Annotated in this window: 49 protein-coding genes and 1 tRNA gene (1 of these 50 cut by a window edge); 38 read left to right on the top strand and 12 right to left on the bottom strand. The window is 66.2% G+C overall.

Annotated features, from left to right (window positions below):
- From GGQ74_RS16150 to GGQ74_RS00450, 9 genes are all read left to right on the top strand, one after another.
- Positions 1-264, top strand: a 264-nt coding sequence (locus tag GGQ74_RS16150; RefSeq protein ID WP_209280040.1) for a hypothetical protein, incomplete at its 5' end; no start/stop codon positions are given.
- Positions 265-282: 18 nt separating this feature from the next.
- Positions 283-358: transfer RNA gene (locus GGQ74_RS00485), tRNA-Thr, on the top strand.
- Between the two features lie 1,147 nt (positions 359-1,505).
- Positions 1,506-3,143, top strand: coding sequence for a phage/plasmid primase, P4 family (locus GGQ74_RS00480; RefSeq protein WP_167939594.1), 1,638 nt, complete (start codon positions 1,506-1,508; stop codon positions 3,141-3,143).
- Positions 3,144-3,491: 348 nt separating this feature from the next.
- Positions 3,492-4,883 (top strand): CHC2 zinc finger domain-containing protein, encoded by a 1,392-nt coding sequence (locus GGQ74_RS00475; protein ID WP_167939593.1) that lies wholly within the window; start codon positions 3,492-3,494, stop codon positions 4,881-4,883.
- Entirely contained in the window at positions 4,880-5,569 is a 690-nt protein-coding gene (locus tag GGQ74_RS00470; RefSeq protein WP_167939592.1) for a hypothetical protein, read from the top strand. The genes GGQ74_RS00475 and GGQ74_RS00470 overlap by 4 nt, the downstream gene beginning before the upstream one ends.
- The gene (locus GGQ74_RS00465; protein ID WP_167939591.1) at positions 5,562-7,538 is read left to right on the top strand and encodes a terminase gpA endonuclease subunit; all 1,977 of its coding nucleotides are present in this window, start codon (positions 5,562-5,564) and stop codon (positions 7,536-7,538) included. Before GGQ74_RS00470 ends, GGQ74_RS00465 begins: the two co-directional genes overlap by 8 nt.
- On the top strand, positions 7,528-7,761 hold the full coding sequence (locus GGQ74_RS00460; protein ID WP_167939590.1) for a hypothetical protein: 234 nt from the start codon (positions 7,528-7,530) through the stop codon (positions 7,759-7,761). Before GGQ74_RS00465 ends, GGQ74_RS00460 begins: the two co-directional genes overlap by 11 nt.
- Positions 7,762-7,969: 208 nt before the next feature.
- Complete coding sequence (locus GGQ74_RS00455; RefSeq protein WP_167939589.1) at positions 7,970-8,887, top strand: Abi family protein; 918 nt, start codon at positions 7,970-7,972, stop codon at positions 8,885-8,887.
- Between the two features lie 80 nt (positions 8,888-8,967).
- Positions 8,968-9,621: a hypothetical protein gene (locus GGQ74_RS00450; protein WP_167939588.1), complete on the top strand. Its 654-nt coding sequence runs from the start codon at positions 8,968-8,970 to the stop codon at positions 9,619-9,621.
- A gap of 69 nt (positions 9,622-9,690) precedes the next feature.
- On the opposite strand, the gene GGQ74_RS00445 is transcribed toward GGQ74_RS00450, so the two are convergent.
- The gene (locus tag GGQ74_RS00445) at positions 9,691-10,947 is read right to left on the bottom strand and encodes a hypothetical protein (protein WP_167939587.1); all 1,257 of its coding nucleotides are present in this window, start codon (positions 10,945-10,947) and stop codon (positions 9,691-9,693) included.
- A gap of 190 nt (positions 10,948-11,137) precedes the next feature.
- On the opposite strand from GGQ74_RS00445, the gene GGQ74_RS00440 reads away from it, so the two are divergent.
- From GGQ74_RS00440 to GGQ74_RS00375, 14 genes are all read left to right on the top strand, one after another.
- Positions 11,138-11,329, top strand: a complete 192-nt coding sequence (locus GGQ74_RS00440) for a hypothetical protein (protein WP_167939586.1) — start codon at positions 11,138-11,140, stop codon at positions 11,327-11,329.
- A complete protein-coding gene (locus GGQ74_RS00435) occupies positions 11,326-12,816 on the top strand; it encodes a phage portal protein (RefSeq protein WP_167939585.1) in 1,491 nt (496 codons plus the stop codon). Before GGQ74_RS00440 ends, GGQ74_RS00435 begins: the two co-directional genes overlap by 4 nt.
- Entirely contained in the window at positions 12,800-14,155 is a 1,356-nt protein-coding gene (gene sppA / locus GGQ74_RS00430; protein WP_167939584.1) for a signal peptide peptidase SppA, read from the top strand. The genes GGQ74_RS00435 and sppA overlap by 17 nt, the downstream gene beginning before the upstream one ends.
- A 12-nt stretch (positions 14,156-14,167) precedes the next feature.
- Positions 14,168-14,563 (top strand): DUF2190 family protein, encoded by a 396-nt coding sequence (locus GGQ74_RS00425; protein WP_167939583.1) that lies wholly within the window; start codon positions 14,168-14,170, stop codon positions 14,561-14,563.
- Between the two features lie 27 nt (positions 14,564-14,590).
- Positions 14,591-15,559 carry a hypothetical protein gene (locus tag GGQ74_RS00420; protein WP_167939582.1) on the top strand — a complete coding sequence of 323 codons (969 nt, stop codon included), beginning with the start codon at positions 14,591-14,593 and terminating at the stop codon, positions 15,557-15,559.
- 123 nt (positions 15,560-15,682) lie between these two features.
- Entirely contained in the window at positions 15,683-15,913 is a 231-nt protein-coding gene (locus tag GGQ74_RS00415) for a hypothetical protein (RefSeq protein ID WP_167939581.1), read from the top strand.
- A 1-nt stretch (position 15,914) separates the two neighbouring features.
- Positions 15,915-16,298, top strand: coding sequence for a D-Ala-D-Ala carboxypeptidase family metallohydrolase (locus GGQ74_RS00410; protein WP_167939580.1), 384 nt, complete (start codon positions 15,915-15,917; stop codon positions 16,296-16,298).
- Positions 16,295-16,876 carry a 3TM-type holin gene (locus GGQ74_RS00405; RefSeq protein WP_167939579.1) on the top strand — a complete coding sequence of 194 codons (582 nt, stop codon included), beginning with the start codon at positions 16,295-16,297 and terminating at the stop codon, positions 16,874-16,876. The genes GGQ74_RS00410 and GGQ74_RS00405 overlap by 4 nt, the downstream gene beginning before the upstream one ends.
- Positions 16,873-17,187, top strand: a complete 315-nt coding sequence (locus GGQ74_RS00400) for a head-tail joining protein (protein WP_167939578.1) — start codon at positions 16,873-16,875, stop codon at positions 17,185-17,187. The genes GGQ74_RS00405 and GGQ74_RS00400 overlap by 4 nt, the downstream gene beginning before the upstream one ends.
- Complete coding sequence (locus tag GGQ74_RS00395) at positions 17,184-17,756, top strand: phage tail protein (protein ID WP_167939577.1); 573 nt, start codon at positions 17,184-17,186, stop codon at positions 17,754-17,756. Before GGQ74_RS00400 ends, GGQ74_RS00395 begins: the two co-directional genes overlap by 4 nt.
- Positions 17,753-18,214 carry a hypothetical protein gene (locus GGQ74_RS00390; protein ID WP_167939576.1) on the top strand — a complete coding sequence of 154 codons (462 nt, stop codon included), beginning with the start codon at positions 17,753-17,755 and terminating at the stop codon, positions 18,212-18,214. Before GGQ74_RS00395 ends, GGQ74_RS00390 begins: the two co-directional genes overlap by 4 nt.
- 14 nt (positions 18,215-18,228) lie before the next feature.
- Entirely contained in the window at positions 18,229-19,389 is a 1,161-nt protein-coding gene (locus GGQ74_RS00385; RefSeq protein WP_167939575.1) for a phage tail tube protein, read from the top strand.
- 9 nt (positions 19,390-19,398) lie between these two features.
- Positions 19,399-19,893, top strand: coding sequence for a hypothetical protein (locus GGQ74_RS00380; protein ID WP_167939574.1), 495 nt, complete (start codon positions 19,399-19,401; stop codon positions 19,891-19,893).
- Positions 19,824-20,123: a hypothetical protein gene (locus tag GGQ74_RS00375; protein WP_167939573.1), complete on the top strand. Its 300-nt coding sequence runs from the start codon at positions 19,824-19,826 to the stop codon at positions 20,121-20,123. Before GGQ74_RS00380 ends, GGQ74_RS00375 begins: the two co-directional genes overlap by 70 nt.
- A gap of 1 nt (position 20,124) precedes the next feature.
- On the opposite strand, the gene GGQ74_RS00370 is transcribed toward GGQ74_RS00375, so the two are convergent.
- Positions 20,125-20,571: a hypothetical protein gene (locus GGQ74_RS00370; RefSeq protein ID WP_167939572.1), complete on the bottom strand. Its 447-nt coding sequence runs from the start codon at positions 20,569-20,571 to the stop codon at positions 20,125-20,127.
- 63 nt (positions 20,572-20,634) lie between these two features.
- On the opposite strand from GGQ74_RS00370, the gene GGQ74_RS00365 reads away from it, so the two are divergent.
- The 10 genes from GGQ74_RS00365 to GGQ74_RS00320 all read left to right on the top strand — a co-directional run bounded on the left by GGQ74_RS00365 (position 20,635) and on the right by GGQ74_RS00320 (position 31,512).
- Entirely contained in the window at positions 20,635-22,941 is a 2,307-nt protein-coding gene (locus GGQ74_RS00365) for a phage tail tape measure C-terminal domain-containing protein (RefSeq protein ID WP_167939571.1), read from the top strand.
- Positions 22,941-23,879, top strand: coding sequence for a hypothetical protein (locus tag GGQ74_RS00360; RefSeq protein ID WP_167939570.1), 939 nt, complete (start codon positions 22,941-22,943; stop codon positions 23,877-23,879). Before GGQ74_RS00365 ends, GGQ74_RS00360 begins: the two co-directional genes overlap by 1 nt.
- A gap of 5 nt (positions 23,880-23,884) precedes the next feature.
- Positions 23,885-24,934 (top strand): hypothetical protein, encoded by a 1,050-nt coding sequence (locus GGQ74_RS00355; protein ID WP_167939569.1) that lies wholly within the window; start codon positions 23,885-23,887, stop codon positions 24,932-24,934.
- 3 nt (positions 24,935-24,937) lie between these two features.
- Entirely contained in the window at positions 24,938-26,611 is a 1,674-nt protein-coding gene (locus tag GGQ74_RS00350) for a hypothetical protein (RefSeq protein WP_167939568.1), read from the top strand.
- Entirely contained in the window at positions 26,608-27,354 is a 747-nt protein-coding gene (locus GGQ74_RS00345) for a phage BR0599 family protein (protein WP_167939567.1), read from the top strand. Before GGQ74_RS00350 ends, GGQ74_RS00345 begins: the two co-directional genes overlap by 4 nt.
- A gap of 9 nt (positions 27,355-27,363) precedes the next feature.
- Complete coding sequence (locus GGQ74_RS00340; RefSeq protein ID WP_167939566.1) at positions 27,364-27,597, top strand: hypothetical protein; 234 nt, start codon at positions 27,364-27,366, stop codon at positions 27,595-27,597.
- Positions 27,594-27,887 (top strand): hypothetical protein, encoded by a 294-nt coding sequence (locus GGQ74_RS00335; RefSeq protein WP_167939499.1) that lies wholly within the window; start codon positions 27,594-27,596, stop codon positions 27,885-27,887. Before GGQ74_RS00340 ends, GGQ74_RS00335 begins: the two co-directional genes overlap by 4 nt.
- Positions 27,888-30,665: a phage tail protein gene (locus tag GGQ74_RS00330; protein ID WP_167939565.1), complete on the top strand. Its 2,778-nt coding sequence runs from the start codon at positions 27,888-27,890 to the stop codon at positions 30,663-30,665.
- Positions 30,666-30,773: 108 nt separating this feature from the next.
- Positions 30,774-30,947 carry an antitoxin VbhA family protein gene (locus tag GGQ74_RS00325; RefSeq protein ID WP_167939564.1) on the top strand — a complete coding sequence of 58 codons (174 nt, stop codon included), beginning with the start codon at positions 30,774-30,776 and terminating at the stop codon, positions 30,945-30,947.
- Positions 30,925-31,512 (top strand): Fic/DOC family protein, encoded by a 588-nt coding sequence (locus GGQ74_RS00320; RefSeq protein WP_167939563.1) that lies wholly within the window; start codon positions 30,925-30,927, stop codon positions 31,510-31,512. The genes GGQ74_RS00325 and GGQ74_RS00320 overlap by 23 nt, the downstream gene beginning before the upstream one ends.
- Before the next feature lie 114 nt (positions 31,513-31,626).
- On the opposite strand, the gene GGQ74_RS00315 is transcribed toward GGQ74_RS00320, so the two are convergent.
- The 4 genes from GGQ74_RS00315 to GGQ74_RS00300 form a co-directional block, all read right to left on the bottom strand.
- Positions 31,627-32,223, bottom strand: a complete 597-nt coding sequence (locus GGQ74_RS00315; protein ID WP_167939562.1) for a hypothetical protein — start codon at positions 32,221-32,223, stop codon at positions 31,627-31,629.
- Positions 32,224-32,268: 45 nt separating this feature from the next.
- Positions 32,269-35,514 carry a tetratricopeptide repeat protein gene (locus GGQ74_RS00310; protein WP_167939561.1) on the bottom strand — a complete coding sequence of 1,082 codons (3,246 nt, stop codon included), beginning with the start codon at positions 35,512-35,514 and terminating at the stop codon, positions 32,269-32,271.
- A 227-nt stretch (positions 35,515-35,741) separates the two neighbouring features.
- Positions 35,742-37,967: a TPR end-of-group domain-containing protein gene (locus tag GGQ74_RS00305; RefSeq protein WP_167939560.1), complete on the bottom strand. Its 2,226-nt coding sequence runs from the start codon at positions 37,965-37,967 to the stop codon at positions 35,742-35,744.
- Between the two features lie 188 nt (positions 37,968-38,155).
- Positions 38,156-38,596 (bottom strand): XRE family transcriptional regulator, encoded by a 441-nt coding sequence (locus tag GGQ74_RS00300; protein ID WP_167939559.1) that lies wholly within the window; start codon positions 38,594-38,596, stop codon positions 38,156-38,158.
- Between the two features lie 153 nt (positions 38,597-38,749).
- On the opposite strand from GGQ74_RS00300, the gene GGQ74_RS00295 reads away from it, so the two are divergent.
- The 4 genes from GGQ74_RS00295 to GGQ74_RS00280 all read left to right on the top strand — a co-directional run bounded on the left by GGQ74_RS00295 (position 38,750) and on the right by GGQ74_RS00280 (position 40,659).
- A complete protein-coding gene (locus tag GGQ74_RS00295; RefSeq protein WP_167939558.1) occupies positions 38,750-39,061 on the top strand; it encodes a helix-turn-helix domain-containing protein in 312 nt (103 codons plus the stop codon).
- A 212-nt stretch (positions 39,062-39,273) separates the two neighbouring features.
- The gene (locus tag GGQ74_RS00290) at positions 39,274-39,546 is read left to right on the top strand and encodes a hypothetical protein (protein WP_167939557.1); all 273 of its coding nucleotides are present in this window, start codon (positions 39,274-39,276) and stop codon (positions 39,544-39,546) included.
- A gap of 48 nt (positions 39,547-39,594) precedes the next feature.
- Positions 39,595-39,972 (top strand): hypothetical protein, encoded by a 378-nt coding sequence (locus GGQ74_RS00285; protein WP_167939556.1) that lies wholly within the window; start codon positions 39,595-39,597, stop codon positions 39,970-39,972.
- A 219-nt stretch (positions 39,973-40,191) separates the two neighbouring features.
- Positions 40,192-40,659, top strand: coding sequence for a hypothetical protein (locus GGQ74_RS00280; protein WP_167939555.1), 468 nt, complete (start codon positions 40,192-40,194; stop codon positions 40,657-40,659).
- Here the strand turns inward: GGQ74_RS00280 and GGQ74_RS00275 are convergent.
- Positions 40,643-41,929, bottom strand: a complete 1,287-nt coding sequence (locus GGQ74_RS00275) for a tyrosine-type recombinase/integrase (RefSeq protein ID WP_167939554.1) — start codon at positions 41,927-41,929, stop codon at positions 40,643-40,645. The genes GGQ74_RS00280 and GGQ74_RS00275 overlap by 17 nt on opposite strands.
- 579 nt (positions 41,930-42,508) lie before the next feature.
- Positions 42,509-43,003: a double zinc ribbon domain-containing protein gene (locus GGQ74_RS00270; RefSeq protein WP_167939553.1), complete on the bottom strand. Its 495-nt coding sequence runs from the start codon at positions 43,001-43,003 to the stop codon at positions 42,509-42,511.
- Positions 43,004-43,749: 746 nt separating this feature from the next.
- Here GGQ74_RS00270 and GGQ74_RS16550 point away from each other — a divergent pair.
- Entirely contained in the window at positions 43,750-43,851 is a 102-nt protein-coding gene (locus GGQ74_RS16550) for a Fic family protein (protein ID WP_167939552.1), read from the top strand.
- 144 nt (positions 43,852-43,995) lie between these two features.
- Here the strand turns inward: GGQ74_RS16550 and GGQ74_RS00260 are convergent, their stop codons facing one another.
- From GGQ74_RS00260 to GGQ74_RS00245, 4 genes are all read right to left on the bottom strand, one after another.
- Positions 43,996-44,322 (bottom strand): hypothetical protein, encoded by a 327-nt coding sequence (locus tag GGQ74_RS00260; RefSeq protein WP_167939551.1) that lies wholly within the window; start codon positions 44,320-44,322, stop codon positions 43,996-43,998.
- Positions 44,323-45,049: 727 nt separating this feature from the next.
- Positions 45,050-46,528, bottom strand: coding sequence for a sodium/pantothenate symporter (gene panF / locus GGQ74_RS00255; protein WP_167939550.1), 1,479 nt, complete (start codon positions 46,526-46,528; stop codon positions 45,050-45,052).
- On the bottom strand, positions 46,525-46,842 hold the full coding sequence (locus GGQ74_RS00250) for a YhdT family protein (protein WP_167939549.1): 318 nt from the start codon (positions 46,840-46,842) through the stop codon (positions 46,525-46,527). The genes panF and GGQ74_RS00250 overlap by 4 nt, the downstream gene beginning before the upstream one ends.
- 298 nt (positions 46,843-47,140) lie before the next feature.
- On the bottom strand, positions 47,141-47,253 hold the end of the coding sequence (locus tag GGQ74_RS00245) for a 4Fe-4S dicluster domain-containing protein (protein ID WP_167939548.1). It continues 172 nt past the right edge of the window; the window shows 113 of its 285 coding nt (coding positions 173-285); its start codon lies off the right edge, out of view — the gene reads right to left on this strand; its stop codon occupies positions 47,141-47,143.

Here is a 47,253-nt window from a genome sequence, read left to right as displayed (position 1 = left end):
ACCCGCAAGCCGCAAGCCGCAAGCCGCAAGCCGCAAGCCGCAAGCCGCAAGCCGCAAGCCGCAAGCCGCAAGCCGCAAGCCGCAAGCCGCAAGCCGCAAGCCGCAAGAATCCCCAAATCCCCCGCCACGCAAGCATTTCCTCAACATTTCCGGAAATTTGCAACCACACTCACCGCTTCCTCTTCCTTCCTCCCCCAAAATGCGCTACCTTTACTCCTGTCTTTGCGCATTTTTCCTCTTGACCGCCGGGATGACTTGTTTTAAGTCCTCATCTCGCGCTTAGCCAGCGTAGCTCAGTTGGTAGAGCAGCTGATTCGTAATCAGCAGGTCCGGAGTTCAAATCTCCGCGCTGGCTCCAGAGAATACAAGGGTTTACGGTCCAAAAGATCGTAAACCCTTTTCCTTTTCCTGCGTTTGTCCCACGGATAAGCGAATCTGTCCCACACCTGTCCCACGCTTTCAGGCTTACTCAACCTGGCCTGCATTCGATCATGACGCGGCCGCCCCGGCCGCGACCTTCAAGGGCACGCGTCCGCCTTTTTCTCCCCCCTCGCCCCTTATTGTAAAAACGATCCAACGCTCTAACCCCCGGACAACCGGTTATGGGTCCTCCCTAGGCTGTCCCCAGATACGGGCGCAACTGAGCGCGGGATTTTTGCGTTTGGGGGCGTGGGGTTTTTCTGAAAATCTGAAAATCGTGTTGCCACATGGCGCATGCGTGCCGAGCGTTACACCATCTCGACTGTCGGTGCTACGTGCCCATGAAGCCGGTGCGGATCGCGCGTGGCCCGTGGTGCGTGGAATTTGTCACGGCGGCGGTGGCTGGGGCGTGGTGCGTGGAATTTGTCGCGGCGGCGGTGACTGGGGCGTCGTGCGTGTGGGGTGCCTCGGCGGCGGTGGCCGGGGAGGGCCGTGTTGGAGGCGCTTCGGGTGCGGTGGGCTGGGCGAGCCGTGTGGGGTTTGTCGCGGCTGCTGTGGCTGGGGGGGGCCGTGTTGGAGGGGCTTCGGGTGTGGTGGGCTGGGCGAGCCGTGTGGGGTTTGTCGCGGCTGCTGGGGCTGGGGCGTGGTGCGTGTGGGGTGTCGCGGCGGCGGTGGCCGGGGAGGGCCGTGTTGGAGGGGCTTTGGAGGTGCGGTGGGTTGCTTTTCTCACCTGATTGGAGCCTGGCATGACTGATGATCTGCATGCCGACGGGACATTGCCCGTGATGGATGGGGACGCGCAGCCTATGCGCGAAGGGGATGGGTCGCGGGGGCGGACCGACCCACGCGGCGGGGGTGCGGCTTGTGTTGGGGCGCAAGGGGGCGTGGTGACTGACGCGAGACGTGCCGCACCACGCGAAGGTAGTGCAACGGGTGCCGCGCCCGACACCGTGGCCGATGCCGCGTCGCCTAGCGGGGGTGCGGCTTGCGTTGGGGCGCGCGAAGGGGGGGCAGCGTATGCCGCCGTCGATGCCGCGTCGCGTGGGGATGATGGGACGGGGATTCGGGCTGAGGTGGAGGCGGCTGTGGCGGCAGAGGCGGCGCAGCGCGAGGCCGAGGCTGCGGACAAGGCCGCACGGCGGCGGACGCGCGACGGGCCGCCCGTCATCACCCCGCGCGAGATCAACGAGGCCATGCGCCTGAACCAGCTGGGCGACGCCAAGCTCTTCATCCGACTGTTCGAGGGGCGCTACTGCTTCGACAACAAGGAGGAGCGCTGGTACCGCTACAACGGCACCCGCTGGCTGCCGGACACGGGGCGGCACCACTATTTTGCCGTGTGCGAGGAGCTGGCCCCGCTGTATGAGGACCGCGCGCGGGCCCTTGGCGCGGCGCTGTCGCGCTACGAAGCGGAGCACGGCGTGTGCATCGCCGCCATGCAGCGCAAGGACATCCAGATGCTGGGGCTTGGGCGCGTGGCCGCGCTGGCCGCCCGGCGCGACGCACTGAACAAGCGCGCCGCCGCCCTGCGCGACGTGGCGCGGGTGAAGAAGGTGCTGACGCTGGTGGGCGCGGGAGCCAACTCCCTCGGACTGGAGGGCGACGAGTGGAACCGCCACCCCGCCATGCTGGTATGCGCCAACACCATGGTGGACCTGGAGACGGGGCGCTCCCGCCAGCCCTCGCCGTGGGACTACATCAACATGTCCACCCCCGTGGAATGGCGGGGGCTCAACGCCGAATGCCCCGCATGGGACCACTTCCTCGATCAGGTTTTCGAGGGCAACGCGGAGCTCATCGACTACGTGCAGCGTCTGGCCGGCTACTGGCTGACGGGCTACACGAACATCCAGGAGTTCTGGTGCCTGTGGGGACCGCGCGGCCGCAACGGCAAGGGCGTGTTCTTCCGCGCCCTGCGGTCCATCATGGGCGACTACTACACAACGGTGCCCGTGGAGCTGCTGCTGGATCAGGGCAAGGCGGGCAACTCCAGCGGTCCGCGTCAGGACCTGGTGAACCTGCGTTTCAGGCGGCTGGGCGTGGCCTCGGAATCCAAGAAGACGGCCAAGTTCTCCGACGCGGCCATCAAGATGCTCACCGGCGGCGACCCCATCCCCTGCCGGGGGGTGTACTCGTCGGAGCAGATCGAATTCATCCCCGAGTGCAAGCTGCTGTTCGCCACCAACCGCATTCCCACCGTGGACGGCGGCGATCAGGCCTTCAAGCAGCGCCTGCGCGTGATCCCCTTCTACTGCCAGTTCCTGCCCGGCATCACCGACCCCGAAAAGAAAATCTTCCCCATGGACCGCATGCTGGAGGAGACGCTCAATACGCCAGCGGAGTTGTCCGGAAGGCTCGCGTGGGCCGTACGCGGGGCCATGCGGCTTTTAGGCGACGGCATGCGCCTGCCGCCACCCGCCATCGTGGTGCAGGAGACCGACGAATACATGGACGCGCAGGACCTCGTGGGCGAGTTCCTTCGCGAGTGCGTCGAGATCACCGACGGGGAGGGAGGGCGCAAGACCATGGTCTCGCACATGTACGCCTCGTTCCGCCACTGGTGCCAGCAGGAGAAGAGCATGGCCGAGAAGTTCGTGCCCTCGCACGTGGTGTTCGGGCAGGACCTCAAGGGCAGGCCCGAGCTGCGGCGCGTGTCGCCCATCAACAAGGTGTTCTACGCCGCCGTGGTGAAGCCGGAGCATGAGCCTCCGGCCGAGGGCTAGGAACCTCGAAGGCGCGAAGGGAGGTCGAAGCAGATGACGAAGACACCGAAAACCAGACGGGGCAAGCCTTTCCTCTCTTTCCTTATTCTCTTCTTCGACCCTTAGTTATTTATAAGGAAAAAGAAAAAGAGAAGAAAAAATAAGAGAAAGAGAAAAGGCATAGAGAAAGAGAGTGTCACCCAAAAAACGCCGAAGGCACGAAGCCATGATGAAAACACACGAATACCGGGCATTTTCGCTCCGCTCGATGGTCGAAGCACCTTCGAAGCCCACCACGAAGGTCGAAGGCCCCGCTCCGCGCTTCGACATCTGGCGCGGCCATGCGTGCGTCCGGGGGGAGAGGTAGCCATGGGTGCGGCAATGGACTGGCTGGGACCGGAGGGCTGCCGCGCCGTGGCGCTGGACATCCTGACCCGCCCGCAGCTGGCGCGGGAGCGCGGCGGCGAGATATGGGCGGACTGCCCCTTCCATGCGGAGCGCACGCCGGGCAACGCCTTTTCGTACAACTGGACCAAGGATGTGGCGCAGTGCCTGAGCTGCGGCACGGCCGCCGACCTCATCGGCGTGTACAACGCGGCGCACGGCCGCGAGCCGGACGACGCGTTGGGCTTCGCGGAGTTTCGCCAGACCTACGCGCCAAGCGCCCCGGCGGGTCGCCCCGCCCCGCAGCCCAGACGCCGCGCGCGGCGCGAGGATGCGCCACGCTGGACCCCGAGGCAGGCCGGGGACCCCTGCGAGGACTGGAGCCGCCACGCCGCGCAGTTCGTGGAGCACAGCATGCGACGGCTGGAGTCCGCGCCGGAGGTGGCGCGGATGCTGGCCGGATGGGGCATCGACATGGACACGGCCCGCGCCTGCCGCATGGGCTGGAACGAGCGCGACAAGTTCCCACCCGTGACCTCGTGGGGACTGCCCCACGCCACGGGCCGCACCGGCGGCGAGGCGAAGATCTTCCTGCCCGCCGGGCTGGTGATCCCCTACGCGCCGGGCGGGCGGGTGGTGAAGATCAAGATCCGCCGCAGCGGCGAAGGGGCCGACCCGCGCTACTGGCACGTCAAGGGCGGGTACTGCGGGTTCCACGTCTACGGGCGGCCCGAGTGGCGGGTGTGGGTGATCATCGAGACGGAACGCGACGCGGCCATGGTCTGGCGCTTCGTGCGCGGCATGGGCGTGGGGACCATGGCCACCGGCTCGGCATCGGCCCGGCCCGACGAACGCGCGGCGGGCGTTTTGCGCGGGGCATCGTGCATTCTCAACGCGCTGGACTACGACGGCGCGGGCCGCGCCAACGCGGGCTGGTGGGAGGACGAGTTTCCGCAGAGCCTGCGCTGGCCCGCTCCGCCGAGCCTCGGCAAGGACATCGGCGACGCCGTGGGCCACGGGGTGGACGTGGCCGCGTGGGTGCGGGCGGGGCTGCCCTCGCACGTGCGCCGCGAACTGGAACGCCTGACGCGCCCGGCGCAAACGCCGCCCGCAGTGCCCAGCGCCGGGCAGCGGCCGGAGCCGCAGGAGCTGCCACCGGCCGTGCGCGAGCTGCGCGGGCTGCTGGCGCGGGCCGAAGGCCGGGCGCGCATCGTCAAGCACGCGGACGGCGGGCTGGAGCTGTGCTGCGCGCCCGGCTGGCGCGGCACGCCCGAGGGCTGGGAGCTGTCCGGCAGGATTTCACGCCTCGTGTTCATGGGTCCGGACGAGGTGCTGCGGTGGATCGAAGCGGACCCGCGCGGGAGGATCACGGGATGAGCGACATTCTGGAAAATGTGCATCAGGTGCACCAGCATCTGGCGGAACAGGGCTGGCAGTGCAGCTACAACAAGGTGGCGGCGGACATCCGGCGCGGGGTGCTGACGCCGCGCCGGGGCGGCGGATTCTCCATGCGCGCCGTGGAGACCTACGCCGTGGCGCATCTGGTGCGGCGGGTGGACGCGGACCCGACGCAGGACAGGCCGCTGGCCTGCGACGAGGACGGCGAAACCGAGGCGCAGGGCGTGGCCACCCGGCGCGGGCTGGCCCACGCCCTGAAGCTGGAGACGCAACAGAAGCGCGAAGCCCTGCGCCTGCAACAGGACCTCGGGCTGCTGGTGGAGACGGCCACCGTGGAGGGCGAGCTGGCGGCGCGGGCCAAGGCCTTTCGCCTGGGACTGGAGGCCTTCGGGCAGGACGCTGCCGAACGCGTGGCGGCGGTGTACGGCGGCGACGAGGACAGCGCCCGCGCCCTGTGCGAGACGCTGGGGCTTGGCCCGGAGATGGTGCCCGTGGCCGTGGATTTCGCCCACTCGCGCACGCCGCAGCTGCGCAGGCTGTGGGCCTCCATGGTGGAGGATTTTCTGGACCCCTACGCCACCGGCGCGTGGTGGACCGAGCCGATGCGCGAAGCGTGGGAGAAGTGCGCGAGCGCGCGGCAGGCCGGAGGCGACCATCATGAATAGCGCCGCCCTCGCCCTCGTCCCCGCGCCCTTTGCGGCCACGGCGGCCGAACGCGCCGTGTTCCGCCGCAGGCCGCGCTTTTCCACCTACCAGTGGGCGCGCGGCACGCTGCGGGTGGCCGCCGGACCCTACAAGGGCAAGCTGTGGCGTGCGGACGTGGCCCCCTACGCGCGGGCCATCATGGACGCCTTCGACGCGCAGCACGTGCGCAAGCTGTTCATCGTTGCGCCGTCGCAGACCACCAAGACCACCATCGCCTACGCCTGCCTGCTGGCCGACCTGTGCCGCGAGATGGGACCGGCCGGCATCGGCATGCCCGACGAGAAGGCCCTCAAGCGCAAGTTCGGCGAGACCATCGCCCGCTACGTGCAGCACGTTCCCGCCCTGCGCGAGCAGCTCCACGCGGACCCGCGCCGCGCCATCCAGAACGCGCGCATTGAGTTTCGCGGGGGCGACGGCATCTACGGCATGTGGGCCGGGTCCGAGGCGCAGATGTCGTCCGTATCCATGCGGGTGGTGGTCATCGACGAGGAGGACGCCTATCAGGACCCCGGCTCGGTGCAGACCATGGAGGAGCGCGTGACGGCCTACGAGCACATGGAGACGTCCAAGATTCTGCGCGTGAGCAAGCCGCGCGGACTGTCCGAGGCCTCCACCATCTGGCGCGACGCCTGCCGCGAGGCGCAGGTGTTCTACCGCTACGCCGCGCGCTGCCCGGCCTGCGGCGAGCTGGAGATCATGGACGACGCGCGCATCCGCGTGGTGGCGAGCGAGCGCGAGGCCATGGCCGCCCTGCCACGCGAGGAACGGGCGCAGGAGATCAGGCGGCGGGGGCTGGCGCGCTACGAGTGCTCGCACTGCGGATTCGGCTGGACGGACGAGACGCGCAACCTCGCCCTGCGGCGCGGGCGCTGGCTGCCCGGCCACGTGCGCGACGACGCATGGCAGCCCTGCGACGCGCCGCAGCGCCCGAGCGTGGTGGCCTTTCACCTGCGCAGTTGGGAGACGGTGCTGGTGTCGCTTTCTGCCGTGCTGCACGACTGGTTTCTGGCGCAGGGCGATCCGCGCCGCCTCCAGAACTACGACAACAACCGCCGCGCCGTGCCCTGCCGGGTGGTGACGCGCGAGACCCCGGCCTCCGCCGTGATGGCCATGGTGGACGAGACCCTGCCGCGCGGCACCTGCCCCGCCGAGACGTGGGCCGTGACCTGCGGCGTGGACGTGCAGATGCTGGGCTGCTGGTACGTGGTGCGGGCGTGGGCGCGCGACGGGCGCAGCTGGCTGGTGGACTGGGGCTTCCTGCCGGGTGGATTGTCCGAGGCCGAGGAGGTGCTGCTGCCGAAGCTCTACCCGGTGCAGGGACGCGAGGGCGTGCTGGCACCCATCTGGCGCACGGCGGTGGACACGGGCGGCGGCAGGGACGGCAACCCGCACGGCTGGTCCAAGACCGAGGAGACCTACGCGTGGCTCCAGCAGGCCATGCCGCAGTGGCCGGTGTTTGGCGTGAAGGGCGCGCGGCGGGAGATGCCCGTTGCCGTGCGCGCCACGACATGGGGCAACCAGCCCGGCCAGCCGCAGCGCTTCCAACTGTTCGCGGGGCGCATCGTGGGCTACCTGCTGGACACGGCGGCCTTCAAGGACCGCATCCACGCGCGGCTGTCCCCCTCGGCCACGGCCTCGGCCATGCATCTGCACGCCGAGGCCGAGCGCGGGGAACTGGCCGAATATGTGAAGCAGGTGACCGCGGAGCGCAAGCGCGTGGACAAGGGGCGCGAGGTGTGGGAGGCCGGAGGCCGCGCCAACCATCTGCTGGACTGCGAGGTCTATGCCGCCGCCGCGGCGGACCCCATGTGGACGCCCGCCATGCGGCTACTGCCCGAGGCGGCCCTCGTGCTGCCGCCGGACGCCGTCCGCCACGCAAAGCGCCAGTCCCGGCTGGCCGGACTCAGGAGGTCCCCCTTTGGAAACTAGAATACCCATCGACGTGGTGCGCGAGATCGTGCGGCGGGTGCAGCATGCGGCGGTGGCGGACTTCTCGCCGCGCACGGGCGTGGTCTGCCCGGTGTGCGGGGGGCGGCTGACGCCGGGCCGGCTGGGGGTGACCAAGTCCCTACCGTGGTGCGGACGGGTGCGCGAGCGCTACCACCGCTGCGGCCACTGCGGGGCGCGGTTCAAGAGCGTGGAGGAGGGATGAGGGGAATGGGGCTTGAAGAAGGATAGAATCTGCGATATTACCTTGCCGGATATTCGGATTCGTGCGTCTTCCCGGTTTGCGCGGCGTTCGTGTTGACATGTTAACGGCGACCTGATAGGTAAAACGCATCCATACGGACAATACCTACTGCCCCAGGCCGCGAGCCTATAATATCGAATGAGGGGCGGTAGGTTTTTTTTATTGTCCAATGAACTACGACAAGCCCGCCCTTACCCTCGACGACCAGCTCGCGCATCTGCGCGGCAAGGGTCTGCACATCCCGGACGAGGACCGCGCCAAGCGCTACCTCACCACCATTGGCCTGTTTCGGCTCAAATCGTACGCTCCGCCCTTCCACGCCAAGGGGAACAAGGTTTTCGCGCCGGGGACCACCTTCGACGATCTCCTCGATCTCTACATCTTCGACAGAAAGCTTCGCGCGCTGGCTCTGGATGCGCTGGATCGCATTGAGATAGCCGTTCGTAGCGTCATTTCCAACACCATGAGCACTCGGGAGGGCGCGCACTGGTTTCTGGAAAGGGACTGCTTCGATTCGAGGTTTTCGAGTCCGAACGGAGACGGCGGGAAGTCACGCTTCGAGCTTTTCATCAAAGAACTGCGCAGATGCACCCGTGCGGACCGTGACGAGGCGCATCCTGCCTGTCGCCACTATTTCGAAACTTATGAGACTCCAGGACTGCCCCCGTCATGGATCGTGGGCGAGGTGGCGAGCATGGGCGTGTGGTCGCGCGTGTATTCCGCCCTGCGCAGAACGAAATACAAGAAGCTCATCGCCGGCACCTTCGGCTTCGACCACAAAGATTTCGGGGGCTGGATCCACGAGCTGTCCATTCTGCGCAACCAGTGTGCGCACCACCAGCGCATCTGGAACAGAAGCCTTCCACCCAAGGCCCGAAACGTGGACGCGTATACCCACCCGAAGATTGCCCCGCACACGCCCTACGCGAAGTTCGCCATGATCTACGCCATGCTGTGCGCCTTTACCAACGACAGCGAGTGGAACAGGAAGTTCCACGCTCTGGTGGAAGCAAGCCCGGTGGACATGCATGCGGCGTCCGGTTTTCCGCAGGGGTGGGAACGGGAAGAATTCTGGAGACTTGGGTAGCTGGGCGACGAGGATACGTGCAGAAAGCTGGCACTTATCCTTGGAAAAATCCAATTGAATGACACGGCCTGGAGACCTAAATGGAAAACGATATGATCAAAGTCCTCTCGGAATGGGTGCGCTCACTGAGCGCATGGAAGAAGATGCCCAAGGGAATCAAATGCCTGCTCATACCAATTGGCATATTGGGATACATCATCACGAGCGTCTTGGATAAAGTCAGCGATAAGATTGTTGATAACTACTGGGATGGTTTCGTGCTGACGCTTCAAGAGATTCCACAGATTTTTTCCGACGTGCTCGGCACCACGTATGTAGTCCCGCTTTATGGAATACTACTCGTTGCGCTTGCAGCCCCCACGATATGGTGTGTTTGTCGATATTTGATAAAGCATTGGCTGGACTCGAGACGGAAAAAACCAAAGACGTTCCGCGACTACACAGAAGACAAAATATATAAGGTGAAGTGGACGTGGAATTGGCATCCATGGGAAAACGAAATCCAGGATCTGACCGCGTATTGCCCAAAGTGTTCTGGAGAAATCATCACAATTGCGGAACAAGTCAATGGCCATGCAGCATATTCACTACAATGCACACATTGCAAGCAAAAATACCAAAGATTTGAAATAGAAAACCAAGAATACACAGATAAAAATAAAGCTTGGCGAATTTGCAAAGACTCATGCAAAAAGGAAATTGAACGTAGGATTCGCGCTGGTAAGTTCACTTGACGAACACCCAAACGCTCCCCCTTCACACATGCGGCCCCCGGCAGATGCCGGGGGCCGTATGCTTTTCATCTATTGCTGAGATTTCCTGAAGGCCTGAATGGCATAGTCGATGAGTTCCTTCAGCGCGTCGCCGCCGAAGCGGATGGTCCTCTCTTCGCCTCTCTTCCTGTTCGCTGGTTTGCAGAAGTATGCCTTGGAAAGTTCGGCCTTCAGCGTGTCCGCCTTGTCCTTGTCCAATCCACTGAGATAGGGACCAAGGGCGGCCAGTTCGAGTTGTTTTCTGCGGTATTCGCGGCCAACGGCAAAATGGAGGGACGATTCCTTGGCGCAGTACACGAACGGGATGAGCAGCACGACGATGGCGGAAAACATGTTGTAGTACTGGGCAGGAGGCAACACCTGTGCGAAGTAGAAAATAAGCGCCAGCACGTAGCCAACCAGAGCGCCGCAGCAACCCACCGCCCACCAGCGCCAAGACCGACCGCTTTGTATCTCCTGATCGGCCTTTACCGAAAATTCCGTGACGAGCGTACTGGCGCCAGCGGCAGCGGACAGGGCGTCTATCTCCGCACATTTTTGGGTGATATGCTCGGCATCCTGCCTTGCCTGAGCGATGTATTGCGTCAGTTCCTCGACACGAGCCGTCGTGTCCCTCTCGAACGTGCTACGGATATCCGTGATATGGTCCAGCAGCTTCTTGTCGTTGGCCGCTATGGCAGCGTCGAACTTCGGATCGTAGGCGTTTGGCACGGCTTCCAATTGCTGGACTCTGTTCTCAAGGTGCTTCGTGTATTCTTCCAATCTCCCTAGCGAGAATTTGGACGTTTCCAATCCGCTGCGAGCCTCTTTGAGATAGTTGTGCAGCGTTTTTTCGCAGGTCGCAATGTCACCGGTTAATTTCGCATTGTATGCGTCTTGCGACCCCTCTACGTGACCGATTCTGTTTTCGATCTGCTTTGTGAAAGCATTCAACTCGGCCAGTGTCCGAAAAACCTCCGCAGTGAACCCGATTTGTGTCTGGACTTTGATCTGACTCTCAATAGACGCGAGAATTGCTTCAAGTTCTTCTCGTGGACTGACATTTTTGGGCTGTGATGCCGGCATGCCTTCATTGATATAGTCGACGATGCCAAACAATGGCGCGCTTCGTATGAGGCATTCTGGGTTCATGGCAAGAGATTGCATCACTTTGTCGAGCTTTATGCGGAGGTTATTGGCTTGCATTGGTTTGCCTACATACAAACCAGCCTTGTGTTTTGCTATCTGAAGCAGAAGGTTAGCTGCTTCAGCAGCGCTGATAAGTAGGGGCCGCATATTCTCGCTCATTCGTGCCTCGCTCGTGTCGAATATGGTATGGTATCAGTACGGAATCGTTGCATAATCCTTCCAGAACCGAAAATCTAGCCCCCCTTCCCCCCTAGGACATTCCTGCCTCTAGGAATGGGCATATTGCGCGCCCCCGGTGCGCAGGGTGTATAGCGGCCTCGAAGTACACTCTGAACATCCGGAGGAATGCATGGCGCTTACCCTTGAACAGGCCGAACGGGCCATTGCCGAGATTCTGGAGAGCGGGCAGGCCTTTACCGGGGATGGGGTGACCTATACCCGCGCGGACCTTGGGCGGCTGCAGGAGCTGCGCCGCCAGCTGGTGGCGGAGGCCTCCGGGTCCATTCTGTCCCGCGCGCGCTTCGGCAGGCCCCGGCGATGAACGCGTCGCGCACTGCCCCCATGCGCGGGCGGCATGCCGTGCGTCACGGCGCGGCCCGCACGGGGACCATGTCCAACTGGACGAACTCCATCGTCACCCGGCGGCTGGCAGAAATGCAGCGCAGGCAGGTGGAGGACCGCGCGCTGGACCTCTACACCAACGACGCCATGGCCCACGGCCTGCTGGAAGGGCTGACCGCCGAGGGCGTGGGCATTGGCCTGACGCCCCAGCTGGCACCGGACGCCGAGTGGCTGGGCCTGTCCGACGCGTGGCGGCACGAGTTTCAGCGCGCCGGGGCCAAGCTCTTCGAGCGCTGGGGGATGGACTGCCGTTTCTTCTGCGATGCCCAGCGCCGCCTGAACTTCTACGGCCTGCAGGCGCTGGCGTGGTTCAACTGGCGGCTGTTCGGCGTGGGCCTGTTTCAGGTGCTGGCCGACGACGACCCCATGAATCCCCTGCCCCTGTCCGTGCTGCCCCTGGACCCCATGCGCCTGTCCGACCCCGCACCCGGCACCCGCGCCGAGGTCTGCGACGGCGTGGAGATAGACCACGACGGCCGCCCCGTGGCGGTGCACCTGTCGCGCGCCATGGGCCAGCCCGCCGTGCGCGTGCCCGTGCGCGACGAGGCCACCGGCCTGCCGCGCGTGCTCATGGTGTGCGACGTGCGCAACGTGGGCGAGTACCGCCAGGACTCCATCCTCGGCTCCATGATCAAGGAGCTGCGCGACAACAAGGATTTCGTGGACGCCGCGCTGGTGCGCACCCTCATCGCCAACATGTTCGTGATGAACCTCCAGCACGTGAGCGCGGGCGGCAGGCTCGGCAACTCGTGGGACGAGCGCTACGAGGAGCTGGAGCAGGCCATCCTGCTGCACACCGGGCCGCAGGAGGACGTGCGCTTTCTCTCCAACGACGCGCCGGGACCGAACTACGAGAAGATGTTCGACTCCATCGTCAAGCGCCTCGGCATGGCCACCGGGCGCGGCCCGGAGAACGTCTCGCGCGAGTACAAGGCCAGCTACTCGGCCAGCCGGGCGAGCATGAACAAGTCCGAACAGCTCACCGAGACCGAGCAGCACCTTGTGCTGAACCCGCATTTCAACCAGCCGCTGCTGGCGTGGATGCTCTACGCCGGGGCCGTGCGCGGCCTCGTGCCCGTGGCGGACCTCGGGCACATGCGCGCCAACCTGCACGACTACACCCGCGCCCAGTGGCTGCCCCAGCCCCCCAAGCACATCGACCCCCTCAAGACCGCCAGCGCCAACAAGGTCAACCACGCCATCGGCGAGCGCAGCTACCGCGACGCCTGCGCCGAGCAGGGCAAGGACTGGCAGGAGGCCCTGCGCCAGCGGGCCGAGGAACGGGCCTTCATCCGCGATCTGGAAGACGAGTACGGCGTGAGCCTCGGCCTGGGTGCCGGGACCGCGCCCGCCGCACGCACCCAATCCGCAGCCGACGAGGAGACGGAACATGCCGAGGACGAATAGGGCCGTCATGGAATTGAGCACGCGCTTCTGGGCGCTGCACCCGGACAAGCTGGCCGCCGTGGCCGATTTCGTGGCCGCGCAGTTGGGCGGCACGCAGCCGCCCGTGGCCGCGCGCGAACTGTTTGGCCCCGGCGAGGGCGGCGGAACGGACCTGCGCGCCTATGAGCTGCGCGACGGCGTGGCCGTGATTGCGGTGACAGGCGTGATGGAGCGCAGGATGAACCTGTTTCAGGCCATAAGCGGCGGCACCAGCTCGCAGCAGATCGCCTCGCGCATCCGGCAGGCGGCGGACGACGGCGCGGTGTGCGGCATCCTGCTGGACATCGACAGCCCCGGCGGCAGCGTGTTTGCCGTGGAGGAAATAGCCGAGGCCGTGCGCCACGCCCGCGCGAGCAAGCCCGTGGTGGCGCACAGCTACGGCATGATGTGCTCCGCCGCCTACTGGGTGGGAGCCACCGCGCAGCGCGTGGTCATCGGCTCCAACGCCGAGGTGGGCTCCATAGGCGTGGCCTATGTGCACTACGACCGCTCCGAGCAGGACCGCGCCGCCGGCGTGCACCGCACGGTGATGACCGCCGGGCGCTACAAGCGTGTCGCCTCCGACGCCGCGCCCCTCTCGCGCGAGGGGCAGGACTACCTGCAGTCGCAGCTGGACGCCTACTATTCGCTGTTCGTGGACGCCGTGGCCGAGGGCCGGGGCGTCCATGTGGAAACCGTGCTGGCCGACATGGCCGACGGCCGCACCTTCATCGGTGCCGAGGCCGTGCAGGCCGGGCTGGCCGACGAGATCGGAAACCTTGAAACCGCCCTGGCGCTGGCCAGGGGCGAAAGGAGGGAGCGCACCATGCCCGACAAGGCAGCAGCGCACACGCCCGAGGCTCCCGCAGCCGGGGCGAGGAACGCATCCGCAGCGACGGACGCGCACACCGTGGACACGCTTCGTGCCGCGCATCCGGACCTCGTGTCCGCCATTGAGGCGCAGGCAGCCGCCACGGCCACCGCAGCCGAACGCGAGCGCGTGCTGGAGATCATGAAGGCCGGGGCCGGGGCGGAGCTGACCGCCGACGCCGTGGCCAAGGGCCTGCCCCCGGAGGCGACCTACAAGGCCATGGTCCTGCACGCGCGCGAGGCCGCCGCCAGCGCCGAGGCCGACCTGCGCGCCAGCCTTGGCGGCAGCGCCGGGCAGGTGCCGCAGGACAAGGGCGGCAACAGGGACTTCATGGCCGTGGCCCGCGCCCGCGCCACGGCCGACGGCATTTCCATCACTCGGGCCATGAGCCTCGTGGCGCGCGAGGAACCCGCCCTGCACGCAGCCTATGTCGAGCGCTGCGGAAAATAGAGGAGACACGACATGCCCTATACCGACGGACCCCGCATGACCTTCGTCGCCGCATCCGGCGGCGTTGGCCCGTGCAAGCTGTGCCGCATCAACACCAGCGGCGAGGCGGAATACGCCAGCGCCTCGTCCGCCGACGAACCCGTCGGCGTCACCGAATACCTCGCCGACGCAGGGGAAAACGTGAGCCTCAAGCTGCTCAACGCCGCGGGCACCGTGGTGGTCGAGGCAGCCGGGGCCATCCCCCTTGGCGCGGTGGTCTACGCCGCCACCCTCGGACGCGTGCAGGCCCTGCCCGCCGTGGCCGGGAGCTACCGCCGCGTCGGCATCGCCATGGAAGCCGCGTCCGAGGCCGGGGAGCGCATCGAGATCATGCCCCACGGCTACACCGACACCCGAACCGTCAGCTAACCATCGAGCACCGGGAGGAACACACCCATGCCCCATCCGCAGACCACCAACGCCATCCGCCGCCCGGACCTCGAACAGGTGGCCATGGAATTCACCACGGACGACACCCGCCGAGGCTACATCGGCAGGCTGGTGCTGCCGATCTTCCCCACGCGGGTCAAGACCGGGCAGTATCCGACCATCCCGGCCAAGGCGCTGCTGTCCATGCCCCGCACCGAGCGCGCCCCGCGCTCCGCCTACAGCCGGGACGACTTCCCCTACGACTTCAAGGAATTCAACTGCCGCGAGAACGGCTTCGAGGAGCCGGTGGACGACTCCGAGGCCGCCATGCTGGCCACCTACTTCGACGCGGAGAGCGTGGCCACCACGCGCGCCACGGGCATCATCGAGCGCGTGGCCGAAAAGCGCATCGCCGACCGCGTCTTCAACGAGACGACCTTCCGCACCGAGAGCGTGGCCAAGGGCTGGCTGGACCCCGCAGGCGCGGACCCGCTGGCCGACGTGAACGCGGGCAAGACCGCCATCGAGGACGCCACGGGCCTTGCCCCCAACGCCCTCATCATCAACCGCGAAATCTTCCGGGGGCTTGGCGTGTGCGACGCCGTGGTGGACCGCATCAAGTTCTCCAACCCCAACGTGGTGCGCGGCGAGTTGTCCGCGCCGCTGCTGGCCCAGTACTTCGGCGTGGATCGCGTCATCGTGGCGGGCGGCGTGTACGACTCGGCCAAGGCCGGAAAGGGCGTCAGCCCCGCCAGAATCTGGGCCAGCACCTACGCCATGCTGGCCGTGCTGTCGGACGGCGGGCTCGACCTCAAGGAGCCGTGCCTCGGCCGGACCTTCGCATGGGAGACCGACGGCGGCGCGCTGAGCGTGGAGACCTACCGCGACGAGAATGTGCGCTCCAACGTGGTGCGCGCACGGCAGCACACCGACGAATGCATCACCATGTCCCTTGCGGGCTACCTGCTCAAGGGCGTGAACGCCAAGGCCGCATAGCACCTCCCTGCCTCCCTCCAAGTCCCCGGCCCGCACGCCCTGCGCGGGCCGGGGGCGAGGCGGGCGGGCGCTGCGGGCGCTGCGCTTCCCGCCTCGCAAGAACCACTGACCCACGGAGCGGCCATGCTGCTGACCCCACTTGAACTGTTCTTCGGCTCGACGCTCGTGTCCGTGTTCACGGCCTTCGGGGTACGGGCGTGCATGGCGCGCCAGTTCGTAACGCGCGAGGAGTTCCGGCGGCTGGAGAAGACCATGGGCGTGTTCACCCCCATGGTGCGCGCGCTCATCGTCTACAGCGACAAGATTCCAGACGAGACGAAGGCGGAACTCTTGAACGGAAACGGGAGGGACTGACATGAAGGAATTCTTTGCGGACTCCGAGCTGGCCTGCACCTGCTGCGGGCTGGTGCACATGCACCCCGAGACGCGCGCGCGGCTGAACGTGGCGCGCGAACTGGCGGGCATCCCCTTCATCCTGACCAGCGCCTGCCGCTGCGAACGGCACAACGCCGAGGTCGGCGGCGCGCAGGATTCCGCGCACCTCGCCAGTAGCACGCGCGAAGCCCACGCCGTGGACATCCGCGTGCGAAATAGCCGCGAGCGCTTCCTCGTGCTGGGCGGACTCATCGCCGCAGGCTTCACCCGCATCGGCGTTGCCAAGGACTTCATCCACGCCGACGACGACCCGGACAAGGACCCGCGCGTGGCGTGGCTGTACCCGGCCAGGGGGCGGGCATGAACTGGGCCGACGTGGGCAAGCGCCTCCTCGGCATGGGACTGCCGCTGCTTGGCACGGCCATCGCCGGACCCGGCGGTGCGGCTGTCGGCGGCATGGTGGCCAGCGCCCTCGGGCTGGCCGAGAGCGAGCCGCAGGCCGTGCTGGCCGCCATCGACGGCGACGCGGCAGCGGCCATGACGGCCCTCTCCCGCGTTGAGGAGGACCACCACTTCGAGCTGGAGCGGCTGTCCATCGTCAGTGCCACCGAGGATATGCGCACAGTGAACGGGACCATGCAAACCGAGACGCGCTCCGAGGACACGTGGTCCCGCCGCTGGCGACCGTTCTGGGGCTTCTGCTCCGCGCTGGCGTGGAGCGCCATGGCCTGCGCCATCGCCTACGGCATCGCGCGCGGCACGAGCGCCGACGTCATCGCCGAACTGCGCAACGTCCCGGAAACCTTCTGGCTCATCCCGCTGACGATCCTTGGCGTGGCCAGCTACCACCGTGGACGCAAGCAGCGCATCGAGGCGGGCGAACAGAGCACCCCGAGCGTGCTGGACCGCCTGTCCCGCCGCTGGTTCGGAGGTGCCAAATGAACGCCGCCACGGTCATGGACGCCGTCTTCGCGCAAACGGGGCGCGCGGCGCTCTACCGGGCGGACCCGGCCGCTTGCGGCCTTGAGGTCACCGTGCGCATGGAGCACGGCGGACGCGACGCATCCGGCGGGGAGGCCGTGATCAAGGTCCGCGTGAGCGAGGTGCCCGCCGAGCCGCGAAACGGCGCGCTGTTCGTGGTGAACGGGCAGACCTACACCGTGGCCGGCATCTGCGCGGCACCCCAGACCACGGCCCACGTGTGGGCCTGCGCCTGCGTCACTGGCCGTCTCGCGGCATGGAGGCAGGCATGATCATCGACCCCGCGGCATCAACCCGCGACATCCGGCGCGTGCAGAAACTGCTGGGCACCATGGACCGTGGACTCGACAAGGTGGCCGCGCGCACCGCCAACAAGGTGGCGCAGGGCGCGCGTACCGACGCCGTACGCCTCATCCGGCAGGACGTGGCCCTGTCCGCCCGCGACATCCGCAACGCGTTTGTCATCCACAAGGCCACGTGGACGCACCCCGTGGCCGAACTGTCCGGTTCCGGCCGCCGCAGCGCGGGGCTGGACCACTACCCCACCCGGCCGGGTGCCTCGGCCGCCACACGCCCCAGGCGCGGCGTGTCCGTGAAGATCAAGACCCGCCTGCCGCACAAGACCGTGCGCGGCTCGTTCTGGATGCCCACGCGGGGCGGCGCGCGGCTGCTCGTCAAACGTACGGGGGGCAAGCGGCTGCCCGTGAAGCGGCTCTACGGCCCGTCCATGATGACCTACTACCGCCGCGAATCCCTGCAACGCCGCCTGCGCCGCCGCATAGGCGACAGACTGGCGCGCGTCTACGTCCAGGAACTCAACAACCTCGTGAGGCAGACATGAACCTGAACGACATCGTCGTGACCATGGCCGCCGCCATCGCCCGCGACGCGGACATCGACCGACTGTGCGCCGAAACGTGGGGGACCACCCTCACCGTGGTGGCCGGGTACGAACCCGGCGCAGGCCCGGAGCTGGACGAGGCCCCGGTGGTGCAGATCGCCACGGATGACCGCTCGCGCTCCGCCAACCTCGTGGACCGCGAACACCTCGTGCTGGTGGGGGTGTTTTCCCCTGCGGGCGTGTGGGTCACCGCGCCCGAGGGCTACCGCTGCCAGACCGGACGCGCCGCCCATGAGCGGCTGGCCGAACTGGTGGAGCGCACGGCCACCTCCGCACTGGTGGCGGCCGACATCCCGACCACCCCGGTTCCCGCCCCGCCCGACCGCCAGTGGCCGGGCGGAGGCGGATTCGGCGCATTCTACGGCTACGCCATTTCCTACCACGACCCCATCCACTGATCAGGAGGCACCACATGTTGTTTCGCGACAAGCTCACCACCCGGCAGGCGCTGTTCGCCAAGATCGAGACCACCTACGGCGAGGACGCCGCACCGACGGCGGCCGACGCGCTGATGATGCTCTCCGGCGCCACCGTGAATCCGCAGGGCGAGGCCGTGGCCAACGACCGCATCTCGTCCACGCTCTCGCCCGTGGCGCATGTCAACGGCAAGCTGCAAAGCGGCTACACGGGACGCCACGAGCTGCGCGGCGGCGGCCTCGACGGCACCGCGGTACGGCGTCCGGAGACCGACGCCCTGCTGCGCGCCTGCGCCATGCGCGCCGAGGCCGTGGTCTTTGTGCCCACGGCCTCGTCCCCGGCAGACTTCACGCCCGGCGAGGGTGTCTCCGGCGGATCGGGTTCGGGCACGCTGGTGGCCGTGGTCAACGCCCACGGCGTGACCGGGCTGCTCCTCGACGCCGTGACCGGCGCGTTCGCCGAGGCCGACACCCTGACCGGCGCGGACAGCGCCGCCACCTGCGCCGCCTCGGCCGCGCCCCTCACCGGCTGGCAGTACCGCCCCACGTCCGAGGCCGGGGACATGGAATCCGCCACCCTACACGTCTATCTGGACGGCCACCGCCACGCCCTGCCCGGAGCGCGGGGAACGTTCAGCCTTGAACTGCCAAGCGCCGCGCCCGGCATCTTCAACTTCACCCTGTCCGGGCGCTACGTGCGTCCGGTGGAGGCCACGCAGCCCGTGCCCGCGTTGGATGCGACCCTGCCGCCGCTGGCCGTGGCCATGGGGCTGACCGTGGGCGGCTACGCGCCGCACGGCGTGACCAGCCTGAGCTTCGAGCTTGCCAACACCGTGACCCGCGACGAGGACTTGAACGCCCCCGACGGGGTGCGCGGCTTCAGCGTCACGGACCGCACGCCCACCGGAACGCTGGACCCCAAGGCCGACAGCCTCGACAGCGACAATCCCTTTGCCGCGTGGGAGACGGGCGAGACGGCGCGCATTCAGGCGCTGGTGGGCAGCCGGGCCGGGAACCGGGTGCTGGTGCTCGCGCCAGCGGCCCAGCACGCGCAGGCCCCGGCCTATGCGGACCGCGAGGGACGCACCACCTACACCCTGAACTTCGAGCTGAAGGGCGTGGCGGGCGACGACGAACTGCGGCTCATCTACTTCTAGGAGCACGAGATGGACGACGTGAAGCGCTACGACATCGGCGGGACGGTCTACGAGCAGCGCATGCCCGTGCTGGGGCAGCTGATGGAACTGGCCCGGCTGTTCACCAGCGTGGACATGGCCACCGTGCGCGACGAGGCGGCCTTCGCCAGCGCGCTGGGGCAGGCCCTGCCGCGCTTTCTGGCCATCGTGCTGGTGCCCGAGGGCACCCGCGCGCACCGGCGGGACATGGACGCGCGGGCCGAGACCATGGCCGAAAACTGCACAGGCACCACTGCGCGGGACGTGGTGCGCGATTTTTTCGACTGGCCCGGCGTGCTGGAGGAGATGAGCGCCATGGGCAGCGCGCGCACCGCGCTGGGGACCATGCTGGCCGCAGCGGCGAAGGGCCGGGAATCGGCTGGGACGAGCTGGCCGGACACGTCGAGCGCTGGACCGTGCTCCTCGCCAGAGGAGACATCACCAGACGCGAGCGCGTCCTGTGGGGCGTGCGGGCCGACGAGGTAGGCCCATGGCTGGAGCACGCGCAGCGCGAGGAACTGTTCCGGGAGGCCGTGCTGGCCTTTCTGGGCGTGGGCCGGGCAGAGGCCGCCCCACCCCCGGCGCAGCCCCGTCAGGATGTCGGCACCGCGTGCGGCGGACGCCGCGTGGGCGAATGCGCGCTGGTTTTCGGGACGGGGCTGGCGCTGGCGTGCAGCTCGTGCGGGACGGACTACGAGCGCCGGGGCGGGCGATGAATCAGGGCTGGACCGGAGCGTCGATTGCCTGCGGGCAGGGATATTCCTCCGGCGTAACCTGCGCGCCGCAGAAGCGGCAGACCGTGGCCTTGCGCCGGATAAGCTCCGCGCAGTGCGGGCATTCGCGGCGGCCTTTCTCCCACTCCTCGCGCGCGCACCTGTCGCGATCGGCCCGCATGGCCGCGCGTTCCTCGGCCTGCCGACGCGTCGCGGCCGGGCTGCAGAATCCGCTGGGAGCGTCGCCCTCGTCGTCCTCGTCGATGGGGAACGGGGCCGGGGAAGGAGCCTGCGACTTCGGCGGCAGCGTACGCAGGCAGGCCAAGACGGCAACGGCGATGAGTCCGAATATGCATCCGAGCAGGAACCAGCCTATGCGGCTGCGGTTCTTGGACCCGGCGATGAGTGCGGCGATGATGCCGCAGACGAGCATGACGGCGAACAATCCCATGTGAGCCTCCTTTGCGCATCGGGTAGCAGATTCCAACAGAATAGCCAATATGCGGAAGGCACCATGACCACACGCGAAGAGCGCATTGCCCTTGTCATTCAGGCGCAGAACAGAACGTCCACGGAATTGAAAAAAATCGTCAGCGACCTCGGAAACGTGGAGAAGGGAACCCGCAAGGCCATGGATGCGCAGTCCCGCTTCGGCCGGGCCGTCGCCACGGCCAGTTCCGAGGCAGGCGGAGCCGTCAGCGGACTGGCGGCCGAGGCCGGGGCGCTGGGCAGAATTCTCGGCAGTTTCGGATCCGTGGGCCTTGGCGTGGCGGCCGCCATGGGGGCCGTGGGCGCGGCCGTTTCGGCGGGAACCATGTCCTTTGCCGAGTGGGACAGGCGACTGCGCAGGACCGAGGCCCTGATCCGGGCCACGGGCAGCGCGGCCGGGCTGTCGGCCGACGAACTGGACGACTTCGCACGCTCGCGCGATCTGGCCACGCTGGGCGACCGCGACGCCATCATGGACGCCGTCAACGTGATGCTGACCTTCAAGAGCGTGCAGGGCGAAACCTTTCGGGACGCCATTATGCTGGCGCAGGACATGTCCGCCACCTTCGGGCAGGACCTGCGCGGCGCGGTGACCATGCTCGGCAAGGCGCTGGAGGACCCGGTGGCCGGGCTGAACGCCATGCGCCGCGTGGGCGTGAGCTTCACCGAACAGGAAAAGAGCCTCATCCACGCCATGCTGGAGGCCAACGACGTGGCCGGTGCGCAGGCGCTGATTCTTGGCGTGCTGCGCAATCAGGTGGGCGGCGCGGCCGAGGCCGAGGCCGGCGGGCTGTGCGGCAGCATCGACACCCTGAACTACCGCTGGCGCGAATTTCTGGAGACCCTCGAACAGACGGAACTGGCCACCTCGGTCATCGACGGCCTGAGCACCGCGCTGGAGGCGGTGGCCGAAGGCATACGCGGCACGCGTCGCGAAATGATCAGGGCGCAGGCGCAGGCCAACACCGGACTGCGCCCCCCGGAGGGGGCGGGCGGCATTCTCGGCGGCATAGGCGTGATGCCCCACGTGCGCATGGGGCTTTCCGCCCCGCTGGGTGAGGGGCAGGACCTGCTGGAGCGCATGACCATGCGGGACAAGGCCTTTTCGCGCGCCTTCGCCCGTGCGGCGACTCCTGCCCCCGGCGGCGACGCCGCAGCTCCCGACGCGGAGCGCACCGGGCATGCGGCCAAGCGCCTGCGCGACGAACTGGCCGCCCTGACCATGAGCGCACGGGAGCTGGACCTGTACCGGCTGGACAGGAAGATCGAAGACTACCGCGAGGCACTTGGCGCGATGACGCCGGAACTGGCCGCCTTCGAGCGCGAGGCGCGACGGGGCATCGAACTGGCGCATCTCATGGACGCGAAGGAGCGCGAGGCCCTCAATTCCCACCCCTACGAGGCCCGGCAGGACGCCGAGACCAAGGCCTTTGCCGCCGCGCTGGCGCAGCGCACGTCCGCCCTGGAGGACTTCGGGCGCGAGTACGACCGCCTGACCCTTGGCGAGACGACCATGGCCATCGAGGCGGCGCAGGCGCAGGCCCGCGTGTGGGAGCAGGCCGGGGCGGACCGGGTGAAGGTGGCCGAGTGGGTCCGCCTGCGCATCGACGAGATCAACGACAGGAGCAAGGGCGGCAAGGGCGGCAAAGGCGGAGACGACGGGGACGGGCTGGGGGCGCTCTGGTCCTCCGACCTCGACACGATGCAGGCCGGGGCCACCAAAGCGCTCAAGAGCTACGCCGAACAGGCCAAAGGCCTGGCCGACATCACCGAGCAGGCCGTGGGCGGCGGCTTGCGCGGCGTCGAAGACGCACTGGTGAGCGTCTGCACCACGGGCGAGCTCGCGTGGAGCGATATGATCTCCAGCTGGGCCGCCGACCTCGCCCGCATGCTCATCCAGCAGCAGATCACCGGGCCGCTGGCCGCGCTACTTGGCGGGGCGTCCCCCGGCGAGGCCGGGGGCATCGTGTCCATGTTCGCGGGGCTGTTCCACTCCGGCGGCGTGGTCGGCGAGGGCGGCAGTGCGCGCGGCGTGGACCCCGGCGTGTTCCTCTCGGCGCGGCGCTACCACAGCGGCGGGCTGGCCGGGCTGGCCCCGGACGAGGTGCCCGCCATCCTGCGCAGGCGCGAGGAGGTGCTGACCACCGCCGACCCGCGCCACCGCGACAACATCGGCCACGCGCAGGCCGAGCCGCCGCAGGTCAACGTGCGCGTGGTCAACGTGGTGGACGAGCGGGACACCGCAGCGGGCTACCTCGGCAGCGCGCACGGCGAGCGCACGGTCATGAACATCATCCGCAAGAACCGTCAGACGCTCAGGGAGATCATGTAATGGCCTACACGACAGGCGAGGCGACGAGCTACAAGGACCTGCTGGTCACGCTCAAGGATTTTGCGGTGGCCAGCGGCTGGACCTGCCTGCGCCACGCGCAGGGCACCGGGGACGAGCCGGACGAGCTGATTTTGCGCAGTTCCGGGACCGGGGCGGAGCAGGTGTTTGTGGGCATGGCGACCGAGGCAAACAGCGCGGGCGGGCGCAACTGGCGGCTGCAGGGCTTCACGGGATTTTCCCCGGAGCTGACCTTCGACGCGCAGCCCGGTGCCTACGGCGACCCCGCGCACTGCCCACGGCTGTGTCTGCTCGACGCGGGGCTGCGCTACTGGTTGTTTGTGTCCGCGCGGCGCATCATCGTTGTCGCCAAGGCCTCGACGACCTACCAGATCGGCTACCTCGGCCTGATCCTGCCCTACGGCCCGCCCTCCAGCCTGCCCTATCCGCTGCTCGTGGGCGGCTGCGGCTGCATGCCCGACGCCGTGTGGTCCGCGCAGACGGACAGCAATACACCATTCTACAACGCCTCGTTCTCGGCCCCCACAGTCTACGCACGGCCGGACTTCTCCTCCGGCCTGCTGCTCCTCGGCCAGTGGCGCAACATCCTGCACCGCTGGAAACGCGCCAGCGACAGCTCCTGGACCGAGGACCGGACGCTCGGCCTGTGGCCGTGGTCCCTGCCTGCGGCATCGAGCTATTACGCCACGTTTGCGACCCTGCGCGGGAACCTCGACGGCTCCCTGCCGTTGCTGCCCGCCATCCTCTGCGCGGGCGCGCCCAACCGCAACCTCTACGGCGAACTGGACGGCATGCGCGCCGTGCCGGGCTACGGCGTCGCGGCCGAGGACACCATCACCACGCCGGACGGAACCTACATCGTGTTCTCCGGTTCCCACACCACGGACCGCGCGGCCTTCGTCGCCGTCAGACAGGAGTAGCCGCCATGCCCTACGATTCCGGCACCGCCGCCAGCCAGCACGATTTTCTTGACCGCCTGCGCGTGTTCCTCGCCGCCAACGGCTGGACCGTGGACCTGTGGGCGGCCGACGCATCGAGCTACAGCACCTATCCCGGCAGTGCGTCCACCGAGGGCCAGCGCCTGCACGCGCACCTCGGCGGCACGCATCTGCATTTCCGCTCGGCCACGCGGGCCACGGTGTTCGGCTGGAGAGACACATATTTGAGTTCTGACATTGTTGATGGCGTCCGCCAGTATCGGTCGCAGTTCACGGGGCTGGCCTGCGCGGTGTCCACGGGGTTCGACGCGCAGGCCGCGTGGGACGCGCAGCCCGGTGTGCCGTTCAAGCCCGCAGGGACGCCAGACGAGACCAGCGGCTCCGCCCTGTGGCTCTCGGGCGCGCTGCCGGGCTATCGGATGTTTCTCGTCAACGAGCCGTTTCTGCTGGTGCTGGCGCTGGAGGTCAGCGTGGGCGTCTGGCGCTACCTGCTCCTTGCGGACATCGCGAAATATGGCGCGTGGGGCGGCGGGCTGTTCTGCGCGGGGCCCATCCCACAGACCGTGCTCTCCCTTCGCGACGCGAACCAACTGATGGATGCACAGATCAGCACGTCCTACGGCTACGGCGGCTGGTGCAGCGTACACGGGCGCGGCCTCTCGGACGGGGACTGGGCGGCCTTTGCGGCGTATCCGCAGTCCAAGGCCGGCGCGCTGTATCCCGTGCGCGTCGCGGTCAATCCGACGCGGGAGCTGGATTTCTATGCGTTCCCGCCGGACGTGCCGCTTTTGGCGTCCATGCCCAGCGGCTTCACGGGCATCGCGCCCATGGTGCCCATCCGTCTCGCGCTGTCGCACGGGGACGGCAACTGCTCGCTCATCGGCGAGATTCCGGGGCTGCGCCTGACGCGCATGGACGCCTTTATGCCCGGCGAGGTGGTCACGCTCTCGGGCGCGCGGCACATGGTGCTGCCGTGCTCCACCGTGGAGGCCGGGCGGTTCTGCCCGGCATTCGCCATCCCCTACGACGGAGACTAGCCCATGGCCACGCACTGCGGATTTCCGGCCGGGCGGCCGCTGCCCGGAGCGCCCCAGCAGACGACGCAGGCGCTGTGCCTGTGGTCCGGCGTCACGCCGGGCGGCGCGCCCACGCCGCGCGTGGACTCCGGCGCGGCGGTCTCGGCCCAGCCCACGGCTGCCGTGCCCACGACGCACGCGGGCGTTCGCGGATCGTCGTTTCTCGATGCGCTATACGGGCATATCCACATCGCTCCCGTGGACGTGGACTGCGGCAACATCGTGGCCGGGCAGTCCCACGCCGTTACCGTGTGGAACGCCCACGCCGTGCCCACGACCTGCGCGGCCATCGTCTCCAGCGGCGGGGACGAGTTTCGCCTCGTGGGCCCCGGTGCGCCGTTCACGATTCCGCCCATGGCCGAGGCCGTCTACGAGCTGGTGGTCCCGGCCGAGGGCGGCGCGGCCTTCACCGCCACGGTGGAGTGGGAATTCCCCGGCGCGACGCTGACCCTCACCGTCACCGGGCGGCGCATCGTGGTGTGGCCGTGGCGGCCGCAGGCGCAGATCGTGGAGTCGCTGGAATTTCTCACCTGCCTGCGCCACGCGCGCGACGGCTCCGAGACGCGCTCGGCCCTGCGCGTGGCCCCACGGCAGGGCTTCGAGTACGTGTGCCGCCTCACCGACGCGGCCGCACAGGCGCGGCTGGACGCGCGGGTGTGGAGCTGGCGCGCCCGCGCGTGGTGCGTGCCCGTGTGGTGGGAGATGCGCCAGAGCGCGCAGCCCGTGCGCACCGGGGACGTGGCCGTGCTGGTGGACACCGCCTGTGGCGACTTCCGCCCGGACGGGGTGGCCGTCCTGTGGGCCGGGGACGACGCCTGCGAGGCGGTGATGGTGACCGAGGTGTCGCCCGGCGCGCTTGCGCTGGGGCAGGCCGTGACGGGCGACTACCCGCGCGGCTGTCTGGTCCTGCCCGGACGCATGGCCACCATGCCCGACGACGTGCGACACACCGAGCGCGGCGCGGGCGTGCGCGACACCCTCGTGCGCTTCGCCGTGACGGACAACGCGGCCATCCCCGGCCACCAGCCGGAGGCGACCTACGAGGGCGTGGCCGTGCTGACCACGCCGCCGCTCATGCAGGGCGGCACGCTGTCGCGCACGGCGCACCGCGAGGTGGACGTGGTGGACTTCGACACCGGCCCCGCGCTCATGGACAGCGGCTGGCATCACGACCTGTGGGACTGTGCCCACCGCGTGCGGGCCGGTTCGCCCGCCGAGGTGTGGCGGCTGCGCCAGCTGGTCCACCACCTGCGCGGGCGGTTCGGCGTGGTGTGGATTCCCACGTGGAAGGACGACTTCATCCTTGTGGCCCCGGTGGGCGTGGACGGCGTGAATCTGCGGGTGCGGGCCGCAAACCACGCGGCCTACCGCCTTGACCCGCGCCGCGCGCATCTGGCCGTCATCGACGCGGCGCGCGGAACGATCATCGCCCTACGCCGCATCACGGGCGTGGCCGAGGGTGCGCCCGGAGAGGAGATCGTGTCTCTGGATGCGGGCTGCGGGCGCGAGCTGACGCCCGAGGCCGTGCGCATTTGCTACCTCACCCAAAACCGCCTTTCCGCCGACCGCGTGGAGATCACCCACCACCGCGCGGGCGTGGCCGAGGCGGTGCTCGCCTTCTCGGGAGTCGCCTCATGATCGAGCTGTACAGATTCGTCTGCGGCGCGAGCCGCTGGCTCTACACCAGCGCGGACGCGCCGGTGACGCACGACGGGGAAACCTACCTGCCCGCGCCGCTGGAACGCGGCGACATCCGCCGCACCGCCGACGCCACGCAGGCGCAGATCGAGATCGAGGCGGCGCACTCGCTGCCGCTGGCCCGGCAGTTCGTGGCCGCACCGCCGCCCGGACGCATCCTCGCCGAGGTGCTGCGCGGCGAGGGCGAGACCTACGCGGTGGTCTGGACCGGCGTGGTGGGCGGCGTGCAGTTCGACGGGCTGACCTGTCGCATCGCCTGCGCCACCCACGCCGACGGACTGGAGGGCGGCGGCGCGGCGCGGAGGCTGACGCGCGGCTGCTCCCACGCGCTGTACGGTGCGGGGTGCGGCGTCTCACGCGCGGGGTGGAAGCTCTCCGCCGTGGTCGCGGCGGTGGAGGGCGCGGTGCTGCGCGCCCCGGAATTCGCCACGCGGCCGGACGGCTGGCTCACCGGCGGCGAACTGGCGGCCGGGGACCAGCGCCGCATGATCGTGGCCCACGCGGGCGAGGCCGTGACCCTGACCGGCGGCATTCCCGGACTCAAGCCCGGCGCTGGCGTCAGCGCCTGCGCCGGGTGCGACCACACGCTGGCCACCTGCCGGGACAAATTCCACAACACAGTGAAATTCGGCGGCTTTCCGTGGCTGCCGCAGACCAACCCCTTCACGGGGTCCGTCGTCTAGGAGGTCCGCATGTGGGAATGGATCGCGATGGCGGCGCTGTCCGTCATCAGCTACGTGGCGCGGCCCAAGCCGCCCAAGCCGAACGTGCAAAACGCCAAGGCTGCGGGCATCGCGGATCTCGACATCCCCGTGGCCGAGGAAGGCCGAAGCGTCCCCGTGGTGTTCGGACGGGTGATCATCACCTCGCCCTCGGTGGTCTGGTTCGGCGACCTCAAGACCAAGGCCATCAGGAGGAAGACATGAGCATGAGCAACAGGCCGGACGCCGCCCCACGGCCCGAGGACGTGCAGGTCACGCTGCGGCACATGCGACACATGCGCTACTGCATGCGCGGGGTGCGGGCGTTTTTCGCGGCGCGGGGCTGGGGCTGGGCGGACTTTCGCGAGCACGGGCGCACGGCGGCGGACTTCCTCGCCGATGGTGACGCCATGGCCGTCGCCGTGGCGCACGCGGCCATGGCCGAGGCTCGGGAGCGCTGGCTGACGGCGTGGCGCGCGTGGTGCGCGCGGCAACTTCCACGGGAGGGGAACTAGATGGGCGGCGGCGGAAAAGGCGGCGGTGGCTCCACCACCTACACCGCAGGGTACTGGTACGGCCTTGGCATGCACATGGTGCTGTGCCACGGCGTCATCGACGCGGTGACGCGCATCATCGTGGGCGAGCGCGTGGCGTGGCAGGGGCGCAGCGGTGCCGGGCGCGTCCATATCGACGCCCCGGACCTGCTGGGCGGCGAGGAGCGCGAAGGCGGCGTGGTGGGAGACGTGGACGTGGCGACCGGCACGGCGGACCAGCCGCCAAACGACTATTTGCAGGCGTGGTGCGGGACCGTGCCCGCCGACTGCGTGGGCAAGCCCCCTGCCGAAGTTCCGGAGGCGGTGCGCGCGCTGGCGCGGGCGTGGGGCGCAAGCGACAGCCAGCCCCTGCCCGCGACCCTCGGCCCGGTGCCCGCCTTTCGCGGCGTGGCTGCGCTCATTCTGCGCGCGCCGTGGCTTTCCGCCATGTCGAGCTACATCAAGCCGTGGTGGGTGGAGGTGGAGCGCATCCCGCGCGGGTGGTATGCCGCCCGCGCCGCCATCGGCCAGCACGGCGACGCCAACCCCGCCCACATCATCCGCGAGTGCCTGACCGACCGCGTGTGGGGCCGGGGCTTCTGGCCGGAGCAGATCGACGACGCGAGCTTCACGGCCGCCGCCGACGCACTGACCGCCGAGGGCTTCGGCCTGTCCTGCCTGTGGGACGGGAACGGCTCGGTGGCCGGATTCGTGGACGAGGTGCTGCGCCACATCGACGCCACCCTGCGCGAGGACGCGTCCGGACGCCAGCAGTTGGTGCTCGTGCGCGACGACTACGACCCCGACACCCTGCCCGAGTACGGGCCGGAAACCATCGAGAGCGTGACCGACTTCTCGCGCCCGGCGTGGGGCGGCGTGCCCACGCGGGCCACGCTGTCCTACACGGAGCGCGAACTGGGCAAGACCGCCACGGTGACCGCCCACGACATCGCGGCCGAGGCCATGCAGGGGCGCGGCGAACCCATGGACCTGTCCTTCCCCTTCATCACGGACCCGGAACTGGCCGCGCGCGTGGCATCGCGCGAGCTACGGCAGGCCGTGTCCATGCTGGCTCAGGCCACCGTCACCGGCGGCGAGGCGCTGGCCACCCTGCGCCAGGGCGACGTGTTCGCGCTGCGCTGGCCGCTGCTTGGCGTCGAGCGCATGGTGGTGCGCGTGGTGGAGAGCACCCATGGCCGCCTGCGTTCGGGCGAGGTGCGCCTGCGCGTGGTGCAGGACGTGTTCGCGGCCACCAGCGCCGTCTACGGCGCGCAGGTCTCGGGCTGGGCGGACCCCGTGTCCCCGCCGCAGGCCGCGCCGGAGCGGTTGCTGGTGGAACTGCCCTACTACGAGATCGTGCGCCGCGTGGCCAGCGAGCAGTGGCTGGCCGTGCTGGCCAAGGCCGAGGAACTGGACCCCGAGGCGGGCTATCTGCTGGCGCTGGCCAGACGCCCCACCGGCGACGCCACGGGCTACGCCATCGAGGCACGGGCGGCGGGCATGGAATTCGAGGCTGCCGGGCATGGCACCTTCGCGGAGACGGACAGCCTGACCGAGGCCGTGGGCGTTGTGGACGCCGTGCTGCCGCTGGCCGGGGCGCTGGACGCCGACGCGCTGGACCTGCCGTGCCTCGCCTATCTGGACGGCGAGATCGTGGAGCTGCTGGAGCTGACGGCCGAGGGCGCACGGGTGCACCGGGGCGTCATCGACACCGTGCCGCAGCCGCACGAGCCGGGGGCGCGCCTGTGGGTGCCCGTGGCCGACGGCGGGGACGGCGTGGTCAGCCGCGAGTGGACCGCCGGGGAGGAAATCGAGGCGCGGTGCCTGCCGCTGACCGGGCACGGACGCCTCGACGCGGCCAGCGCCCCGGTGGACGCACTGGCCATGAACGCCCGCGCGGCGCGGCCCCTGCCGCCGGGACGCCTGCGCATCTGCGATCAGGCGCATCCCGCGACCATCACCGGCGAACTGACCGTGAGCTGGGCGCACCGCGACCGCATGCAGCAGACCGCCACGCCCGTGCCGCAGGACGCCGGGGACATCGGACCCGAGCCGGGCACGCGCTACGTGCTGGAGATACACGGCGACGGCGGCGCGCTGCGCAGGCGCGTGGAGGGCGAGGCCTGGGCGCTGCCCGTGGTCAACGGCAACGCCGAGGCCGGGAACCTGTCCGGCTGGAGCGTGGACGCGGGAGCGGTGGAGGTGCGCAGCGCGAACCCTGCGCCAGCCGAGGGCGACGCGTGCTTCGCGCTGGCGGCCGGGGCGGCGATGCATCAGGACGTGGAACTGGCCGGGGCCGGGGTGCGCCTCGCCGCCGTGGACGCCGGGCTGGCGGAGGTCGGCGTGGCGTGGCGGCAGGCGGCGGACGACGGCGCGAGCGCCGGGACCGTGGCCGTGGCCGCCCTCGCCGCCGACGGGTCCGAACTGGCGCAGTTGGCCGCTGCGGCGGTGTCCGTCCCCGCCGGGACGTGGCAACCGCGCACGCTGACCCTCGCCCTGCCCGCCGGGACGCGGCGCGTGCGCGTGTGCGTGCGCTGCGACAGCGGCGCGGGCGCGAGCGCATTCGACGGCGTGCAGGCACAGGCCGCCGCCAGCGCCATGCTGGGCAACCGCTACACCTACGCCGAGGCCGTCGAGCGCGCCGACTCCGGCGGGACGCTCAACGCCGAACTGCACGTGACCCTGTGGAGCGAGCGCGACGGCTACGACAGTTGGCAGCGGCAGCAGTGGACGGGACGCCGCGAAGGGGGGACGACGTGAGGCGGGACGTTTGCCTTTCTGCTGCGGTTTGCGTATCATGCAGGCATGAAGATCAGGATGACAACGACGATCACCACGATCAAACGGCCCAGAACCCGGACAGAGATCATGACGTGGCGCTTGCGCAATGCCATGGCCTCGCTGGAAATCGAAGGCCTTGCCCTGACCGACGAGGAGCGCGCCGTCTTCGAGGAGTGCATCCGCGAGGAGTGCTCCGACACGCAACTGGCGGACAGACTGAGGGAGCGTTTCCCGAACTATGATAACGCGCTACTCGCTTGACGACGCCTACACCTACGCCGACTCCCCGGTCCTGAAAAACAAGGCCAATCACACGACGCAAGAGGCGCTCGACAAGTTCGAGCGCCTTTCCACTGCCCTGCGCCAGATACAGGACCTGCCCGAAGGCGGCTTCGACTATCCCCACCTCAAGGCGCTGCACCGCCACCTGTTTCAGGACGTGTACGACTGGGCGGGCGAGGAACGCAACATCCCCATCAGCAAAGGCTCGACGCCCTTCGCCAATCCCCGCTGCATCCACGGCTGCGTCACGGCCCTGCTGGCACAACTGGCCCGCGAGAACCACCTGCAAGGCCTCGCCCCCGAGGACTTCGCCAAACGCGCCGCCCACTACATGCTGGAGCTGAACATGCTCCACCCCTTCCGCGAGGGCAACGGGCGCACCTGCCGCTCTTTCCTCTCCCTGCTGGCGCAGAACGCCGGATTCGACATCGACATGACGCAGCTTCGCGCCGGCTGGCTGGACGCCTGCATCGAGGGCGTGAACGGCTCCGAGGAGCCGATGCAGGACGTCATCGTCCGCGCGCTGGTGGTGCTGGAGGGGTAGAAGGCGAATGTTTTTCTGGAAGATGAAGGCCCCCGGCGCAGGTGTGCGCGGGGGGCCTTTTGTGTGCGGTGTGGGGGTGGGGCTGATGGGCCACGGGAAATGGCCGTGCACCTGTCAGGCGCAGTTGTGCTTGGCGTGGGCGAGGTGGTCGTGCATCGAGGGGGCGATATGGATGACATGGCGTTGGGAGGTGACCCGTTGGGCTTCCTGTGCGCGAATAGCCTGCCCTGCGAAGTATGCGCCAGCTCCGAAGAGGCAGAAGCTGCAGAGCCAGAAGAATGCCGTGACCCACAGCACTCGCCTTTCCTTTGTGCATCGGGTCCGTTCATGCGCCAGATACGCATCGAGTCTCTCACCGTTTCGGTTCGAGCGGATATACTGCATATACAATTTATGACTGGTCTGCTGTGTCGCACGAAAGTACGCCTGACAGACCCACATCAGGCCGGCATTGGCGGTAGCGCAAAGGGCGCTTGCCACGAAGAACCCCAAGGGGAGACACAGGTTGACGCTGAATGACGCGTGTGTTGCGTTGCCCCGGAACAGCGGCCCCATGAACGCCAACATTGCCGCCGCACCGCCACCGCTCAGCAGAAGAATCGCCCGGCTGGCACCCTGCCCTGCCGTTATCGCGGACTTGAACAGCTCCAGTTCCCATTGCCTAAGATGTTCGATTTCACTCGCCGTATCCTGATCATAGCCATTGGTCATGAGGGAGACTCCATCTAAAACTCGACAGTGAGCATGGGGGTGGTGTCAGTTGGCATCGGGCGTGTCCGGAAAGGAGACGGTTTCGCCGTGGCCGGCCTCGATGCGGCGGCGCTTTGCCACGAGGTCCTTGAACCACTGCTCGCCGCGCACGGAATTGAACACGGAATTCGTGGCGAGGTGCTCGGCTGTGGGCGTGGCGTTCAGATCGAAGTTGCGTTCAAGCCAGCGGCGGCAGTCCTCGCCGTGCCCACGCAGGGCGGCCACGCAGGCCAGATTGTAGGCGCCCATGCCGGGGGTAATGGCTTCGGCCTGCGCAAGCCTCTGCTCTGCTTCGTCAAACAGGCGCTGGCGCTCCTTCCCGGCGGGGGAGACCATGGCCCAGCACATGAGGGTGTTGCCCCAGTTGGAAAAGGCCTCGGCACAGTCCGGGCGGTGCGTCGTCGCGGCCTCGTATTTCTCACAGGCCAAGGCGAAGCGTTCGGCCTGCTCATTCTTGTCTGTGGAGACTGTGGCCCAGTTCGCGAGGGCAAGGCCCCAGTTGTTGAAGGCCTTGGCATCGTCGGGCCGGAGGCGCGTTGCAGTCTCGTCTTTCTCACAAGCCGACTTGAAGCGTTCGGTCTGGTCCTTGCCCGTGGAGAGCTTGGCCCACTCCGCGAGGGCGGCACCCCAGTTGAAAAAGGCATCGGCATAGTTCGGGCGGTGCGTTGTTGCGGCCTCGTATTTCTCACAGGCCAAGGCCAAGCGTTCGGTCTTTTTTTCGGCCGGGGAGACTGTGGCCCAGTCCGCGAGGGCGAGGCCCCAGTTGTTGAAGGCCTCGGCATCGTTCGGGCGGTGCGTTGTCGCGGCCTCGTATTGCTCACAGGCCAAGGCGAAGCGTTCGGCCTGCTCCTTGCCCGTGGAGAGCTTGGCCCAGTTCGCGAGGGCAGCACCCCAGTTGAAAAAAGCATCGGCATAGTCCGGGCGGTGCGTCGTTGCGGCCTCGTATTTCTCACAGGCCGACTTGAAGCGTTCGGCCTGCTCCTTGCCCGTGGAGAGCTTGGCCCACTCCGTGAGGGCCGCGCCCCAGTTGGAAAAGGCCTCGGCATAGTTCGGGCGGTGCGTCGTAGCAGCCTCGCATTTCTCGCAGGCCAAGGCAAAGCGTTCGGCCTGTTCTTCGGCCGGGGAGACCGTGGCCCAGGTCATGAGGGCGTTGCCCCAGTTGGAAAAGGCCTTGGCATAGTCCGGGCGGTGCGTCGTTGCGGTCTTGTATTTCTCACAGGCCAAGGCGAAGCGTTCGGCCTGTTCTTCGGCCGGGGAGACCATGGCCCAGTCCGCGAGGGCGGCGCCCCAGTTGTTGAAGGCCTCGGCTAAGTCGGGGCGATGCGTCGTTGCGGTCTCGTATTTCTCACAGGCCAAGGCGAAGCGTTCGGCCTGTTTTTCGGCCGGGGAGAGCTTGGCCCAGTCCGAGAGGGCGTCGCCCCAGTTGCAAAAGGCCTCGGCATAGTTCGGGCGGTGCGTCGTCGCGGTCTCGTTTTTCTCACAGGCCAAGGCCAAGCGTTCGGCCTGTTCTTCGGCCGGGGAGACCGTGGCCCAGGTCATGAGGGCGTTGCCCCAGTTGAAATAGGCCTCGGCATAGTCGGGCCGGAGGCGCGTCGCGGTCTCGTATTTCTCGCAGGCCAGGGCGAAGTATTCGGCCTGTTTTTCGGCCGGGGAGAGCTTGGCCCACTCCGCGAGGGTAGCGCCCCAGTTGAAAAAGGCCTCGGCATAGTCCGGGCGATGCGTCGTCGCGGCCTCGTATTTCTCACAGGCCGACTTGAAGCTTTCGGCCTGCTCCTTGCCCGTGGAGAGCTTGGCCCACTCCATGAGGGCGTTGCCCCAGTTTGAAAAGGCCTCGGCACAGTTCGGGCGGAGTGTCGTCGCGGCCTCGTATTTCTCACAGGCCGACTTGAAGCGTTCGGTCTGCTCCTTGCCCGTGGAGAGCTTGGCCCACTCCGCGAGGGTAGCACCCCAGTTGGAAAAGGCCTCGGCACAGTTCGGGCGGTGTGTCGTCGCGGCCTCGTATTTCTCACAGGCCGACTTGAAGCGTTCGGTCTGCTCCTTGCCCGTGGAGAGCCTGGCCCACTCCATGAGGGCGTTGCCCCAGTTTGAAAAGGCATCGGCAAAGTCGGACCGGAGGCGCGTTGCAGCCTCGCATTTCTCGCAGGCCAAGGCAAAGCGTTCGGCCTGCTCCTTGCCCGTGGAGAGCTCGGCCCAGTTCGCGAGGGCGTTGCCCCAGTTGTAAAAGGCCTCGGCATAGTCCGGGCGATGCGTCGTCGCGGCCTCGTATTTCTCACAGGCCGACTTGAAGCGTTCGGCCTGCTCCTTGCCCGTGGAGAGCTTGGCCAACTCCGTGAGGGCAGCACCCCAGTTGTTAAAGGCCTCGGCACAGTCGGACCGGAGGCGCGTTGCGGTCTCGTATTTCTCACAGGCCGACTTGAAGCGTTCGGCCTGCTCCTTGCCCGTGGAGAGCGTGGCCCAGTCCGCGAGGGCGAGGCCCCAGTTGTTGAAAGCCGGGGCGCATTGTTCGTCGATATCCGTGACGCGCTCGTAATGCGTGGCGGCCTTGGCGAGCCACTGCGCGGCGTGTGTCGGCTCTGCCTTGACCATCTCCTGGGCGCAGTAGGCAAGACGGAAGTGGGCGTTGGGGTCGTCCGGGGTTTCGGCGGCAAGGGTCTCCCAGCGGACGAGGGCGGCGGCCCAGTCCTTGCAGGATTCGGCCTGCAGAGCCTTGGCTGTGAGGCGTTTGATGAAGGGCGCAGATTCGTCTGCGGCGACGGCGTCCACCTCTTCCCTGCGCACGTCGTTCCACACGATGTTTTCGGGTGAGGTGTTGCGGGCGAGTTCGCCTATGATGTCCGCATTCTGTTTCGCCTCCTTCAGCAATCCCTCAATGCGCTTGACGTCCTTCTCGCTACTCCTACGCAGGGCCTCCTGCTCCTCTCGCGCCGTACTGCTTAGTTTCTCGAAGTCACGACGCATCTGGCCAAACTGTGTGTTGATGCCGGTCATGGCGGCATTCCATTCGTTTTTGGCGGCATCCAGTTGTGTTTTGGACTGCTCCTTGAACCCGCAAAAGAATGCGACAGCAAGCAGAGCCGCCAGAACACCGCCGATGCTCACGACAAGGCTTACGTTCGAAATCAGCGATTCCGCGTGATTCGTGGTGGACTGCGCCCAGCGGATGACGTCGTCGTCGGAATAGTCCTGCGTGTGGCTGAGCCTGTCCCGCAGGGTGCCCAGTTGCTCCTCCAGCCGCGCAATCCGGTTGGCCATTCGGCCTTGTTCGTCCTGCACGGTCTGCGCGTCCTTTCGCTGTTCCGAGAGACCTCGGACGCGTTCTTCCAGCCTCTGCAGTCTGTCGTTCACCTCCGCCTGAGTACGCGCTAGCTCGTCGGGCAGGGGACGAGGCGGAAAGGCGCGTGCACGGTCCGCCGCATACGAGAGGGCAGCGAATGCCATCGCCATCAGGATCAGGGCCACTGTTAGCGTGCGGATGCGCGTCACGACTGCTTTTCTCCAATGTTTTCGTTATCTGCGCCCTCGATGCGGCGGCGCTTTGCCACGAGGTCCTTGAACCACTGCTCGCCGCGCACGGAGTCGAGGTCGGAATCCGTGGCGAGGCGCTCGGCTGGGGGAGTGGCCTTCAGCTCGAAGTTGCGTTCGAGCCAGCGGCGGCAGTCCTCGCCCTGCCCACGCATGGCGGCCACGCAGGCCCGATTGTAGGCACCCATGCCGGGGGTAATGGCTTCGGCCTGCGCAAGCCTCTGCTCTACTTCGTCAAACAGGCGCTGGCGCTCCTCCTCGATCGTGGAGAGCTTGGCCCAGTTCGCGAGGGCGTTGCCCCAGTTGGAAAAGGCCTCGGCACAGTTCGGGCGGTGCGTCGTCGCGGCCTTGTATTTCTCACAGGCCAAGGCGAAGCGTTCGGCCTGTTTTTCGGCCGGGGAGACTGTGGCCCAGTTCGCGAGGGCGGCACCCCAGTTGAAAAAGGCCTCGGCGAAGTTGGACAGGAGGCGCGTTGCGGTCTCGTATTTCTTACAGGCCAGAGCGAAGCGTTCGGCCTGCTCCTTGCCCGTGGAGAGCTTGGCCCAGTCCGCGAGGGTAGTACCCCAGTTGGAAAAGGCCTCGGCAAAGTCCGGGCGGTGCGTCGTTGCCTCCTTGAATTTTCCACAGGCCGACTTGAAGCGTTCGGTCTGCTCATTCTTGTCTGTGGAGAGCTTGGCCCAGTCCATGAGGGCGTTGCCCCAGTTGAAATAGGCCGTGGCATAGTTCGGACGGTGCGTCGTCGCAGCCGCGTATTTCTCACAGGCCGACTTGAAGCGTTCGGTCTGTTCCGTGCCCGTGGAGAGCTTGGCCCAGTCCGAGAGGGTAGCACCCCAGTTGGAAAAGGCCTCGGCAAAGTTCGGACGGTGCGTCGTTGCGGTCTTGTATTTCTCACAGGCCAGAGCGAAGCGTTCGGCCTGTTCCTTGCCCGTGGAGACCATGGCCCAGTCCGTGAGGGCAAGGCCCCAGTTGAAAAAGGCCTCGGCAGAGTCCGGGCGGTGCGTCGTCGCGGCCTTGTATTTCTCACAGGCCAAGGCGAAGCGTTCGGCCTGTTCTTCGGCCGGGGAGACTATGGCCCAGTTCGCGAGGGCAAGGCCCCAGTTGGAAAAGGCCTCGGCAAAGTTCGGGCGGTGCGTCGTTGCAGCCTCGCATTTCTCGCAGGCAAGGGCCAAGCGCTTGGCCTGCTCATTCTTGTCTGTGGAGAGCTTGGCCAACTCCGCAAGGGCGGCACCCCAGTTGGAGTAGGCCACATGCTTCGCATCCGACAACTCGATCAAGAACTGGCTCTGGTCAATCATCCTGTTCACAATGTCGGGCCGTTCAGAAGGATCGTTCTGGCTTTTCAACCGCATGCCCAAGCAATACACCAAGCGATGTCTGGCCGGTGCATTGAGCGGCAACTCCTGCACGACAAGGCTCCACAACCGGCTAGCGTTTGCCCAGTCCTGCGTTTCCTCCGACAGGATGGCCCGCGCCTTGAGACGAACGACAAGCGGTTGGGATTCGTCACAGGCGATGGCTTTCGCTTCGGCCTTGTCCTTTGGGGTGAGGTCGAGCTTTTTTTGCGCATCTGTGGCACCGGCAAGCAGTTCATCAATTTTCTGTGAGCTATTGCGCGCATTGTCGCAAAGGGAGCACGCGTCTTGCGCCGCTTTGGCCGCACGCATGCATGCGGCGTTGATCTGGACAAGCGTCTTCTGCGCAACGTGAGCAATGCGCATTGCCTCATCACTCGAAGACTTGACCTCGCTGCAATGCTGCCTGGCACCTTCCACTTCGTTCTTCATCTGCGCCTTGAGCGCGCAAAACCGCATATACGTGAAGACGCCCCCACCAGTGGCAATGAGGCCCAGGATGCCGAGTATGACGAGCATCAGATTGAGGCGGTTACCCTCATTTGCAAGAATAGCCTCCACCATCTTCCCGCTCTGCTCCAGCTGGGTGCTCCAGCTGCCGTCGAGCTTGCGCGGTAGCTCGTTCAGGCGTTGTTCGAGGGCGTCGAGTTCGGCCTTGAGTTCCGCCGTGCGCGCAGTGAGGTCCTGCTGCGCTGAAGGGGGCGCGGATGGCGCGGGGTGGAGTGCGCCGTGCGGCGTCGCCGGGCTTTGGGTGGCGCGGCCTTGAACGCAGGGGAAAAGCAGCAGCGCCGCAAGGGCGATGGCGACCGAAAGCGTCTTGAATGTGGGCATGCGGTCTGTCCGTGATGAGGATGAATGGTTCTCGCCGCAAACATCGGCGCGCGCAACATATGCGCAAATTCTGTATTGCCTCGTCTATTCACTCGGCCAAAAATAATCCCCGACGCTGCCGTCGGGGCGATGAACCTTTAGGTGTGCCGCCCCCCTCCCCCCGCACGATCCGCCGCCGTGGACAAGAATCAGTCGTTGGCGGACTGCGCGAGGTCGGGGTGGGGCGCGGCGTCGGCGTCCGCCGAGGCGACCAGCTTCGTGAGCGCCGCGCAGATCACCTCGTCCGGCGCGTTGGCCGCACGGAGCAGACGGTCCAGCGTCTCCATACGCTGCACCAGCGCGTCGGGCTGCGGCGCGGCGGGCTGCCCGCCATCCGCGAGCACGTCCTCCGGCCGGGCCTGCGCCTCGCCCTCCCGATACAGAAGCCACCGCGCCGAAAGGCCAAGCCTGCGCCCGATGATCTCCAGATCGTCCGCGCTGGGACGCTGGCCGCCCGCCCACGCGCGGACCTTGCCCACCCCGACGCCGAGGTAGGTCGCCGCGCGGTTCAGGCTATACGCCGTGCCATTTTCCGCAAGATGTCCTGAAATTTTATCCTTAATAAATTCAAACTGTTCGGACCAATCCATGACAAAACCTGCGGAGTTTGTGTAAAATTTAACTTGAAACCGTGTGAAATTTCTCTTAATTCTGCTCTCCAACAGATCGGTAAACATTCAAGCCGGATATGGCCTCACCGCACGCGACGCCACGCATCCGGAACGCAATGGAGAGTTCGATCAATGATTAATCAAACCGCACCACACGGTCAAGACCAACAATTCCGGGCATTTCTGCTGCGGCGCTGGCTGCGCGAACACGGCTATGACGGCCGCGCGCTGGCGCGGCGGCTGCACGTCAGCCCTTCGCGGGTGTCGCAGATCATCCTGCGCGGCGCCTGCCCCCGCCGACACATCGAGACCCTCGCCGCCATCGGCGTGCCTGCGGACCTGCTGCCGCTGCCCAGCCCCGAACGGCCCGGTCCGCAAAAGGGCTGGCTGGAGCGACGGCTGGAACGCGCCCGGCGCGAGGACGACCACACGTCCGAGGCCTAGGCCCGGCCGCGACGGCCTGCGAAATTTCGCAGGGCAACCACGCCGGGCAGCGCCCATGTTCCCTTGCATCCCCCTTCCCTTCTCTCCCTCCTTGCAGGCCAGCGCGGCCGTGGGTCAGGCCGCGACGCGCCTTCCGGCGCGGTCCGGCGCGCGGGCGGCCGGGAACGTTCCCACCGCCCGCAACCGGCGAACCGTCAGCCATGGAGCCTGCCATGCAGCGCCACGATCCGCCTCCGACCATCGACGACTACGCCGCACGCATCCTCGACCTCATGGAGCGCATGGCCGCGCATCCCGAGGCCACGGCCGGGGACGGGCGCATGCTGGAGGTGGCCGCCATCGGCGTACGGCAGGTGGCGCGGCGCGTGCGAGAGCGCCGCGAGACGCCCCGCCGGACGCGCATCACCCGCGAACTGGACGCCTTCGAGCCGGACGCCATGGAACCGGACCAGCGCGAACGCCAGCTGCCCGTGGGCGACAGGTGAGCGCACCCCGAACACATCACGAAATTCACACACATCACGGAGGACATCATGAACGCCATCGACACCGGGATTTCCACCGCCAGCGCCACCACGGGAGCCGGGAGCGCACACGCCATGCCCGAGGAAAACCGCCCGCGCACCGCCACCGTCACCGCCGAGGACCTCGACGCGCTGGTCGCGGGGAACGAGGGGCGCTGCCTGCGCGTGCGCGTGCGGACGCTGAACATCGAGAACCGCGAGAGCGTGGCGGACTTCACCGTGCGCGGGAGCGAGGGACTGGCGCGGCTGATGGTGGACCTTGGCGGCTGCGGGCACCGGGTGACGGCGCTGGTCCGCCTCGACGCGCCGGTCTGCCCGCTCATCGGCCCGGACGGCTACGCGCGCACGCCCGGCCACCCCGACAACCCCGCCGAGGTGGCCCGGTGACGCCCGAGGTGCGCGACGTCCTCGCGCTGGCCATCATCTGCGGAGCACTGCCCGTGGTGGCGGCCTGCGCGGCGCGTCTGCGCGCGCGGCGGGTGGGAAGGCAATGGAAAAGAGAAAAGCCTCTGGTGGCAGCCAGAGGCCTGGGGAAATAGGCGACCACACAAGCCCCCGGCACTCGCGCCCTCGTCATCTGTGGCGCGGCGCGGGAGGCAGTGTTTCATGATACAACAGACCGGCCTGCGTGGCCGAGGAGAACACACGATGATCATGAACCGGAATCAGGAATTGGCCAAAACGTGCGTCGAAGTCTACACACGCGTGAACAGGCGATACCTCGACGCATGCCTGCGCGCCATCGAGGAGCACAGGCCGTTGCCGGCATATGAGAATGTGCTGCTTGATGGGGACGTGTGGGCTGACGTGTTCAATGTTCCGGCACCGCGGCTGACGTATCTGGCACCGCTGCTGGCCACCCTGCCTCCGCTCGTGCCCAGGGCGCAGATCGGCAAAAGATACCTCGAAGGCATCATCTCCGCCGCTGCCGTCCGGCGCGATCAGGACCGGCACAGGGGACCGAGAATCCATCTCAAGGGCGAAGGCAAGATCGGCGTCATGTACCCGGCGCCGTTCCTCATCGAGTACCTCGAACAGCGGCGGGTGAAGGCCTATGTCAACGAGCAGCTTTGAAATCCAGAATCTTCGCCCGCTGCGCGGCACGCGCGACGGCCTCGCGCTTGAAGGACTCGACCAGCGGGAGGTAGCAGCGAGACGTCGTCGTGATGTCCGCATGGCCCATCTGCAACTGGAGATTGCGCAAATCCATGCCCGCCGCCAGCATCCGAACGGCGAAGCTCGCGCGGAGAGTCTTGAAGGTCACGAACAGGCGCTTGTCAGCTATCCCCTCGTTCAGGCCAACGCGCTCCGCAACACGGGCAAAACCCCGCGTGATGCTGTCGGGATTGCGATACGAACCATCCCGACCGGGAAACAGCCAATCGCCAGGCATCTCCAGTCGGCGCTCGACAACGGGCGCAAGCTCATCGGACCAGTCCACAACCCGATTCGCGCCGGTCTTCGTGTCCAGAACCTTGAAGGACCGACCAAGAAGCGACACATGCTCCCGGCGAAGACTCAATATCTCCTCGCGCCGCATCCCCGTGTGCCACGCAATCGCCTGCGCGTCATACTGGTCGATGCTGTACGCCATGGACGCGGATTGCAGACGCTGAAACTCGTCCTCAAACAGCACGCGCAGGGTGCGGTTGTCCACACGCGGCAGAGAGACGCCCACCGAAAAACGATTGAACGCGGCGGGATTCTCGCCGCTGAACAGCCGAAGCTCCGGATGGTCGCAATCGTAGGGCGTGGCGGTGGCAAAGTTGAAAACCTCGCGCACAAGGGCAATGACGTTCAGGATCGTCGCGGGGGCAAGGCGCTCGGCCCGGCCTCGCTGCGGTGCCTTGTCCTCCAGAACGCCCTTGAGTGCATTCACGCGGGCCGACGTTACATCCGACATCCGCAAACGCCCCAGCTCGGGACAGACGTGAAGGCGAAGCGTGCGCTCGTCGTCTCGCCATGTGCGCTTGTTGCGCTTCGCCCACTCCAGATAGCGCGCCGAAACATCATCGAACGTCACGGCGGCCACACGCGCGGCGAACTCGCGCTGCTCGCGCTCGGCACGCTCGGCGTCGCGACGGCGAGCCGACTCCTCGCGCATCAAGGCGAGGGATTGGGGACCGTCGCCCGTGCGCAGGTTGCGGCGGATCTTCGCCATCAGCTCCTGGCAGTATTCGAGCGTGGCGCCCTCGCTGGCCCAACCCACGCCCTCCTCGACCACGCGCCCAGCGCTGCGGTAGCGAAGGATGTAATACCTGTCAGCATAGCGCCCATGGCGGCGCTCTGCATGCTCACGATAGCAAATACCCGGAATGCCCGTAGGAATGCGCTTCGATCTCATTGTCCCACGCCCCGCTTCTCTGTCCCACATGTGTCCCACACCATAGGGGATAGCTACGCACCGTTACGCGGCAAGTCAACACATACAGGCACTGCGAAACTCAACGACGACAATGTAAAACACTTCTGCGCACACTCTGCATCGGTTTTCGTAATCAGCAGGTCCGGAGTTCAAATCTCCGCGCTGGCTCCAGAGAATACAAGGGTTTACGGGAATCTCCCGTGAACCCTTTTTTTGTGCGGAACATTTTGTGGAACATTTTAAACTCCCCCGTGTTCGTGCTGGCAGGGGTAATTTAGCTGTAAGCACGGATGAATTGGCATTGGGTTGCGGTTGATTTGGCACTTGGAGCGGAGGTGATTCGTTGACGGTGTTGGAGTGTTGATGGTGGGATGGTGGTTGATTTTGGTGGGATATTGAAGCGGCGCGGATCGTTTGGTCAGCGCCGCTTTTATTTAGCAGATGTACAATTGGATGCTTTGGGTTGAATAAGGATCAGTACACGCGGACCTTCGGCAGCGGACGCGATCACTTCGTCATCATTCGAGACAGCCTCCGAGCACATGGCTGCGCAATAATTCATGATTCCGCGGATGCTTCAAAGGTGAACTGCGACGTTTCAGAACCGGGATACTGCTCCGGCTCTACTGCCTTGCCGCAAAAACAGCAGACTTTGGCCTTGCGCTTGATGAGCTCAGCGCAGTGCGGGCACTCTCTGCGGCCTTGCTCCCATTCTTCGCGAGCGCGGACAGCGTCGGCCTTGGCCTTGACTTCTTTCATGCTGTGCTCGCATACGGGACAGTATTTAAACGTGGTTGGAAGATTGGCACCACAATTGGTGCATATCACCATGCTTACTGGGTCGATTTTTGTGATGGAAAGTTTGGGCAAACAGGCAAGAACGGCAAGCTGGACAAGTCCAACTACAAGGACTCCATAGACGCCCAAGAAAAGGATCGCCATGCAGCACGTCACAAAAGTTTCAAAGAACCAGCCTACAACATGTCTTTTTTTTACCCCTGCAATGAGCGCCGCAAAAATACAAATCACCATCATACATACGAAAGTCGGCATAAAAACCTCCCAATGCGTATTTGCTAGCATATTTTTTAATTATATCCAATATCTCAGAACTGCTACATCAACGAAGCAGGTACGCCTTGATCTTGTTATTTCCGCACAGAACAAGACCCGCCCGCAATTTTAAAAAATTGTAGACAACCTCGGCACAGTAAAAAAATGGAAAAGTCATCCAAACGCAAAGACGTTTTGGCAAAGCGTTCAAGCCCGCCGGAGCCGTAGCGTCCGGAGCGATGTCGGGCCTTGTGATACAGATTGGAGTCTTGGACCGCGAGCTCGGCGTATCGGGTCCGGCGGGAGTGGAAAAACAAGACGAGGCGTGACAGACTGGACGCGGTGGCCCTATGGCCGGCGGAAATCTGGCTCAGCCTTAGCCCTCCGGCAGGAGCCCATCACTGAACCAAAATAATGTTCTCCGCCGGGGCTGTGGCCGCCGCCTTGCGGCTGGAGTCAAGGATACGGTGAAGGCCGCATGCGAAGGGGTAAGACTGGTAGATGTGGTAGATAACAACCATCTTACACAAAGCGCATAGAGATCACGAAGGGGCTTGGCGGCGTTTATTTTTTCCACTACGGTTCCCGTTTCATCCGAGCATGAAAATCAGAGAATCGACCACGTTCGTCACAATCAAGCACCCCATGCCCCGACCGAAATCACAGCGTGGCGCTAGCGCAATGCCATAGCGTCACTTGAAATAGAGAGTCTTGCCCTGAACGGCAAAGAGCGAGCCACCCACTACATGCAGGAACTGAACAGGCTCCATACCTTCCGCGAGGGCAATGGACGCACCGTCAAGTTCTCTCCCTGCTGGCGCAGAACGCCGGATTCGACATCAGCGTGATGCAGCTTCGCAACGGCTGGCTGGGCGCCTGCATCGAGGGCGCGACCGGCTCCGAGGAGCCGATGCAGTGCGTCATCGCCCGGGAGCTGGCGGTGCGGGGGGCAAGCAAAATGCGATGCGACGGTTTTCCTTCGACAGAGGAAACTAATTTGAAATAGCCTCTATCAATGTCCAGACCTCAAACGTCTCTCCGACAGGACGGATTTTCACTATGCCACTAAATATCTTTGTATCAACCACATAAACCCTCAATCCGCCTTTAAGCACGAAGACGAGCTTGCTATCAATAAGCTTCTGAAGAGCCACGTCGTCTCTTGCAACAGCGTATTCCACAGCCTTATCCAACCACGCCTCCGAAACAGAAGCCAGATAGCCTGACTTTGTGGTTCTTATATCTTGCGCAAAGGTTGGAGAGCTCCATACGACAAGGACACAAAGGCACAAAAAAGCAAATACCACCTTCTTAAGCATCGCACCACTCCTTTCATACTGAGATCCTAACACTCACGGGTGCCGCCCCGGGGCAGACGTCGTCACCAAGCCCTCTGCCCCACGTCAGGAAACGTCATCACAGGACTACTTTGAACCGTTAAACAAACATCCGCACTAACTGATCAAAACGATCAGTTTTCCATATCAACCAGACACAGAAAAACATGTTCATTCAGAATAAAGGCCTACACACGTCAAAACTCAAACTATTGCACAAGTTAGCCCACGCAAAGACACATCGACATACCACACACAGGCTATCTCGCATTGGATACACCATCAGCCTCTTGAGAAAGACCTTTCAAACGAGAAACGCACCGGGCCAAGCTAGGCAAATTCGCAACCGCCCGGCCGATATCCCAAAAATCATTAACATTTGTCATACACAATCAAATGATGCCTACGATCATAAAAAGGCACACCGGAGACACTTCATCCCGAACCACGCAGATACGAACGCGAAGGAAGGCACTCCACGACATCTGCATTCTCTCAAAAAAAGGAAAAACCCGCCACAACCGCCAGAAGCATCTCTTACGCTCCTAACGATCATGGCGGGTTCATACTCTTTGTCGAAACTCGCGCACGTTCACAGGGTTCAACCTGCTACCGCAGCATCATGTATGATCAGTTCATATGCTTTTCTCGGGGAACTTTCGGAGAAAGCCTTGGCATTCAACAGTCTCTACCCCGATGATAATCGCCCCTACTCTCCCCAGAAGAGCCGGGTCACGCGTGGTTCGGGTGGATTTCCGGCGTAGACGCCGACCACGAAGGCCGCCAGTGCGACGAGCGTTGTCGGGACGATGGCGTGGACGCCGCCCATGTTGGGCTTGATGAGAGTGAGCGCCACGAAGGTGCCCACGCCCGCCACGATGGACGCCACGGCTCCTGCGGCGTTGGCGCGCTTCCAGTACAGGCCGAGGATGATGGGCCACAGGAAGACCGCCTCCAGCCCGCCGAAGGCGAAGAGGTTGATCCACACCAGCAGGTCCGGCGGCTCGATGGCCGCGACGAAGACCAGAAGGCCGATGACGCCCGTGGAAATGAGGCTCATCTTCTTGAGGCTTACAGGCGTCATCTGCGACGCGTCGCCGCCGAGCCGATAGTGGATATAGAGGTCCTTGATGATCGCCGCGGACACGAGCAGCAGCATGGAGTCCACGGTGGACATGATGGCCGCCAGCGGTCCCGCGATGAACACGCCCGCCCAAAACGGCGACAGCAGGTCCACGATGAGCGTCGGCATGGCGAGGTCGCCCGCCGGAAGATCGGGGATGACGGCCCGCCCCAGCGCTCCGGCGAGATGGGCACACAGGATCATGAAGCCGATGATGAGCGTGCCGACGACCATGGCATCATGCATAGCGCGGGAATCGCGGTAGGCCATGCACTTCTGCGTGGTCTGGGGCAGGCCAAGAATGCCAAGGCCCACCAGCACCCAGAAGGACAGGATGAACGGCTGCGGAACGGCGTTCTTCGGCCCTGTGGGGGTGATGAGTCCTGGGTCGATGCTCTTGAGCGTGGCGATGCACTTCTCCATGCCGCCACCGGCATTGACCACGGCCACCAGCACCACGACCACCGCAATGACCATGACGATGCCCTGAATGGCGTCCGTCACGACCACGGCGCGGAAACCGCCCACAGCCGTGTAAAGCACCACGGAAAAGCCGAAGAGCACCAGCCCGACGATGTAGGGATAGCCGGTCACCGCCTGGAACAGCCGCGCCCCACCGATGAACTGCGCCAGCATGGCCGCCATGAAGAACACGAGCAGCGCCACGGAGCACAGGATGACCACGGCGTCGCTCTCGAAGCGGGCGCGCAGAAAGTCCGTGAGCGTCACGGAGCGCGTGCGGCGCGAAATCATGGCGAAGCGCTTGCCGAGCACGCCGATCGTGAGAAATGTGGTGGGCACCTGAATCATGGCGAGCAGCACCCAGCTCAAGCCGAGGCGATAGGCCACGCCCGGACCGCCCACGAAGCTGCTGGCGCTGGTGTAGCTGGCGATGATGGTCATAGCCAGCACGAAGCCGCCCATGGAGCGGCCGCCGATGAAATAGTCCTCGATGAAGCCCTGCGAGGAGTCGCTATCCGCCTTGTTACGCGCCCAGAAGGCGACCGCGAAGGACAGCGCCAGATACACAACGACGGGGATGAGGGTCAGAACATGCTCGTTCATGCGCGGTCCTCCCCGTCAGTGGCGGTAACTTCGTCTTCGGGGCTCTCGCCGGGCTCGTCGTCCAGCGGCATGGCGCGGAAGAAGAGACGGACCACGATCCACAGCAGGATCGTGACAAGCGGATAGCCGAGAATGCAGCTGTAGAAGAACCACGCGGGCAGCCCCAGCAGGTAGGTGTACTGTTCGGGATCGGTGTCGCCCATGCCATAGGCGCAGACGTACCACCACACGAAGTACAGGCCATATATGCCGAGAGCGAAAAGCGCCTCCCGGTTGGCCTGCGCGTGGCGCCAATCCCGCGACTTTCTATTCATGATGCCAAACCTGTCGGAAAAGGGTGTGCGAAAAGGATGGGCTTCCCGTTGGTCCTCCGGAAGCCCAATCCTAAAAAAATACCGGCAACGTCCGTCAACGTTGCCGGTATATGTCTACTCGCTTTCAGGGCATACTTGCAAATCTTCGTTCGCGGCGAGCCGGAATCGCTCCATCCCCCCAAGGTATATGGAGAAATGGCGTTCAAAGCGTTCCAATCCGCCCCGGCAAGGCCGGAAGCATGCCCTGCGAATTCGTTCCGGAGGCGCAAAGCCCCCGGAACGAGCGCTCAACTCGACATTAACCGAAGCGGTACTCGACGCCCATGGTGCCCTGCGGGTACTCCCACTTCTTCAGGATGGTCTTGCCGCACAGGATGCGGCAGGTGCCGCACTCAAGGCAGCCGGCACAGT

This window comes from Desulfobaculum xiamenense, assembly GCF_011927665.1.
GTDB classification, from domain to species: Bacteria; Desulfobacterota; Desulfovibrionia; order Desulfovibrionales; family Desulfovibrionaceae; genus Desulfobaculum; species Desulfobaculum xiamenense.
This window is presented reverse-complemented; position numbering and strand designations above follow the sequence as displayed.

What these genes read in the sequence shown, in the direction of transcription:
- GGQ74_RS00475 (WP_167939593.1), top strand. Translation starts at nt 3,492, where the DNA reads ATGGGTGCGGCAATGGACTGGCTGGGACCGGAGGGCTGCCGCGCCGTG.
- GGQ74_RS00470 (WP_167939592.1), top strand. Translation starts at nt 4,880, where the DNA reads ATGAGCGACATTCTGGAAAATGTGCATCAGGTGCACCAGCATCTGGCG.
- GGQ74_RS00465 (WP_167939591.1), top strand. Translation starts at nt 5,562, where the DNA reads ATGAATAGCGCCGCCCTCGCCCTCGTCCCCGCGCCCTTTGCGGCCACG.
- GGQ74_RS00455 (WP_167939589.1), top strand. Translation starts at nt 7,970, where the DNA reads ATGAACTACGACAAGCCCGCCCTTACCCTCGACGACCAGCTCGCGCAT.
- GGQ74_RS00450 (WP_167939588.1), top strand. Translation starts at nt 8,968, where the DNA reads ATGGAAAACGATATGATCAAAGTCCTCTCGGAATGGGTGCGCTCACTG.
- GGQ74_RS00445 (WP_167939587.1), bottom strand. Translation starts at nt 10,947, where the DNA reads ATGAGCGAGAATATGCGGCCCCTACTTATCAGCGCTGCTGAAGCAGCT.
- GGQ74_RS00440 (WP_167939586.1), top strand. Translation starts at nt 11,138, where the DNA reads ATGGCGCTTACCCTTGAACAGGCCGAACGGGCCATTGCCGAGATTCTG.
- GGQ74_RS00435 (WP_167939585.1), top strand. Translation starts at nt 11,326, where the DNA reads ATGAACGCGTCGCGCACTGCCCCCATGCGCGGGCGGCATGCCGTGCGT.
- sppA (WP_167939584.1), top strand. Translation starts at nt 12,800, where the DNA reads ATGCCGAGGACGAATAGGGCCGTCATGGAATTGAGCACGCGCTTCTGG.
- GGQ74_RS00425 (WP_167939583.1), top strand. Translation starts at nt 14,168, where the DNA reads ATGCCCTATACCGACGGACCCCGCATGACCTTCGTCGCCGCATCCGGC.
- GGQ74_RS00420 (WP_167939582.1), top strand. Translation starts at nt 14,591, where the DNA reads ATGCCCCATCCGCAGACCACCAACGCCATCCGCCGCCCGGACCTCGAA.
- GGQ74_RS00415 (WP_167939581.1), top strand. Translation starts at nt 15,683, where the DNA reads ATGCTGCTGACCCCACTTGAACTGTTCTTCGGCTCGACGCTCGTGTCC.
- GGQ74_RS00410 (WP_167939580.1), top strand. Translation starts at nt 15,915, where the DNA reads ATGAAGGAATTCTTTGCGGACTCCGAGCTGGCCTGCACCTGCTGCGGG.
- GGQ74_RS00405 (WP_167939579.1), top strand. Translation starts at nt 16,295, where the DNA reads ATGAACTGGGCCGACGTGGGCAAGCGCCTCCTCGGCATGGGACTGCCG.
- GGQ74_RS00400 (WP_167939578.1), top strand. Translation starts at nt 16,873, where the DNA reads ATGAACGCCGCCACGGTCATGGACGCCGTCTTCGCGCAAACGGGGCGC.
- GGQ74_RS00395 (WP_167939577.1), top strand. Translation starts at nt 17,184, where the DNA reads ATGATCATCGACCCCGCGGCATCAACCCGCGACATCCGGCGCGTGCAG.
- GGQ74_RS00390 (WP_167939576.1), top strand. Translation starts at nt 17,753, where the DNA reads ATGAACCTGAACGACATCGTCGTGACCATGGCCGCCGCCATCGCCCGC.
- GGQ74_RS00385 (WP_167939575.1), top strand. Translation starts at nt 18,229, where the DNA reads ATGTTGTTTCGCGACAAGCTCACCACCCGGCAGGCGCTGTTCGCCAAG.
- GGQ74_RS00380 (WP_167939574.1), top strand. Translation starts at nt 19,399, where the DNA reads ATGGACGACGTGAAGCGCTACGACATCGGCGGGACGGTCTACGAGCAG.
- GGQ74_RS00370 (WP_167939572.1), bottom strand. Translation starts at nt 20,571, where the DNA reads ATGGGATTGTTCGCCGTCATGCTCGTCTGCGGCATCATCGCCGCACTC.
- GGQ74_RS00365 (WP_167939571.1), top strand. Translation starts at nt 20,635, where the DNA reads ATGACCACACGCGAAGAGCGCATTGCCCTTGTCATTCAGGCGCAGAAC.
- GGQ74_RS00360 (WP_167939570.1), top strand. Translation starts at nt 22,941, where the DNA reads ATGGCCTACACGACAGGCGAGGCGACGAGCTACAAGGACCTGCTGGTC.
- GGQ74_RS00355 (WP_167939569.1), top strand. Translation starts at nt 23,885, where the DNA reads ATGCCCTACGATTCCGGCACCGCCGCCAGCCAGCACGATTTTCTTGAC.
- GGQ74_RS00350 (WP_167939568.1), top strand. Translation starts at nt 24,938, where the DNA reads ATGGCCACGCACTGCGGATTTCCGGCCGGGCGGCCGCTGCCCGGAGCG.
- GGQ74_RS00345 (WP_167939567.1), top strand. Translation starts at nt 26,608, where the DNA reads ATGATCGAGCTGTACAGATTCGTCTGCGGCGCGAGCCGCTGGCTCTAC.
- GGQ74_RS00340 (WP_167939566.1), top strand. Translation starts at nt 27,364, where the DNA reads ATGTGGGAATGGATCGCGATGGCGGCGCTGTCCGTCATCAGCTACGTG.
- GGQ74_RS00335 (WP_167939499.1), top strand. Translation starts at nt 27,594, where the DNA reads ATGAGCATGAGCAACAGGCCGGACGCCGCCCCACGGCCCGAGGACGTG.
- GGQ74_RS00330 (WP_167939565.1), top strand. Translation starts at nt 27,888, where the DNA reads ATGGGCGGCGGCGGAAAAGGCGGCGGTGGCTCCACCACCTACACCGCA.
- GGQ74_RS00325 (WP_167939564.1), top strand. Translation starts at nt 30,774, where the DNA reads ATGACGTGGCGCTTGCGCAATGCCATGGCCTCGCTGGAAATCGAAGGC.
- GGQ74_RS00320 (WP_167939563.1), top strand. Translation starts at nt 30,925, where the DNA reads ATGATAACGCGCTACTCGCTTGACGACGCCTACACCTACGCCGACTCC.
- GGQ74_RS00315 (WP_167939562.1), bottom strand. Translation starts at nt 32,223, where the DNA reads ATGACCAATGGCTATGATCAGGATACGGCGAGTGAAATCGAACATCTT.
- GGQ74_RS00310 (WP_167939561.1), bottom strand. Translation starts at nt 35,514, where the DNA reads ATGGCCAACCGGATTGCGCGGCTGGAGGAGCAACTGGGCACCCTGCGG.
- GGQ74_RS00305 (WP_167939560.1), bottom strand. Translation starts at nt 37,967, where the DNA reads ATGCCCACATTCAAGACGCTTTCGGTCGCCATCGCCCTTGCGGCGCTG.
- GGQ74_RS00300 (WP_167939559.1), bottom strand. Translation starts at nt 38,596, where the DNA reads ATGGATTGGTCCGAACAGTTTGAATTTATTAAGGATAAAATTTCAGGA.
- GGQ74_RS00295 (WP_167939558.1), top strand. Translation starts at nt 38,750, where the DNA reads ATGATTAATCAAACCGCACCACACGGTCAAGACCAACAATTCCGGGCA.
- GGQ74_RS00290 (WP_167939557.1), top strand. Translation starts at nt 39,274, where the DNA reads ATGCAGCGCCACGATCCGCCTCCGACCATCGACGACTACGCCGCACGC.
- GGQ74_RS00285 (WP_167939556.1), top strand. Translation starts at nt 39,595, where the DNA reads ATGAACGCCATCGACACCGGGATTTCCACCGCCAGCGCCACCACGGGA.
- GGQ74_RS00280 (WP_167939555.1), top strand. Translation starts at nt 40,192, where the DNA reads ATGATACAACAGACCGGCCTGCGTGGCCGAGGAGAACACACGATGATC.
- GGQ74_RS00275 (WP_167939554.1), bottom strand. Translation starts at nt 41,929, where the DNA reads ATGAGATCGAAGCGCATTCCTACGGGCATTCCGGGTATTTGCTATCGT.
- GGQ74_RS00270 (WP_167939553.1), bottom strand. Translation starts at nt 43,003, where the DNA reads ATGCCGACTTTCGTATGTATGATGGTGATTTGTATTTTTGCGGCGCTC.
- GGQ74_RS16550 (WP_167939552.1), top strand. Translation starts at nt 43,750, where the DNA reads ATGCAGGAACTGAACAGGCTCCATACCTTCCGCGAGGGCAATGGACGC.
- GGQ74_RS00260 (WP_167939551.1), bottom strand. Translation starts at nt 44,322, where the DNA reads ATGCTTAAGAAGGTGGTATTTGCTTTTTTGTGCCTTTGTGTCCTTGTC.
- panF (WP_167939550.1), bottom strand. Translation starts at nt 46,528, where the DNA reads ATGAACGAGCATGTTCTGACCCTCATCCCCGTCGTTGTGTATCTGGCG.
- GGQ74_RS00250 (WP_167939549.1), bottom strand. Translation starts at nt 46,842, where the DNA reads ATGAATAGAAAGTCGCGGGATTGGCGCCACGCGCAGGCCAACCGGGAG.